Here is a 56,914-nt window from a genome sequence, read left to right as displayed (position 1 = left end):
ATCAAGGCGCTGTGGATCATCTGCACCAACCCCGCCGCAACCATGCCCGAGGCCGATCGCGTCGCCCGCGCCATCGCCGGCTGCAATTTCACCGTGGTCTCGGACATCATGGCGCGGACCGACACCGTGCGGCTGGCGCATGTGGCCCTGCCGGCGACCGGCTGGGGCGAAAAGGACGGCACGGTGACGAACTCCGAACGCCGCATCAGCCGCCAGCGCCGGACGCTGGCCCCGGCCGGGCAGGCGCGCGACGATTGGCGCATCCTGGCCGAGGTCGGGCGCCGCATGGGCTGGGCCGAGGCTTTCGGCTGGACCAGCCCGGCCGAGGTCTTTGCCGAACACGCGGCGCTGTCCGGCGTCGCAGGCGGCCTGGGCAGCGATGTCGACATCTCGGCCCATGCCGCCATCACCCCGGCGGAATATGACGCGCTGCAACCCTTCCTGTGGCCGCAATCGGCGGGCAGGCAGGGCGGGCGGTTCTTTGGCGACGGGCGGTTTCATACGCCCTCGGGCCGGGGGCGGATGGTCGCGGTCACGCCGCGCACGCCGCAGCCGGTCGGCGGGGATCATCCGTTCCGGCTGAACACCGGCCGGGTGCGCGACCATTGGCACAGCATGACCCGCACCGGCCTGTCGCCGCGCCTGTCCCGCCACCTCGCCGAGCCCTTCCTGGAACTGCACCCAAGCGACGCGGCCCGGCTGGGTCTGGCACCCGCGAGCCTGGCCGAGGTCGAAAGCCCGCAGGGCCGGGCCGTGCTGCGGGTGCTGGTGACCGACCGGGTGGCGCCGGGCCATCCCTTTGCCCCGATGCACTGGACGGGAGAGACCGCGCCTTCGGGCCGGGTTGATGCGCTGGTGCCGGGGCTGACCGATCCGGTCTCGGGCCAGCCGGCGCTGAAATCGGCACCGGTGGCGATCCGGCCCTTTGCCGCGCGCTGGTTCGGCTTTGCCGTTTCGGCCGGCCCGATCCGGCCGGATTGCGCCTATTGGGCGCGGGCCACGCTGCCGCGCGGCGAGCAGGCCGAGCTGGCCGGGCTGGAGGTGCCGCAGGACTGGACTGCCCATGCCCGCGCGCTGTTCGGCCTTTCGGGCGAGCCGCTGGTCCTGCACGACCGCGCCCGCGGACAGGTTCGGCTGGCCTTCCTGCGCAAGGGCCGGCTGCAGGCGGCGCTGTTCGTGGCGCCCGGGCCGGTGGGCCTGTCGCGCAGCCATGTCGCGGCGCTGCTGGGCGAGGAGGGCGCGGGGGCGCTGGCCGGGCGTCCCGGCGCCGACCGACCGGACGAGGGCGCGCTGGTCTGCGCCTGTTTCGGCATCGGCATGAACAGCATCGTGCAGGCCATCGCCAGCCAGCGCCTGACCTCGGTCGAGGCGGTGGGGCAGGCGCTGCGGGCGGGCACCAATTGCGGCTCGTGCCGGCCCGAGATCCGGGCGCTGCTGGACGCAGGCACCGCCTGCCGCGCAGCGGCCGAGTAAGGCCCTAGGCGCCGTCGCCGGCAAAGACCATGGCGCTGCCGGGCAGGGCGGCCAGCCGGATCATGCTGCCGGGCGCGGGCAGGACCAGCCCGGGGATGCGGGATTTCATCGCCGCCCCGCCGGGCTCCAGCCGGGTCTCGATCAGGCTTTCGCGGCCCAGATAGCGGGCGCGCTCGACCCGCGCCGGGGTGCCGCCGGTCTCGGCCGGGACCAGGTGCTGCGGGCGGATGACGACCTCGGCCCGGCTGCCTTCGGCAAGGCCGGGGGCGGGAAAGCTGCCCAGCACGGTCTGCACCCGGCCGCCCGCCACCCGACCCGAGACGATGTTCAGGTCCGAGAAAAATGCCGCCACGCCGCGATCCGCCGGGCGGTCGTAAAGCTCGTCCGGGCGGCCTTCCTGGATCAGCCGGCCCCGGCGCATGACCGCGATGCGATGGCCCATCAGCATCGCCTCCTCGGGGTCGTGGGTGACCATCAGCACCGTGGTCTCGGTCTCGCGCAGCAGGTCCAGCGCCGCGTCGCGCACCCCGTCGCGCAGCCGGTGGTCGAGGCTCGAGAAAGGCTCGTCCATCAGCATCAGGCAGGGGCGGGGCGCCAGGGCCCGGATCAGCGCGACGCGCTGCTGCTCGCCGCCCGAAAGCTCGTGCGGGTATTTCGCGGCATGGCCGGATAGGCCGACCCGCTCCAGCAGTTCCCCGATTCGGGTGCGGTTCTGCCGGGCCGGGCCCTGCAGGCCGAAACCGACATTGGCCGCCACGTCCAGATGCGGGAACAGCGCGAAATCCTGGAACACCAGCCCCACCGGGCGCCGCTCGGGCGGCAGGAAGGCGCTGGCATCGGACATGGCCTGGCCGCCGATGCGGACGGCGCCGGAATCGGGCCGCTCGATGCCGGCGATCATCCGCAGCGTGGTGGACTTGCCGCAGCCCGAAGGGCCGAGCAGGCAGGTCACCTCGCCCCGTGCCACGCGGAAGCCGACATCCTCGACCGCCGAGACCGGGCCGAAGCGGCGGCACAGCGCCTCGACCTCCAGCATGGGCCGGAATGGCGCGGCATCAGGCGCGTCGTCCCGCGCGTCCATCTGGCTGGCCCAGGGGGGAGGGCTGGCGAATTGGTTCATCGGCATCCCTTCGTCTGGCGACCGTAACCGGATGATCTTTGTTTACTTTGCTAATTAGTTTAGTAAACATGTCGAGAAATCGCAAGGAGGACAGGCTGATGCGTGTTGGACTATCTGGACTGATCGGTGCCGTGCTGGCTGCGCAGGCGGTTGCCGCAAGCGCCCAGGAGCTGAATCTTTACACCACGCGCGAGCCGAATCTGATCGAGCCGCTGCTGGCCTCGTTCAGCGAATCGACCGGGGTGAAGGTGAACACCATCTTCCTCAAGGACGGGCTGGCCGAGCGGGTCGAGCAGGAGGGCGAGGCTTCGCCCGCCGACGTGCTGATGACCGTGGATATCGGCAACCTGGTCGATCTGGTCGATCGCGGCCTGACCCAGCCGGTCGAATCCGAGGCGCTGGCGGCCGCCATCCCCGAGAACCTGCGCGACAAGGACGGCAACTGGTTCGCGCTGTCGCAGCGCGCGCGGGTGCTTTACGCCGACAAGGATCTGGATCTGGCGAGCTTCACCTATGAGGATCTCGCCAAGCCGGAATGGCAGGGCAAGGTCTGCATCCGCTCGGGCCAGCATCCCTATAACGTGGCGCTGACCGCCTCCTATATCGTGCATCACGGCGAGGAAGCCGCGAAGACCTGGCTGGAGGGCGTCAAGGCGAACCTGGCCCGCACTGCCGGCGGCGGCGACCGCGACGTGGCCCGCGACATCATGGGCGGCATCTGCGAGATCGGCATCGCTAATTCCTATTATGTCGGCCTGATGCGCAGCGGCGCCGGCGGCCCCGAGCAGGAGGAATGGGTCAAGGCGATCAAGGTCGTCCTGCCGACCTTCGAGGGCGGCGGCACCCAGGTGAACGTCTCGGGGGCGGCGGTGGCCAAGCACGCGCCGAACAAGGACCAGGCGGTGCAGCTGCTGGAATACCTGGTTTCGGACGAGGCGCAGAAAATCTATGCCGAGGCGAATTTCGAATATCCGGTCAAGCCCGGCGTCGCGGTCAGCCCGGTGATCGAGGATATTGCCGATCTCAATGCCGACGGCACCGACCTGACCGAGATCGCCCGCCAGCGCAAGGCGGCGAGCGAGCTGGCCGAGGCGGTGGGCTTCGACAACTGATCCCGTCGCTGAACCTGTGGCCGGCGCAGGCCCCATGACCCCGGAACTGGCACCAAGCTCCCGCCTCCGCGCGGGGGGTGGCTGGCAGGCGGCAGCTCTGGCTGTCGCCGTGCTGGTTCTGCTGCCGGTGCTGGCGCTGGGGCTGTTCGCGCTTCGGGGCAGTCCGGGGCTCTGGGCGCATCTGGTCAGCAACGTGCTGCCGGTCGCGGCGCGGCAGACGGTGATCCTGCTTCTGGGCGTCGGCTTCATCGTCGCGACGCTGGGCACGGTGACGGCCTGGCTGGTCGCGGCCTGCGACTTTCCCGGGCGGCGCATCTTCGGCTGGGCGCTGCTGCTGCCGCTGGCGGTGCCGACCTATATCGTCGCCTATGCCTATCTGGACCTTCTGCATCCGGTCGGCCCGGTGCAGGGCGCGATCCGCGGCTGGCTGGGCTATGCCAGCCCGCGCGAGTTCCGCCTGCCCGACATCCGCTCGATGCCGGGCTGCATCCTGCTGCTGGGGCTGGTGCTTTACCCCTATGTCTACCTGCCGGTGCGGGCGCTGTTCGCCATGCAGGCCGGCAACCTGCTGGACGCGGGCCGCACGCTGGGGGCGGGGCCGGTCGCCACCTTCCTGCGCGTGGCGATTCCGCTGGCCCGGCCCGCCGTCGCCATCGGCACGGCGCTGGCGCTGATGGAGGCGATGAACGATATCGGCGCGGCCGAGTTCCTGGGCGTGCGCACGCTGACCGTCTCGGTCTATTCGACCTGGATCAACCGCTCGGACCTGCCGGGGGCGGCGCAGATCGCGCTGGCGATGCTGGCCATCACCATGGCGCTGGTCATGCTGGAGCGGCGCGGTCGCAAGCGCCAGCGTTACGCGGCCGGCGCGCAGCCCCTGCGGCGCATGCGCCTGCGCGGCTGGCGGGCCTGGGGTGCGACGCTGGTCTGCGCGCTGCCGGTCGCCTTCGGCTTCGCGGCGCCGGCCTGGTATCTGGTCGGTGCGGCCTGGGCGCGATACCGCTTCGCCGGGCTGTCGCCGCGCATCCTCGAGGAGGCCGGCAACACCGCCTTCTTCGCCGCGCTGGCGACGCTGGTCGCGCTGCTCTTGGGACTGGTGGTAACCGGCGCGGCGCGGATGCGGCCCGGACGGCTGACCCAGACCATGGCGCGGCTTTCGACGCTGGGCTATGCGGTGCCGGGCACCATCCTGGCCATCGGGCTTCTGCCGGTGATCGCGCTGGCCGACCGCCAGATCGCCGCCGCCTCGCAGGCGCTGCTGGGCGTGGGGCCGGGGCTTTTGCTGCTCGGCTCGGGGGCGGCGCTGATCTATGCCTATGTCGCGCGCTTCCTTGCCATCGCCACCGGCGGCATCGAGGCGGGGCTGAGCCGGGTGCCGCGCTCGCTCGACCATGTGGCGCGGACGCTGGGCCGCAGCCCCGGCCAGGTGTTCCGCGAGGTGCATGTGCCGATCTCGCGACCGGCGCTGGCGGCCTCGGGACTGCTGATCTTTGTCGATTGCGTCAAGGAGCTGCCCGCCACGCTGCTGCTGCGGCCGCTGAACTTCGAGACCCTCTCGACGCATCTTTACGGCGAGGCGGCGCGCGGCACCTACGAGGACGCCGCCATCGCCGCGCTGATCATCGTGGCCATCGGCATCCTGCCGGTCATGGTGCTGGCGCGGACGATCCGGCGATGACTGCGGCAGATTGTCCCTTTCGCGCGGCGCGGATTTCTGACAGGGCTGCGCGCATGCAGGTTCGGGGCGCATATCGTGATGCAGGGCTGACGCGCGGCGCACGGCTGTTCCGCTGGCTGGCGGTGCTGCCCTTCCTGCTGTTCTCGCTGATCCTGCCCGGCACCATGGTCGCCCGCGATGCGCAGGGCAGCATCACCGTGGTGCTCTGCTCGGGCGAGGGGCCGGTCGAGATGGCCGTGGCCGCCGATGGCAGCCTGGTCCCGGCCGGCAAGGCCTCGCATGGCGATCCGCATGGCTGTGACTGGGCACCGCATGGCCAGCCGCTTCTGGAGGGCGCCATGCAGGCGGCGCCGACGCCGCTGTTGCAGGCGCTGCGCATGGCGCGGGCGCTGGACCGGCCCGGCCCGCCGCATCGCGTCGAGATGCTGGTCCCCTCGGCGCGGGGACCGCCGGCACGCGTCTGATCCGAGTTTTCCGATCCGCGCAGCCACGGGCCGGCGGTTCACGCCCTTATTCAGACGAGAACGATCATGAAGAACCCTGTCTTTGGCGCATTCTGCGCCTCGGCGCTGGCCCTTGCCGCCGCGCCCGCCCTTGCCCATGCCACGCTGGAGCAGTCTGAGGCCCGCGCCGGCGCCGCCTATCGCGCGGTGATCCGCATCGGCCATGGCTGCGACGGCCAGGCGACCAACACCCTGCGCGTGCAGCTGCCCGAGGGCTTCTACAATGCCAAGCCCATGCCCAAGGCCGGCTGGACGCTGGAAACGGTCAAGGGCCCCTATGCCCGGCCCTTCGACAATCACGGCACGCCGATGACCGAGGGCACGCGAGAGGTGGTCTGGTCCGGCGGCGATCTGCAGGACGACTGGTATGACGAATTCGTCATCCGCGGCACGGTCGGCGCCGATGTGACGCCGGGCACGGTGCTGTATTTCTCGACCGTGCAGGAATGCGCGGACGGCAAGGAGGAATGGATCGACGTCACCGGCAGCAAGGAAGTCCCGAACCCCGCCCCGGGCGTGACGGTCACGGCGGGCAAGGCCGGGCATGGCCATGGCCACGGCCACGGCGACCATGCGAAGGCCGGGCCGATCACGCTGGGCGACCTGACGCTGAGCGGGCCCTTCACCCGCGCCACGCCCCCCGGTGCCCCGGTGGCGGGCGGCTTCCTGACCGTCGCCAATGCCGGCGCGGACGACCGGCTGGTCTCGGCCAGCGTCGATTTCGCCGGCCGGGCCGAGATCCACGAGATGGCGATGGAGGGCGATGTCATGAAGATGCGCCAGCTTGCCGAGGGCCTGCCGATCCCGGCCGGGGCGACGGTTGAACTGAAGCCCGGCGGCTATCACCTGATGTTCATGGAGCTGAAGCAGCCGCTGGTCGAGGGCGAGACCGTGAATGTCACGCTGCATTTCGAGAAGGCCGGCGAGGTCGAGGTGCCGATGACGGTCGGGCCGATGAATGCCGGCAAGCACGGCGGAAAGGATGGTGGACATGGCGGACATTAAGCGGGGCTCGGGGCTGCGTCCCTTGCGCTATGCGCTCTGGGCGCTGGTGGTGCTGGCGCTGGCCGGACTGGGCTGGTTCCAGTTCGTCGCGCCCCGTGCGGGCACGGGCTCGCTAAGCGATGCCGGCACCGCCTCGCTGGGTCGGGGCGATTACCGCCTCGCCGCCACGGACGGCACGGAATTCACCCAGGCGACGCTGCAGGGCCAGCCCTCGGCGGTGTTCTTCGGCTTCACCCATTGCCCGGACGTCTGCCCGACCACGCTGGGCGACGTCGCGAGCTGGCAGGAGGAGCTGGGCGAGGCCGGCAAGGATCTGCGGGTGTTCTTCGTCACCGTCGATCCCGAGCGCGATACGGTCGAGGCGTTGCGCGAATATGTCTCGTGGGTGCCGGGCGTGATCGGCGTCTCGGGCGCGCCGGAAGAGGTCGCCAAGGCGGTCAAGGCCTTCCGCATCTATGCCCGCAAATCGCCGCAAGAGGGCGGGGATTACAGCATGGACCATTCCTCGACCTTGCTGCTGTTCGACCGCGACGGCGATTATGCCGGGCTGATCGGCTATCAGGAGGACCGCGAGCGGGCCATGGCCAGCCTGCGGCGCCTGCTGGAAAGCTGACGCGCGCGGCGCCGGCCCGCCCGGCACCGCGATCCCCAGGGCGGTGCCGCTTCCATGCGGCCTGCCCTAAATCGCTTCTTCTGATATCCGAAATGTTTTGGAACGCACCGATGCGGCCGGTTTGACGAGGCTGTGGCCGATTCGCGCCACGAAAGCGACCCGGCATCCGAAACGATCAGGGCGATGTTAGCGCATGACATAAGAGTGTGCATTCCCGGCCCGCTGATCTTGCCCCGTCTTAGCGAAATTTCCCCGGGAATCGATAGTTTTTTGCCGCTCTTTCGCGGTTCTCCGCCTGCTTCTGCTCGCGTGCCGGCGGAATTCTTGACCGAAACAGCGCAATGCGCTAAAAGTTACCGAAAGGTTTCGGATCGTATTTGAGAAAGGCGCACAGGCGCCCCGGATTGCAAGCTGGTGCTGGGGAGGCACCTTGAAAAAGGGGAGGAATTCATGGGGAAATTCAGCCGGGGCGCGCTGCGTCCGGTGGTATTGGCCGCGCTGATGGGCGGCATCGCGCTGCCCGCCGTGGCGGACGAGCTGTTCTATGTCGCGGGCGGCGTCGGCAAGCAGGCCCAGCACTTCAAGGAGCTTGTGAAGCCCTGGGAGGAACGCAGCGGCCATACCGTGACGCTGGTGCCGATGCCGCAGTCCAGCTCGGACCAGTTCGCGCAATACCGGCTGTGGCTGGCGGCGGGCACCAGGGACGTTGACCTGTATCAGACGGACGTGATCTGGGCGCCGCAGCTTTCCGAATATTTCGTCGATCTGTCCGAGGCGGCCAAGGACATCGTCGGCGAACATTTCCCCTCGGTCATCGAAAGCCAGACTGCGGACGGCAAGCTGGTGGCGCTGCCGCTTTATACCGATGCCCCGGCGCTTTACTACCGCGCGGACCTGCTGGAGAAATACGGCAAGGAGGTGCCCGGGACCTGGGCCGAGCTGACCGAAACCGCCAGGCTGATCCAGGACGGCGAGCGGGCCGCGGGGCAGGGCGACCTGTGGGGTTTCGTCTGGCAGGGCAACGCCTATGAGGGGCTGACCTGCAACGCGCTGGAATGGGTGAAATCCTTTGGCGGCGGCCAGATCGTCGAGGCGGACGGCACCGTCTCGATCAACAACCCGCAGGCGGTGGCGGCGCTGGAACTGGCGGCCAGCTGGATCGGCACCATCAGCCCGCGCGGCGTTCTGGCGCACAAGGAAGAAGAGGCGCGCGGCGTCTGGCAGACCGGCAACGCCGTTTTCATGCGCAACTGGCCCTATGCCTTCGCGCTGAGCGCGGGCGCGGACAGTGCGGTCAAGGGCAAGTTCGACGTGGCGCCGCTGCCGGCGGGCTCGGAGGAGACCGGCTCGGCCTCGACGCTGGGCGGTTGGAACGTCGCGGTGTCGAAATTCTCGACCAAGCAGGAGGCGGCGGTCGATCTGGCGCTCTATCTCGCCTCGGCCGAGGCGCAGAAGCGCCGCGCGCTGCTGGACGGCAACCTGCCGACCGTGGTCGCGCTCTACGACGACCCCGAGATCGCCGAGGCGGTGCCGCTGATCCCGCGCTGGAAAGAGGTCTTCGCCAATGCCGTGCCGCGCCCCTCCGGGCCGGTCAAGAGCAAGTATAACGAGGTCTCGTCGAAATTCTGGTCGGCCGTGCATGACACGCTGTCGGGCAAGGGCACGGCGGCCGAGAACCTGGAGCTGCTGGAGCTGGATCTGACCGATCTGCAAGGCTCGGGCTGGTAAGGCGCGTTGCGGGGGCTGGCGGGTTCGCGCCGGCCCCGACCGGCCCCTGCGGCCGATGAGGAGTTTCCCCCATGACTGACCCCATCGCGGGCCGCCTCGGCGGTCCCAGCCTGCGGCAGCGTCGGCAAAGGGCTGCCTTCTGGTTCCTGGCCCCCATGCTTTTCGCGCTGCTCTGCGTCGCGGCCTGGCCGCTGGCGCGCACCATCTGGTTCTCGTTCACCAACACCACGCTGTCGAACCTTTACGGCGGCGAGTGGATCGGTTTCGACAATTACCTGTCGATGCGCACGCTGTCCTCGGGGCGGGTGGTCTGGCGCGGCACGCTGGTCGATCCGGCCTGGTGGAACGCGGTCTGGAACACCGTCCGCTTCTCGCTGATCTCGGTCGGGTTCGAGACGGTTCTGGGCCTGATCGTGGCGCTGGTGCTGAATGCCGAGTTCAAGGGCCGCGCCCTGGTGCGCGCCGCCATCCTGATCCCCTGGGCGATCCCGACCATCGTCTCGGCCAAGATGTGGGCCTGGATGCTGAACGACCAGTTCGGGATCCTGAACGACATCCTGCTGCGGCTGGGGCTGATCGGCGAAAAGATCGCCTGGACCGCCAGCACCGAGACCGCGATGACCGCCGTGCTGATCGTCGATATCTGGAAGACCACGCCCTTCATGGCGCTGCTGATCCTGGCCGGCTTGCAGATGGTGCCGCGCGACATCTACGAGGCGGCGCGGATCGACGGCATCCATCCGGTCAAGGTGTTCCTCCGCGTCACCCTGCCGCTGATCAAGCCGGCGCTGATGGTGGCGGTGATCTTCCGCATGCTGGACGCGCTGCGCATCTTCGACCTGATCTATGTGCTGACGCCGAACAGCTCGGCCACCAAGACCATGTCGGTCATCAGCCGCGAGAACATGATCGACTTCGACAAGTTCGCCTATGGCGCGGCGCAATCGACGCTGCTCTTCGCGATCATCGCCGTCTTCGTCAGCGCCTATATCTGGCTCGGCCGCGTGGACCTGGGCGGGGAGGGCTCGAAATGACCCGTCACAAGCTGCTGAAACGGATCGGCTTTTACGCGCTGGTCGTGGTGATCGTCGTCTTTTCGGTCTTTCCCTTCTACTATGCCGTCGTGACCAGCTTCGCCTCGGGGACGGCGCTGTTTCGGGTGAACTACCTGCCCTCGGGGTTCGACCTGCGCAACTATCAGGCGGTGCTGGGGTCGAGGAACTTCCTTTATTCCATCGGCAACTCGCTGATCATCGCGACGCTGACGGTCGGGTTGTCGCTGTTCCTGGGCGTCACCGCTTCATACGCCCTGGCGCGGGTGCGGTTCCGGGGGCGGGGGCTGCTGCTGATGACCATCCTGGCCGTGTCGATGTTCCCGCAGATCGCGGTGCTGGCCGGGCTGTTCGAGCTGGTGCGCTTTCTGGGCATCTTCAACACCCATTGGGCGATGATCCTGTCCTATACGATCTTCACGCTGCCCTTCACCGTCTGGGTGCTGACGACATTCATGCGCGACCTGCCGGTCGAGATCGAGGAGGCGGCGATCGTCGACGGCGCCAGCCCCTGGATCATCATCACCCGCGTCTTTCTGCCGCTCTTGTGGCCGGCGATGGTGACCACCGGGCTTCTGGCCTTCATCGGCGCCTGGAACGAGTTCCTGTTCGCGCTGACCTTCACCAGCACCGAAAGCATGCGCACCGTGCCGGTGGCCATCGGCCTGCTCTCGGGCGCCTCCGAGCAAGAAATTCCCTGGGGCCCGATCATGGCCGCCTCGGTCATCGTGACGGTGCCGCTGATCGTCCTCGTCCTCATTTTCCAGCGCAAGATCGTGGCGGGCCTGACCGCCGGCGGCGTGAAAGGTTGAACCATGGCCAAGATCGAGTTGAAGAACGTCACCAAATCCTATGGCGGCTTGCAGGTCATCAAGGGCATCGACCTGGAGATCCGCAAGGGCGAATTCATGGTCTTCGTCGGCCCGTCCGGCTGCGGCAAGTCGACGCTGCTGCGGCTGGTTTCGGGGCTGGAGGAGATCACCAGCGGCGACATGCTGTTCGACGGGCAGCGGGTGAACGACCTGGTGCCCTCGGATCGCGGCATCGCCATGGTGTTCCAGAGCTATGCGCTTTACCCGCATATGAAGGTCTATGACAACATGGCCTTCGGCATGAAGCTGGCCAAGGCCGGCAAAGCCGAGATCGACCGCCGCGTGCGCGAGGCGGCGCGGCTCTTGCAGATCGAGCATCTGCTGGACCGGCTGCCCAAGCAGCTGTCCGGCGGCCAGCGCCAGCGCGTCGCCATCGGCCGCGCCATCGTCCGCGACCCGCGCGTGTTCCTGTTCGACGAGCCGCTGTCGAACCTCGACGCGGCGCTGCGGGTGCAGACGCGGCTGGAGATCGCCCGGCTGCATCACGGCATGGAGGACGTGACGATGATCTACGTCACCCATGACCAGGTCGAGGCGATGACGCTGGCCGACCGCATCGCCGTGCTGCGCGATGGCAGGCTGGAGCAGGTCGGCACGCCCGCCGAGCTTTACGAGCGGCCGAACTCCACCTTCGTCGCCGGCTTTATCGGCAGTCCCAGGATGAACTTCCTGACCGACGGTTTCGCGCATGCGCATGACTGCGCCACCCTGGGCATCCGCCCCGAGCATATCGACATCGTCGAGGCCGGCCCCTGGTCGGGCGAGGTCGTCCATGCCGAGGATCTGGGCGCCGACCATTATCTTTTCGTCGAGATCGGCGCGGCCGAGCCCCTGGTCGTGCGCCAGCCCGGCAAGCTGGCCCGGCCGCTGGGCACGCGGCTGAGCCTGGCGCCGCGCTTGGGCCACCTGCACCGTTTCGACGCCAACGACGCGCCGATCCGCTGAAATCACCACCCGCTCCCGCAGGGGAGCAACAAGGAGCGATGAATGACCATCCGAGTCACTGTCTGGGGCGAGAACGTCCACGAGCAGAAGAACAAGACCGTCGCGGGGATCTACCCGGACGGCATGCACAACACCATCGCCGGGGCGCTGAACCGCGACGCCGGCATCGCGGCCGGCAGCGTGACCCTGCAAGACCCCGAGCATGGGCTGACGGCCGAGAAGCTGGCCGAAACCGACGTGCTGATCTGGTGGGGCCATTGCGCCCATGGCGAGGTGCAGGACGCGGTGGTCGAGCGCGTGGCCGAGGCGGTCTGGTCCGGCATGGGCATGATCTTTTTGCATTCGGCGCATTTCTCGAAACCCTTCAAGCGGCTGATGGGCACGCCCTGCAACCTGACCTGGCGCGAGGCGGGCGAGCGTGAGCGACTTTGGCTGACCTCGCGCAACCATCCCATTGCCGCCGGCCTGCCCGATCAGTTCGAGCTGGAGCACGAGGAGATGTATGGCGAGCCCTTCGGCGTGCCCGAGCCGCTGGAGACCGTCTTCGTCAGCTGGTTCGCGGGCGGCGAGGTGTTCCGCTCGGGCCTGACCTACAAGCGCGGGGCCGGGAACGTGTTCTATTTCCGCCCCGGCCACGAAACCTATCCGACCTATCACGACGCCAATGTGCAGCGGGTGATCCTGAACGCGGTGAAATGGGCGCATAACCCGGCCGCGCGGCTGGCCGAGCCGACCGTCGCGCCCAATGTCCCGGTCGAGCAGGCGCTGGAGCCGATCGAGGAACGCGGTCCCAAACTGCATGCCGCCGGCGAGGAGGGCTATCGCTGATGGTCCGGCTTCTCGTCATCGGCACCGGCGGCATGGCGGCGAACCATGCCCGCGCCTTCGCCGGCATTCCCGGCGTCGAGCTGGTGGGCGGCGTGGACCCGCGGCCCGAGCCGCTGGCCGCCTTCAACGCCGAGCATGGCATTCCGCGCGGCTTTGCCAGCCTGGACGAGGCGCTGGCCTGGGGCGCGTTCGACGCCGCGACCAACGTGACGCCGGATGCTGCGCATTATCCGACCACCATGCCGCTTCTGGCGGCGGGCAAGCATGTGCTGTGCGAAAAGCCGCTGGCCACCAATGCCGCGGATGCCGAAGCGATGGCCGATGCGGCGGTGCGGGCCGGGGTGGTGAGCATGGTCAATCTCAGCTATCGCGACGTGCCGGCGCTGCAAAAGGCCGCGGCCATGGTCCGCGCGGGCGAGATCGGCGCGGTGCGGCATTTCGAGGCGAGCTACCTGCAAAGCTGGCTGACGCAGCCCAGCTGGGGCGACTGGCGGACCGACCCGAAATGGCTGTGGCGGGTTTCGACCGCGCATGGCTCCAAGGGCGTGCTGGGCGATGTGGGCATCCATATCCTCGATTTCGCCACCTTCATCGCCGGGCAGGACGCGGCGCAGGTTTCCTGCCTGCTCAAGACCTTCGACAAGGCGCCGGAGGGGCGGATCGGGGACTATGTGCTGGACGCCAATGACAGCGCCACCATGCAGATCGTGCTGGAAAACGGTGCGCTGGGGACGGTGGCGGCGACGCGCTTCGCCACCGGGCACCTGAACGACCTGCGGCTGCGGATCTACGGCGACCGGGGCGGGCTGGAGGTCTGCTTCGAGAACCGCGTCAGCCGGCTGCGCGCCTGCCTGTCGCCGGACTTGGAAACCGCCGCCTGGCACGAGGTCGACTGCCCGCCGGTGCCGACGATCTACCAGCGCTTCATCGCCGCGATCCGGGGCGAGGGCGCGGCCGATCCCGATTTCGCCCGCGGCGCGGCGCTGCAACGCCTGTTGGACCGGGCCGAGGAATCCTCGGTCGAGGCCGGGCTCAGCCTCGCTGTCTAGGCGCAACCGATCCGGCGGCGGCCCTCTCCTCCCTGCCGCCGCCGGACACCTTGCAAGGAGCATGGCATGACCCAGACCGTTCCCGCGCAGGTCCGCCGCGCGCCCCGCATCCGCCTTGGGATGGTCGGCGGCGGGCAGGGCGCCTTCATCGGCGCGGTGCACCGCATCGCCGCCCGCATCGACGACCGGTATGAGCTGGTGGCGGGCTGCTTTTCCTCGACGCCGGAAAAAAGCGCGGCCTCGGCGGCGGAACTGGGCGTGGGCCGCGCCTATGGCGATTTCGCGCAGATGGCGATGCGCGAGGCGCGGCGCAAGGACGGGGTCGAGGCGGTGGCCATCGTCACCCCGAACCACCTGCACGCCCCCGTCGCCCGCGCCTTCCTGAAGCGCGGCATCCATGTCATCTGCGACAAGCCCCTGACCGCGACCCTGCCCGAGGCGCGCAAGCTGGCCAAGGCGGCCGAAGGCTCGGATGCGCTGTTCGTGCTGACGCACAACTATACCGGCTATCCGATGGTGCGGCAGGCCCGCGCCATGACCTTGGCGGGCGAGCTGGGCGAGATCCGGCTGGTGCAGGTCGAATACGCGCAGGACTGGCTGGCCGAGCCCATCGAGCAGGCGGGCAACAAGCAGGCCGGCTGGCGCACCGATCCGGCGCGATCCGGCGCGGGCGGGGCCATCGGCGACATCGGCACCCATGCCTTCAACCTGGCCGGCTTTGTGACCGGGCTGGAACTGGAGGCGCTGGCCGCCGATCTGCACAGCTTCGTGCCGGGCCGGGCGGTCGACGACAACGGCCATGTGCTCTTGCGCTATCGCGGTGGGGCGCGCGGGATGCTGTGGTGTTCGCAGGTCGCCTCGGGCTGCGAGAACGCGCTGCGGCTGCGGGTCTATGGCAGCCGCGCCGGTATCGAATGGGCGCAGGAGGAGCCGAATGCCCTGTGGGTCACGCCGCTGGGCCGGCCGCGCTATCGGCTGTCGCGCGGCGGCGCCGGAACGGGGCTTGAGGCTGCGCGCCTGACCCGCATTCCCGCCGGCCATCCCGAGGGCTATCTGGAAGGTTTCGCGAATATCTATGCCGAGGCGGCGCGTGCCATCCTCGCCCGTCGCGAGGGCAGGGCGCCCGACCCGGCGGTGACGTTTCCCGGCATCCGCGAGGGGTTGGAGGGCGTGGCCTTCGTCGATGCCTGCCTGCGCTCCGGCAAGCGCAACGGCGCCTGGGTGGCGCTGGCGCTCTAGCCCGGAACCTCCGCCTTCCGCCGCATTGTCGCGCCGCTCCCATCGCGGCCATTGTTCCCGCCGTCCCGCCTATGCTACCTCGCGCCCCGAGAATGGAGGCGCGCGTGATCCTTTGCGAATTCGGTCCTGACGGCGGGCCGGTCCTGTTCCGGGACCCGCGGGAATTGCTGGTGGTGACCCGCCCCGAGGATGTGGCCTCCGCGCTCGGCCATCTCGAGGCCCGGCGCCGGCAGGGGGCCTGGATCGCGGGCTACCTGTCCTATGAGCTGGGCTATGCGCTGGAGCCGGTGCTGGCGCGCGAGATGCCGGCGGACCGGCGCACGCCGCTCATGGCTTTCGCCGTCCATGACGCGCCCGAACCTGCGCCGCCGCTGCCGGCGGGGGACGCGGCCCGGCTGGCGCCGTTGAAGCCCATGATCTCGCAACAGGATTACGCGGCCGCCTTTGCCCGCACCCGCGACTATATCGCGGCCGGCGACTGCTACCAGATCAACCTGACCTTTCCCATCGGCTCGCGCCTGATCTCCGGCTCGGCGCTGCAGCTTTACGCCGCGCTGGCCGCGCGCCAGCCGGTCGGATTCGGCGCCTATGCCGATCTGGGACAGGGGCCGGTGGTGGTCTCGCGCTCGCCCGAGCTGTTCTTCCGCCTCGATGCGCAGGGCCGGATCGAGGCGCGGCCGATGAAGGGCACCGCGCCGCGCGACCCCGATCCGGCGCGCGACGCGGCCTTGGCGGCGGCGCTGGCGGCATCGGAAAAGAACCGGGCCGAGAACCTGATGATCGTGGACCTGCTGCGCAACGACATCGCCCGCATCTCGCGCCTGGGCTCGGTGCGGGTGCCCGAGCTTTTCGCCGTGGACAGCTTCGCCACCGTGCACCAGATGAGCTCGCGCGTGGTGGGCCGGCTGGAGCGCCCGGCCGAGCTGGGCGCGATGCTGCGGGCGCTGTTTCCCTGCGGCTCGATCACCGGCGCGCCCAAGATCCGCGCCATGCAGATCATCCGCGAGGTCGAGCCGTTTCCGCGCGGGGTCTATTGCGGCGCGATCGGCTGGATGGCCCCGGACGGGGCGGCCTGCTTCTCGGTGGCGATCCGCACGCTGTCGGTCTGGCCGGATGGCGAGGTCACGCTGAATGTCGGCGGCGGCGTGGTGCAGGATTCGACCGCGGAAGGCGAATGGGAGGAGGCGCTATGGAAAGCCCGCTACGCGCAGGATCTGACGACCCCGAACTGCGGCTGATCGAGACGGTGCTGTGGGACGGCGCCGGCTGCCCGCGGATCGAGGGGCATCTGGCGCGGCTGGCGGCTGGCGCGCGGGCGCTTGGCTGGCCCTGCGACGCGCAGGCCGCCCACGCCGCGCTGGTCGCGCCCGAGGGCCATCCGGCGCGGCTGCGGCTGACGCTGGACCGCCTGGGGCGGATCGAGGTGGCGCGCGCGCCCCTGCCGCAGTCGCGGCCGGAATGGCGGCTGGCGCTGGCCGGCACCCGGCTTCGCTCGGGCGATCCCTGGCTGCGGCTCAAGACCACGCGCCGGGCGCATTACGACGCCGCCCGCGCCGCGCTGCCCGAGGGGATCGAGGAGGCGATCTTCCTGAACGAGCGCGGCGAGGTCTGCGACGGCACCATCACCACCGTCTTCTTCGACCGCGGGCAGGGGCTTTGCACCCCGCCGCTGTCCTGCGGCCTTTTGCCGGGCGTGCTGCGCGCCGGGATGCTGGCCGAGGGCGCCTGCCGCGAGGAAGTGCTGCCGGCCGGGGATCTGCCGCGCGTCCGGCTGTGGGTCGGCAATGCGCTGCGCGGGCTGATCCCGGCCGTCTGGGCGGGCTGAGCCGCTCAGGCCAGCGCGGCCAGCTCGCTTGCCGCGCGCTTCAGCGCCGGCAGATGGGTCAGGGCGACCGCCATCGGCATGCGCTCGACCGGCGCGTGGAAGGTCAGCGCCGCCAGCACCCGCCCCCGCGCATCGAGCGCCGGCACCGAGACGCCGATCATGCCGGGAATGAACTCCTGCTCGTCGGTGGCATGGCCCTGCGCGCGGATGCGGGCCAGTTCCTCGCGCAGGCTTTCGGCGGTGGCGAAGGTGTTCGGGGTATGCGCCTGCAGCCGGGCATGGCGCAGGAAATGCTCGAGACTTTGCGGATTCATATGGGCCAGGCAGACCTTGCCGGCGGCGGTGGCATGCAGCGGCACGCGGGTGCCCAGGCGGATCACCAGTCGCAGCGGCCAGCTGGTCTCGACCCGGTCCACATAGACCAGCGAATCCCCTTCCGGGATCGAGATCGAGCAGGTTTCGCCCACCGAGGCGAACAGCCGCACCAGCACGTCATGCCGCGGCAGGTCGAACTGGGCGGCATGCATCACCCCCAGCATCATCTGCCGCAGCTTGTCGCCGGGCAGATAGCTGCGCCCGTCGAGCTGGCGCGACAGATAGCCCTCGTGTTCGAGCGTGGCGACGAGGCGGTGGATGGTCGGCTTGGGCAGGCCCAGGCTGGCATTGATCTCGGTCGCGGTCAGCGGCCGGGCTTCGCGGGCCAGCACTTCCAGGATCTGGAGGTTGCGCAGGCTGGGGGGAACCTGGGAACTGTCTTGAAACTCTTGCATGGCCTGGGAACCCGATCACTTCGCCGTTCTTTTTACCGCAGGACGGCGGGAGGTCCAGACGGCCCGGGCCGGACCGCGCCGTTTGGCGCCGATCGCCCGGCGCGAAGGGCCGGGGACCGCCCACGCCTTCGCTGCGCTGTAGCATTTGCGTTGCCCCAACGTCATCCTTCCGTTAGGAAACCCGACTCACGGGCTCTGACGGCTCTGGTATCCGGGGCCGGTCGCATTATATCCCGGGGGTGACAGCGACGCGGGCAGAGTGGGGGGACCAATGCTCGATCTGACGACCATCCGCAGCGAGCTCGGCTCGCATTACGATCTCGAGCCCTCGCTCGAGCTTGCCGAGCGCATGGCCGATGTCCATGCGCGGATGGGCCGCGTCATGCCCTGGCCGGACTGGGCAATCCATGCGCCCTATGTCGCGGCGATCAACAAGCTGAAAAAGGAACGCAATGCCGTGGTGCTGGCGCATAATTACATGACGCCGCAGATCTATCACGGCATCTCGGACGTGGTGGGCGACAGCCTGGCGCTGGCCATCGCGGCGACCAAGGTCGAGGCGCAGGTGATCGTGCAATGCGGCGTGCATTTCATGGCCGAGACCTCGAAGATCCTGAACCCGCAAAAGACCGTGCTGATGCCCGACATGGAGGCCGGTTGCTCGCTGGCCGAAAGCATCACCGCCGAGGGCATCGCCCAGATGCGCGCGCGTTACCCGGGCGCGCCGGTGGTCAGCTATGTCAACACCACCGCCGAGGTGAAGGCGGCGTCCGACATCTGCTGCACCTCGGCCAATGCGGCGCAGATCGTCGCGGCGCTGGATGCCGAGACGATCATCATGACGCCCGACAAGTGGCTGGCGCAGAACGTCGCCAACAAGGTGCCGCAGAAGCGCATCGTCTGGTGGGACGGGGCCTGCATCGTGCATGAGCAGTTCACGGCGCAGGACCTGCGCGACTTCCGCGACTGGAATCCGGGGCTGAAGATCATCGCCCATCCCGAATGCCCGCCCGAGGTGGTGGCCGAAGCCGATTATGCCGGCTCGACCGCCAATATCCAGGACTGGGTCGAGGCCGAGCGGCCGAAGCAGGTGATGCTGGTCACGGAATGCTCGATGGCCTCGAACATCTCGGACGCCAATCCCGAGGTCGAATTCCTCGGGCCCTGCAACATGTGCCCCTACATGCAGAAGATCACCCTGGAAAAGGTGCTCTGGTCGCTGCACACCATGACCGGCGTGGTCGAGGTCGATCCCCAGGTCGCGGATCGCGCCCGGCTGGCCGTGCAGCGGATGATCGACCTGTCGCAGCGTCTGGCAGCCTGAGGTGCGCGAGGTTTCGACCGGCCGCGTCGTCATCGTGGGCGCCGGCCTGGGCGCGCTTTACGCGGCGCTGAAACTGGCGCCGCGCCCGGTGCTGATGATCTCGCCCGAGGTGCTGGGCCAAGGCGCTAGCTCGGCCTGGGCGCAGGGCGGGGTGGCGGCGGCCATGGACCCCACCGACAGCGCTGAGGCCCATGCCCGCGACACGCTCCGCGCCGGCGCCGGCACCGTCGATCCCGCCGTCGCGGCGCTGGTCACGGAGGAGGCGCGGGCGCATATCCTCGACCTGACCCGGCTCGGCACCCCCTTCGACCGCAGGCCGGATGGCGGCTATGTGCTGTCGCGCGAGGCGGCGCACAGCTTCGCCCGCGTCGTGCGGGTGCGCGGCGACCAGGCCGGGGCCGAGATCATGCGGGCGCTGGTCGCCTGCCTGCGCGAAGCCCCCTCGGTGCAGGTGCTGGAGGGCGTCATGGCCACCGAGCTGCGGGTCGAGGACGGCAGGGTCGCGGGGGTCGAGGTGGCGCTTTCCGGCCCGCAGGGCTCGGCGCCGGTCTTGATCCGGGCGCCGGCGGTGCTGCTGGCGGGCGGCGGCTCGGGCGGGCTTTATGCGCTGACCACAAACCCGCCGCGCATCCGCGGCCAGGTGATCGGCATGGCGGCGCGGGCCGGGGCCGAGATCGCCGATGCGGAATTCGTGCAGTTCCATCCCACCGCCATCGATTGTGGCGAGGATCCGGCGCCGCTGGCCACCGAGGCGTTGCGGGGCGAGGGCGCGCATCTGGTCAACCGGCTGGGCGAACGCTTCATGCCGGCGGTGCATCCCGATGCCGAACTGGCGCCGCGCGACGTGGTGGCGCGTGCGATCTATGCGCAAAGCCAGGCCGGGCTGCGGCCGATGCTGGACACCCGCGCCTGCCTGGGCGACCGCATCCTGACCGAGTTTCCGGCCGTGGCGGGGGCCTGCGCGCGGGCGGGGATCGACCCGACGCGCGAGCCGATCCCGGTGGCGGCGGCCGCGCATTACCACATGGGCGGCGTGGCGGTGGACAGCGATGGCCGCGCCAGCCTCGACCGGCTCTGGGTCTGTGGCGAGGCGAGTTCGACCGGGCTGCACGGCGCCAACCGGCTGGCCTCGAACGGGCTTCTGGAGGCGCTGGTCTATGCCCGCCGCTGCGCGCTGTCCATCGAGGCGCGGCTGGGCCCGGCGCAGGGCGGGGACCCGGTGTCGCTGCCCGACCTGCCGCCCGGCCCGGTGCCCGACCCGGCGCTGGTCGCCCGCCTGCGCCGCGCCATGACCGAGGGCGCGGGGGTCTTGCGCGATGCCGGGGGCCTGACCTGCTGCCTGCGCGAGATCGCCGCCATCGAGGCGGCGCAGCCCGATTGCCCGGCGCTGCTGAACATGACCGCCGCCGCCACGCTGATCGCCGCCGCGGCGCTGATGCGGCAGGAAAGCCGCGGCGCGCATTGCCGCACCGATTTCCCGCAGACCTTGCCCGAAGGCCGCCGCTCGCGCCTGACGCTGGCGCAGGCGCTGGCCCTGCGCGCCTCGCTTGAACCGGAGACGACATGACCGAGATGCCCCCGCTGCCCGACCTGGTGCTGGAGCCGCTGCTGCGCGCCGCGCTGACCGAGGATCTGGGCACCTATGGCGACATCACCACCCGCACGGTGATCCCTGCCGGCACCCGCTACCGGGCGCGGATCGTGGCGCGCGAGGCGGGCGTGGCCTCGGGGATGCAACTGGCCGGCATCGCCTTTCGCCTGATCGACCCGGGCCTGGACTGGCGGCCGCATCGTCCCGACGGCAGCCGTTTCCAGCCCGGCGACACGCTGGCCGAGATCGAGGGCGAGGCGGCCTCGATCCTTTCGGCCGAACGGGTGGCGCTGAACTTCGCCGGCCGGCTGTCCGGCATCGCCACCCAGACGGCGGCATTCGTGGCTGAGACGGCGGGGACGAAGGCGCGCATCACCTGCACCCGCAAGACCACCCCCGGCCTGCGGCTGGTCGAGAAGCAGGCGGTGCTGCATGGCGGCGGCTTCAACCACCGCTTCAGCCTGTCGGACGCGATCCTGATCAAGGACAATCACATCGCCGCGGCGGGCGGCATCCGGCCGGTTCTGCAAGCCGTGAAGGCCCGCGCCTCGCATATGATGCGGGTCGAGATCGAGGTGGACCGGCTCGACCAGCTCGCCGAGGTGCTGGAGGAGGGCGGCGCCGATGTCGTCCTGCTGGACAACATGGAGACGGCAGACCTGCGCGAGGCGGTGGCGATGGCTGCGGGCCGCGTGGTGCTGGAAGCCTCGGGCAACATGCGACTCGGCCGCGTGGCCGAGGTGGCGGCGACGGGGGTGGACTATATCTCGGTCGGGGCGCTGACCCACTCCGCCCGCACGCTGGATCTGGGGCTGGATTTCTGACCAAAATTCCGGCAGGCCGCAAATTCCGAACCTGTTCAGCGGCGTGAAGCCGATATCTCGAAAATGACCGGTCGCGGCCGGGACTTTCAGCGCCCCGCCCGGCCGGGGCGTTTCTGCCATGTTCCGCCGAAAATCGGTTAACGCTAACATTTTCCCTTGCACGGCTTGCAGTCTGTCGTGCTTTAAGCAGAGTCGAGGGAAAGCCCCGGATTTCCTTGCGGGCGCGATGACTGGACAGGGGAAAGCATGGCCAAGGACGAGATGCCCAAGAGCGATTTCCGCGACGCGATCCTGTGGCACCTGACCTATACGCTGGGCAAGGACCCGGATCACGCGCAGCTTTTCGACTGGCGGCTGGCGCTGAGCCATGCGGTGCGCGACCGTATCGTGGACCGCTGGATGGCATCGACCCGCGCCACCTATCGCGCCGATGCCAAGCGGGTCTATTACCTGTCGATGGAATTCCTGATCGGCCGGCTGCTTCAGGACAATATCGTCAACCTGCAACTGGCCGACGAGGCGCAGGCGGCGATCGAAAGCTTCGGCCTCGCCTATTCCGACCTGCTGCTGGACGAGCCTGACGCGGCGCTCGGCAATGGCGGGCTGGGGCGGCTGGCAGCCTGCTTCATGGAGTCGCTCGCCACGCTGGGCTGCCCGGCCTATGGCTACGGCATCCGCTACGAACACGGGCTGTTCCGCCAGAGCTTCGCCGAGGGGCGGCAGGTGGAAGCGCCCGAGGACTGGCTGGACCAACCCTTCGTCTGGCAGTTCGAGCGTCCCGAGGCGCGCTTCACCCTGGGCTTCGGCGGCCGGGTCGCGACCCGCGACGGCCGCGCGGTCTGGGAACCCGAAAATTTCGTGCAGGCCGAGGCCTATGACACGCCGGTCATCGGCTGGCGCGGGGCCTGGGCCAATACGCTGCGGCTCTGGGCCGGGCGGGCGGTCGATCCCTTCGACCTGGACCGCTTCAATGCCGGCGACTTCAGCGCGGCCGCCGAGGCCGAGGCGCTGGCGCGCACCATCTCGCGCGTGCTCTATCCCGAGGATTCGACCGAAGCAGGCAAGCGGCTGCGGCTGACGCAGGAATATTTCTTCTCGGCCGCCTCGATCCGTGACATCCTGCGCCGCTTCGAGGCCGATCACGCCGACCTGCGCCTGCTGCCGCAGAAGGTGGCGATCCAGATGAACGACACCCACCCGGCCGTCGCCGCGCCGGAACTGCTCCGCATCCTGCATGACGAACGCGGCCTGCCCTTCGACGAGGCGCTGGCGATCACCCGCGGCTGCGTGAACTACACCAACCACACGCTGCTGCCCGAGGCGCTGGAAAGCTGGGGCGAGGGGCTGTTTTCGGACCTGCTGCCGCGCCACCTGCAGATCATCGACCGCATCGACGCCGAGGATGCACGCGAACATCCCGACCGCCGCAACACGGCGCGCGGCGATGGCAAGGTGCGGATGGGCGAGCTGTCCTTCATCCTGTCGAACCGCGTCAACGGCGTCTCGGCCCTGCATACCGGGCTGATGAAGACCACGGTCTTTGCCGACCAGCACCGCATCTGGCCCGACCGCATCGTGAACCAGACCAACGGCGTCACCCCAAGGCGCTGGCTGCTGGGCTGCAATCCGCGCCTGTCGCGGCTGATCACCCAGACCATCGGCGACGGCTGGGTGGGCGATCTGGAGCAGTTGCAGGCGCTGGAACCCCATGCCGCCGATCCCGGCTGGCTGGAGGAATTCGCCGCCGTGAAGGCCGCCAACAAGGCCGACCTGTGCGACTGGATCACCCGCGAACATGGCGTGACGCTGAATCCGCAGGCGCTGTTCGACGTGCAGATCAAGCGCATCCACGAATACAAGCGCCAGCATCTGAACATCCTGGAAGCCATCGCGCTGTGGCAGGAGATGCGCGAGAACCCCTCGGCCGACTGGACGGCGCGGGTCAAGATCTTCGGCGGCAAGGCGGCGCCCGGCTATTTCTTCGCCAAGGACATCATCCGGCTGATCAACGACGTGGCCGCCGTCATCAATGCCGATCCGGCCACGAACGGGAAGCTGCAGGTGATCTACCTGCCGAATTACAACGTCTCCCTGGCCGAGCGGCTGATCCCGGCCGCCGACCTCTCCGAACAGATTTCCACCGCCGGCAAGGAGGCGTCGGGCACCGGCAACATGAAATTCGCCCTGAACGGCGCGCCGACCATCGGCACGCTGGACGGCGCCAATGTCGAGATCCGCGAGCGCGTGGGGGCCGAGAACTTCTTCCTGTTCGGCCTGACCGCCGAAGAGGCCGAGGCCCGCCGCGCCGTCCCCGATCATGCCGCGAAGGCGGTCGCCGGCGACCCGCGCCTGACCCGCGCCGTCGAGGCGATCCGCTGCGGCGCCTTCAGCGCGGGCGAGCCCGACCGCTATGCGAATATCGTCGAGAACCTGACGCGGGCGGATTATTTCCTCGTCGCCTCGGATTTCGCCGATTACTGGCGGGCGCAGCGCGAGGTGGATTTCGCCTATGCCAACCGCACGGAATGGACGCGCATGGCGGCGCTGAACGTGGCGCGCTCTGGCTGGTTCTCGTCGGATCGCACCATCCGCGGCTACATGCAGGACATCTGGAACGCGCAAAGCCTGCTCGGGCAGGAGTGACGCTGCAAGGGGGGAACCATGGCGCAGATCGACCCGAATGACGTCGCCGACCCCGCGGTGCTGGACCGCATCGTCGCGGGGCGCTTCGACGATCCCTTCGCGGTCCTTGGCCCGCATCTGCGGGACCGCGTCCGCCATGTCACCGCCTTCGATCCCGGCGCGCAGGAGATGGCGGCCGTCGTAGGCGGCAAGGCGCATCCGCTGGCGCCGGTCGAGGGCTATCCCGGCCTGTTCCACGGCAAGGTGCCGGGCGCGAAGCCCTATCTGTTGCGGGGCCGCCGCGACGGTGAGGAATGGCTGGTCGAGGACGCCTATCGCTTCGGCCCGGTCCTGGGCGAGCTTGACGAATACCTGCTGGGCGAGGGGCGGCACCAGCGGCTCTGGCAGGCGCTCGGCGGGCATGTGATCGAACAGCAGGGCACGCGCGGCACGCATTTCGCGGTCTGGGCGCCGAATGCCCGCCGCGTTTCGCTGATCGGGGATTTCAACGCCTGGACGGCCGCCGCCATGTCATGCGCCGGCGCGGCGCGACCGGGGTGTGGGAGATCTTCATGCCCGGCCTGGGCGAGGGCACGGCCTATAAATACGAGATCCTCGGCGCCTATGGCGGGCTGGCGCAAAAGGCCGATCCGGTCGGCTTCGGCGCGCAGCATCCGCCGGCCACCGCCTCGGTGGTGCGCGACATCGCGGGCTATGGCTGGTCGGATGGCGGCTGGATGGGCACGCGGGCTGAGGCGCAGCGCCGCGACCGCCCGATCTCGATCTACGAGGTGCATCTGGGCAGCTGGCGCAGGAAGGACGGCGGCCGGCCGATCTCCTACCGCGAGGCGGCGGTGGAGCTGGTCGATTACGCCCGCGACATGGGCTTTACCCATATCGAGCTGTTGCCGATCAGCGAATATCCGTTCGACGGCTCATGGGGCTATCAGCCGGTCGGGCTGTTCGCGCCGACGATCCGCTTCGGCCCGCCGCACGAATTCCGCGACCTGGTGAACGCGGCGCACAAGGCGGGGCTGGGGGTGATCCTGGACTGGGTGCCGGGGCATTTCCCGACCGATCCGCACGGGCTGGTGCAGTTCGACGGCACCGCGCTTTACGAACATGCCGACCCGCGCGAGGGTTTTCACCAGGACTGGAACACCCTGATCTACAATTACGGCCGGGCCGAGGTGATGAACTACCTGACCTCGAACGCGCTTTATTGGCTTCGGGAATATCACCTCGACGGGCTGCGGGTGGATGCGGTGGCCTCGATGCTCTATCGCGACTATTCCCGCGCCGAGGGGCAATGGATCCCCAACAAGGACGGCGGGCGCGAGAATTACGAAGCCATCGCCATGCTGCAGGAGATGAACCGCCTGACCTATGGCGAGGAACCGGGCATCATGACCGTGGCCGAGGAATCGACCAGCTACCCCAAGGTCTCGCGGCCGGTGCATGAAGGGGGCCTGGGCTTCGGCTTCAAGTGGAACATGGGCTGGATGAACGACACGCTGGATTACATCAAGCGCGAGCCGATCCATCGCAAGCACCATCACCACCAGATGACCTTCGGCCTGCATTACGCCTTTTCCGAGAATTTCATCCTGCCAATCAGCCATGACGAGGTGGTGCACGGCAAGGGCTCGATGCTGACCAAGATGCCCGGCAGCGAATGGGAGAAATTCGCCAACCTGCGCGCCTATTACGGCTTCATGTGGGGCCATCCGGGCAAGAAGCTGCTGTTCATGGGCCAGGAGTTCGCCCAAGGCTCGGAATGGAACCACGATGCCGAGATCGACTGGGCCTGCATCGGCAACCCGCTGCATTACGGCATGCAATTGCTGGTGCGCGACCTGAACGCCATCTATCGCGCAACGCCCGCGCTTTACGCGAAGGATTGCGACGGCGCCGGCTTCCAGTGGATCGAGGCCAATGACGCCGCCCATTCCATCTATGCCTGGCTGCGGCGCGGCGGCCCGGGCGATCCCGAGGTGGTGGTGGTCTGCAACTTCACCCCGGTCGAGCGCAGCGGCTGGCGCATGGGCTTTCCGCAGGCGGGCCGGTGGCGAGAGGTGCTGAACACCGATGCCGAGGTCTATGGCGGGGCCGGGCGCGGCAATCTGGGCCGCGTCGCCGCCCTGCCGGGCGAGAGCCATGGCCAGCCCGCCCATGCCGACCTGGTGCTGCCGCCGCTTTCGACGCTGATCTTCGTGAAGGACGATACGGTGTAACCATCCCGCGCGCAGGCGCCGGGTAAAGAGGGAGGGGATAGAGATGGCCCAGCGTGAGGAAAGGCTTTCCAGACGATCCATGGCCTTCATTCTGGCCGGCGGCCGCGGTTCGCGCCTGCGCGAGCTGACCGACAAGCGGGTCAAGCCCGCGGTCTATTTCGGCGGCAAGTCGCGGATCATTGACTTCGCGCTGTCGAACGCGCTGAACTCGGGCATCCGCAAGATGGCGCTGGCCACGCAATACAAGGCCCACAGCCTGATCCGCCATGTCCAGCGCGGCTGGAACTTCTTTCGCGCCGAGCGCAACGAATTCCTCGACATCCTGCCCGCGTCCCAGCGTTACGACGAATCGATGTGGTATCGCGGCACGGCGGATGCGGTGGCGCAGAACATCGACATCATCGACAGCTATGGCGTGGACTATGTGCTGATCCTGGCCGGCGACCATATCTACAAGATGGATTACGAGCTGATGATCCGCCACCATGTCGAGGCGGGCGCGGACGTGACCATCGGCTGCCTGACCGTGCCGCGGGCCGAGGCCTCGGCCTTCGGCGTCATGGCGGTGGACGGCAAGGACGTCATCACCAGCTTCCTGGAAAAGCCCAAGGACCCGCCCGGCACGCCCGACGACCCGGATGTGACGCTGGCCTCGATGGGCATCTACGTGTTCCGCTGGGACTTCCTGCGCGACCTCTTGATCCGCGACATGCAGGACGACAATTCCAGCCACGATTTCGGCAACGACCTGATCCCGCAGATCGTCAGGAACGGCAAGGCGCAGGCGCATCGCTTTGCCGACAGCTGCGTGCGTTCGGACGGCGATCCGGTCTATTGGCGCGACGTGGGCACGGTCGACGCCTTCTGGCGGGCGAATATCGACCTGACAGACTTCAACCCCGACCTGAACCTCTGGGATCGCGACTGGCCGATCTGGACCTATTCCGAGCTGGTGCCGCCCGCCAAGTTCATCCATGACGAGCCGGATCGCCGCGGCAGCGCCGTCAGCTCGCTGATCTCGGGCGGTTGCATCATCTCGGGCAGCGAGATCCGCGAGTCGCTGCTGTTCACCCAGGTCCATACCAATTCCTATTCCAGCCTGGAACGCGCGGTGGTGCTGCCTTACGCCAATGTTGCCCGACACGCGCGTTTGACCAATGTGGTCATTGACCGCGCCGTCAGAATCCCCGAAGGGCTCGTGGTCGGCGAGGACCCCGACGAGGACGCGAAATGGTTCCGCGTCTCGGAAGGCGGCGTCACGCTGATCACGCAGGACATGCTGGATCGAAGGGAAGCGTCTTTATGAGGGTTCTGTCCGTCGCCTCGGAATGCGTGCCGCTGGTCAAGACCGGGGGCCTTGCCGACGTGGCGGGGGCGCTGCCGGCGGCGCTGGCCGGGCACGGGGTCGGGATGCGGGTGCTGCTGCCCGGCTATCCGGCGGTGCTGGCCGCGCAGGCCAAGGCGCCGGCCGTGCGCGAGATCCCCGAGCTGTTCGGCGCTCCGGCCTGCATCCGGCGCGGCGCGCTGGGGGATGCGGTGCTTTACATCCTCGATGCGCCGCATCTTTTCGACCGGCAGGGCGGCATCTATCTGGGGCCGGACGGCCGCGACTGGCCCGACAATCCGCAGCGTTTCGCCGCGCTGTCCAAGGCCGCCGCGCTGATCGCCGCCGAGGGGATCGAGGACTGGCGCCCGCAGGTGCTGCACCTGCACGACTGGCAGGCGGGGCTGGCCCCGGTCTATCTGCGCCAAGCCGGGGTGCGGGACGTGCGGACGCTGCTGACCATCCACAACATCGCCTTTCAGGGCCTCGCGCCGGCGCATATGCTCTCGGCGCTGCAACTGCCGGCGCATCTCTTCAACCCGCGCGGCTTCGAATATTGGGGCCGGATCTCGGCGCTGAAGGCGGGGATCGTCTTTGCCGACAAGGTCTCGACCGTCAGCCCGACCTATGCCGAAGAGCTGATGACCCCGGAATTCGGCATGGGGATGGAGGGGGTGCTGGCCGACCGCGCCGGCGATTTCACCGGCATCCTGAACGGCATCGATCTGGAGGCCTGGAAGCCGCCCTATGCCACGCCCGAAGGCAAGGCGCCGCATCGCGCGGCGCTGCGCAAGGAATTCGGCCTGCCCGAGGCGGAGGGGCCGCTTTGCGTGGTCGTCTCGCGCCTGACCGGGCAGAAGGGGCTGGACCTGCTGATCGAGGCGCTGCCGGCGCTGCTGGAAAACGGCGGCCAGCTTGCGGTGCTGGGCTCGGGCGACCCCGGGCTGGAAGCGGCGTTTTCGCAGGCCGCCGCCCGCCATCCCGGCGTCGCGCTGCGGCTGGGCTATGACGAGCCGCTGTCGCGCCGCATGATCGCCGGCGGCGACGCCATCCTGGTGCCCTCGCGCTTCGAGCCTTGCGGGCTGACGCAGCTTTACGGGCTGCGCTTCGGCACCCTGCCGCTGGTGGCGCTGACGGGCGGGCTGGCGGATACTCTCATCAACGCCTCGGCGGCGGGGCTGGCTGCGGGCGTGGCGACCGGGGTGCAGTTCCACCCGGTCGATGCCCGGGCGCTGTCCCGGGCGCTGTCGCGGCTCTGCGCGCTCTGGCGCCAGCCTGCCGTGTGGCAGCGCATGATGGGCAACGCGATGGCGCATCCGGTCGGCTGGGACGCCTCGGCCCGCGCCTATGCCGATCTGTTCGGGGCGATGGCCGCCTGATGACCCAACTGCGCATCCTCGAGGGCCGGGCGGAACCGCTGGGCGCCACCTTCGACGGCGAGGGCGTGAACTTCGCCGTGTTCTCGGAACATGCGCGGCGGGTGACGCTGTGCCTGTTTTCGCCCGACGGCCGGACCGAGACGCACCGGCTGGACCTGCCGGAACGCGACGGCGACGTCTGGCACGGCTATGTCCCCGGCCTGCGCCCCGGCCAGCTTTACGGGCTGCGCGCCGACGGTCCCTATGCGCCGGCCGAGGGGCACCGCTTCAACTATCACAAGCTGCTTCTCGACCCCTATGCCAAGCGGCTGACCCGGCATCCGGTCTGGCACGACGCGCTGATGGGCTACACGGTCGGCGCGCCCGAGGGCGACCTGAGCTTCGACAAGCGCGACAGCGCCCGCTTCATGCCGCGCTGCGTGGTCGAGGACCCGTCCTTCGCCTGGGGCCCCGACCAGCCGCCGCGCCGCGACATTGCCGAGACGGTGATCTACGAAGCCCATGTCAAGGGCCTGACCCAGCTGCACCCGGACGTGCCGCATCGCGGCACGTTCCTGGGCCTCGCCTCGGACCCGGTGCTCGATCACCTGCAATCCCTGGGCATCACCGCGCTGGAGCTGCTGCCGGCGCAGGCTTTCCTGAACGACCGTTTCCTGCTGGAAAAGGGGCTGGTGAACTATTGGGGCTACCAGACGCTCGGCTTCTTCGCCCCCGATCCGCGCTATCTGGCCAAGGACCAGATCGCCGAGTTCCAGCACATGGTCGCCCGCATGCATGCCGCCGGCATCGAGGTGATCATGGACGTGGTCTACAACCACACCGGCGAGGGCAACGAGCTTGGCCCGACGCTGAGCTTCCGCGGCCTCGACAATCGCAGCTATTACCGGCTGCAAGAGGATCCGCGCTATTACATCAACGACACCGGCACCGGCAACACGCTGAACGTCAACCACCCGATGGTCTTGCGCATGGTCATGGACAGCCTGCGCTACTGGGTCGAGGTGATGCATGTGGACGGCTTCCGCTTCGATCTTTGCGCCACGCTGGGCCGGCGGGTGCGGGGCGGTTTCGACCGCAGCGCCTCGTTCTTCGATGCGATCCGGCAGGACCCGGTATTGACGCGGGTGAAGCTGATCGCCGAGCCCTGGGACATCGGCCCCGGCGGCTATCAGCTGGGCGGCTTCCCGCCGCCCTTCCTGGAATGGAACGACAAGTATCGCGACGGCATCCGCCGCTTCTGGCGCGGCGACGCCCGGCAGGTGCCGGAACTGGCCGACCGCATGGCGGGGTCCGCCCGGCAGTTCGACCATTCCGGCCGGCCCGCCACGGCTTCGGTGAACTTCCTGACCGCGCATGACGGCTTCACGCTGATGGACGTGGTCAGCTATTCCGAAAAGCACAATGCCGCCAATGGCGAGGAAAACCGCGACGGCCATTCCGAGAATTTCTCGGACAACATGGGCGCCGAGGGGCCCAGCGACGACCCCGCGATCCTGGACGCCCGCGCGCGGCGGCGCCGCAACCTGCTGGCGACGCTGCTTTTGTCGCAGGGCACGCCGATGCTGCTGGCCGGGGACGAGCTGGGCAATTCGCAGGCCGGCAACAACAACGCCTATTGCCAGGACAACGAGATCGGCTGGGTGCAATGGCAGGGCGCCGACCCGGCCTTCCTGGACTTCACCCGCCGGCTGATCGCCTTTCGCCGCGCCCATCCGATTCTGCGGCAGAAACGCTTCCTGCATTCGCGGCCGCGCCTGACCGACGGGCTGCCCGACCTGTTCTGGCTGCGCCCGGACGGCGCGCAGATGACCCCGGCCGATTGGGGCAACCCCGAGCTGCGCGTGCTTTGCGCCGAGCTGCGCATGGCCGCCGGCACCCCCGACTATGCGCAGCGCGAGGAGGCGCTGTTTCTGGTCTTCAACAACGGTGCCCCGCTGGATGTGGTGCTGCCCGAGCGCCCCGAGGGCTGGCGCTGGCGGCTGCACCTGGACACCAGCCGCCCCGACCTGGCCCCGCATGTGGTCGAGGCCGAGCGGCTGGCGGTGGACGGCCAGTCGACCCTCGCCTTCGATCTGGAGCGCGCGGATGACTGATCCGCGCCTGACCCTGGCCGGGCGCATGGGCGTGCTGCCGGGCTTTCACGACCTTGCCGGGCGATGGCGCGAGACCTCGGTCGAGACGGCGGTGGCGCTGCTGGCTGCCATGGGCCTTGCCGTGCCCACCGCGGCCGAGGCGCAGGCGGCGCTGGACGACCATGCCGACCGCCTGCCGCAGGACGTGATCTGCGCCGCCGGTGCGCGCCCGGACCTGGCCGTCGGCGACTGGCGGCTGACCTTCGAGGATGGCACCGAGGCCGAGGGAAACGGCCCGCTGCCCGAGCTGCCGCTGGGCATCCACCGCCTGCGGGCCGGGGGCCGGGACTATACGCTGCTCGCCGCGCCGCCGCGCCTGCCGGGGCCGGCGCGCTGCTGGGGGCTGGTCGCGCCGCTCTACGGCATCTCGGAAAGCGGGATCGGCAGCTATGCCGACCTTGCGGTGCTGGCCAAGGGGATGGGCCGGCAAGGGGCGGCATTCCTCGGCATCAACCCGGTCCATGCCGGCTTTCCGACCGAGCCGCAGCTGTTCAGCCCCTATACCCCCTCGCATCGCCGGCGGCTGAACGTGATCCACCTGCCCGGCGGCCCCGGCACCCCCGGCCCGCGCATCGACTATGCCCGCGACATCCCGGCCCGCATGGCGGCGCTGCGGGCGGAATACGACGCCTTTCCCGGCGATCCCGGTTTCGACGCCTGGCAGGCGGCGGAGGGCGAGGGCCTGCAACGCTTCGCCCTGCATCAGGCGCTCTCGGCCCGGCTGGGGGCCTTCTGGGGCGACTGGCCGGCGACCCTCGCCTCGCCCGACACGCCCGCCGCCATCGCTGCGCGGGCGGAACTGGCCGGCGAGATGCGCTTTCACGCCTGGCTGCAATGGCGGGCCGAGCGGGCCTTGGCGGCGGCCGGGCAGGCGGCGCGCGACGGCGGCATGGCGCATGGGCTCTATCTCGACCTCGCTGTCGGCACCCATCCCTTCGGCGCCGAAACATGGGAGGACCGCGCGAGCTTCGCCTTCGGCGCCTCGCTCGGCGCGCCGCCCGATGCCTTCGCCCCGCAGGGGCAGAACTGGAGCCTCGCGCCCTTCAACCCCACGGGCCTGCGTGCCCAAGCCTATGCGCCGCTGGCCGAAACCCTGCGCCGCCAGCTGCAATTCGCCGGCGTGCTGCGCATCGACCACATCCTGGGCTTCGAGCGCGCCTATTGGGTGCCTGATGCCGCGCCCGGCGCCTATGTCGCCATGCCGCGCGACGCCATGCTGGCCGTGGCCCGGATCGAGGCGGCGCGCGCCGGCAATGCGGTGATCGTCGGCGAGGATCTGGGCAACATCCCCGACGGCCTGCGCGAGGCGCTGGCGGTTTCCGGCATCCTCGGCTGCCGCGTGGCGATGTTCGAGCGCGAGGGCTGGCATCCGCCCGCCTTCCGCCCGGCCGAATCCTATGACCGGGACGCCATCGCCAGCTTCTCGACCCACGACCTGCCGACCTGGCGCGGCTGGCGGCAGGGCGCCGACGTCGAGGCCCGCGCCCGCATCGCCGGGCAGGAAACCGCCGCCGGGCAGCAAGAACGCGCCGAGGAGGTCGCCGCCTTCGACCGGCTGCTGCCCGATCCCGGTATCGATGCGCTGCACGGCTTCCTGGCCCGCACGCCGTCGCGTCTGGTGGCGGTGCAGGCGGAACTGCTGCTCGACATGGCCGACCAGCCGAACCTGCCCGGCACGGTCGGCGAATATCCGAACTGGCAACTGCGCCTGCCGGTGGCGGCCGGGGATTTCCCGGCATTGCCCTCGGTCGCGCGGACTGCCAGCATCATGCGCGACCACGAACGCTAAGGAGAGGTCAATGACCGTTCACACCGTCCCGACCAAGCCCATCGCGGGGCAAAAGCCCGGCACCTCGGGCCTGCGCAAGAAGACCCCGGTCTTCATGCAGCCGCATTACCTGGAAAACTTCGTGCAGGCGATCTGGAACGGCACCGGCGGCGCCGCGGGCAAGACCTATGTGCTGGGCGGCGACGGGCGCTATTTCGGCGACCGCGCCGCGCAGGTCATCCTGCGCATGGCGGCGGCCAGCGGCGCGAAGAAGGTGATCGTCGGGCAGGGCGCGCTGCTTTCCACCCCCGCCGCCTCGCACCTGATCCGGCTGCGCGGGGCGGATGGCGGCATCATCATGTCCGCCAGCCACAATCCCGGCGGCCCGACCGAGGATTTCGGCGTCAAATACAATATCGGCAATGGCGGCCCGGCCCCCGAGCCGGTGACCGAGGCGATCTTCGGGGCCACCAAGACCCTGACCGAATACCGTATCCTCGACGCGCAGGACGTCGACCTGTCCCGGCCGGGCATCACGACCCTGGGCGGCATGGAGATCGAGGTCGTCGATCCCGTCGCCGACTATGCCGAGCTGATGCGCTCGATCTTCGACTTCGGCAAGATCCGCGCGCTGTTCGCGGACGGCTTCCGCATCCGCTTCGACGCCATGCACGCGGTGACCGGCCCCTATGCCAGGGCGATCCTGGAAGGCGAGCTGGGCGCGCCCGCGGGCTCGGTGGTGAATGCCGTCCCGAGCCCGGATTTCGGCGGCGGCCATCCCGATCCGAACCCGATCTGGGCCAAGGAGCTGATGGATGCGATGTTCGGCCCCGACGCGCCGGATTTCGGCGCCGCCTCGGATGGCGACGGCGACCGCAACATGATCGTCGGCCGCAACTGCTATGTCACGCCCTCGGACAGCCTTGCGGTGCTGGCGGCGAATGCGACGCTGGTCCCGGCCTATGCCGGCGGGCTGAAGGGGGTGGCGCGGTCCATGCCGACCTCGCGGGCGCTGGACCGGGTGGCGGAAAGCCTGGGCGTGGCCTGCTACGAGACGCCGACCGGCTGGAAGTTCTTCGGCAACCTGCTCGATGCCGGCCGCGCCACGCTTTGCGGCGAGGAAAGCGCCGGCACCGGCTCGGACCATGTGCGGGAAAAGGACGGGCTTTGGGCGGTGCTGTTCTGGCTGAACCTGCTGGCCGAGCGCCGGCAGTCGGTGGCCGAGATCATGCAGGACCACTGGACGCAATACGGCCGCAACTACTATTCCCGCCACGATTACGAGACTGTGGATGCCGGCGCCGCCGGCGAGCTGATGGCGGCGCTGCGCGCGCGCCTGGCCGATCTGCCGGGCCAGACCGCCGCCGGGCTGCGCATCGAGGCGGCGGACGAGTTCGCCTATGACGACCCGGTGGACGGCTCGCGCACCGAAGGCCAGGGCCTGCGCATCCTGACCGAGGGCGGCGGGCGCATCGTGCTGCGGCTCTCGGGCACCGGGACGGAGGGCGCGACGCTGCGCGTCTACCTGGAGCGGGTCGAGACCGACCCGGCCCGGATGCAGGACGAGCCGCAGGGCGCGCTGGCCGGGATCATCGCCGCCGCCGACGAGATCGCCGGCATCCGCGAGCGCACCGGCCGCACCCAGCCCGACGTCATCACCTGACCGGGCGGTGCCTTCGGCCCCGGTCGAAACGCCGAAACGGCCTTGTCGGAAATGCGGCGGCGGGATCAGCCCGCCGCCAGCTCGTCCCAGCAGGCCAGCGCGTGGCCGGCATACATCATGCCCGGCCCGCCGCTCATCTGGATCGCCATGGCCAGCACCTCGGCCAGTTCCTCGCGGCTGGCGCCGGCCTTCATCAACGCCTCGACATGGAACAGGATGCAGGGCTCGCAACGCTGCACGACGGCCATGCCGAGCGCGACCATCTCCTTGGTCCTGAGGTCCAGCGCGCCGCCGTCATGCACCGCCTTCGACAGCACGCCGAATCCCTGCATCGCCTCGGGGATGGCCTTGTTCATCACCCGCAACTCGCCCCGCATTCCGTCGATCTTGGTCTTGTAGCTCATGGATCGCCCTCCTTTTCCGGCAGGCCCATGCTAGCCCGGCCGGAAGCGGCGCGGCTTGATCCAGATCAAGATATATGCGAATTTACGCAAGTAAGATGGAGTCAGACGCGGCGACCGCGCACCCAGGTCTCGCGCATCACCGGGGTGTCGTCCATCATCGCGAAGCGGATCAGGTCGGCGCGCAGCCCCGGCGCGATCCGGCCGCGATCCACCAGCCCCGCCGCCTGGGCCGGATTGGCGGTGACCGTCGCCATGGCGCGCGGCAGGTCGTCCCAGATCCGCGCCAGGATCAGCGCCCCGGCCAGCAGGGCCGAGGGCACGTAATCCGAGCTGAGGATATCCAGATGCCCGGCCCGCGCCAGATCGGCGGCCGAGACATTGCCGGAATGGCTGCCGCCGCGGATCAGGTTCGGCGCCCCCATCATCACCATGATGCCATGGGCGTGACAGGCTGTCGCCGCCTCGGGCGTGGTCGGGAACTCGGCCAGACGCACGCCGTGGCCGGCCGAGACCGCTACATGTTCGGCGGTGGTGTCGTCATGGCTGGCCAGCACCGCGCCCAGCCGATGCGCGATCTCGACCGCCGCCGCCTCATGCGCATCGCCGAACCGGGTGCGCAGGGCCTTCAGCCGGGCGACGTGATCGGCGAATTCCGCGTCGGAAAGCTTGTATTTCCCCTGCACGTATTGCGCGAGCTTGGCGATGTCGCGGAACTGGCGCTGGCCCGGGGTGTGGTCCATCAGGCTGATGATCCCGACCCGGTCTTCGGGGCCGAACTCGTCCAGCTCGGCCAGCAGGGTCTGCGAGCAGACCTCGGCGCGCAGATGCAGGAAATGGCTGATGCGCAGCACGCCGCGGGCACGGATGGCGGCCAGTTCATGCGCCAGCTCGCGGGCATATTTGTCGTAATCCTCGTCCGGCCCCTCGTTCGGGATCGAGCCCACGCGCATGGCGTCGAAGACGGTGGTGATGCCGCAGCCCGCCAGTTCCGCGTCATGCGCCAGGATGGCGCCGGCATGGGGCCAGTTCACGCCCGGGCGCGGGCGCATGTGGCGCTCCAGGTTGTCGGTATGCAGCTCGACCATGCCGGGGGCGAGGAAGTCGCCGCCCATGTCCAGGGCGCCGGCGGGGACGGCCGCGCCCGGCAGGATCTCGGCGACGGCGCCGTCCTCGATCACCACGGCCCCGGTCGTCACGGTTTCGGGCAGGATCAGGCGGGCATTGGCGAGGATGGTTCGGGTCATCTGCGGACTTTCGGGTTTCGGCAGGCAAGGGGTGGCCGATCGCGGCGCCGTGGTCAAGCGCGGCAGGGGCGGCGGGGGCTCTGCCCCCACGCCGGGCCGACCCCTCGACGGGGCCGGCCCGGCATTCCCCCGGGGTATTTGGAAAACAGAGAAGATGCGGAAAGGCTCAGCCGCAGAGCGCGTCCACCCAGGCCGGCACCATCTCGGTCGCGGGGCCGGTGCGGTGCTCGGCGAAATCGCCTGCGACGGCCGAGGCGGCCAGGTTCAGTTCCACCGTGCGGGCGCCGGCGCGGCGGGCGTGCTGCGCGAGCCCGGCAGCCGGATAGACCTGGCCGGAGGTGCCGATGGCGGCGAAGATCTCGGCCTGTTCGACCGCCGCCCAGATCCGCTCCATGTGATAGGGAATCTCGCCGAACCAGACGATGTCGGGTCGGGTCAGCGCCTTGCCGCAGCCGGGGCAGGGGTCCAGCGCCCGCATCACCAGCGCCGCCGGCCAGCGATGCCCGCAGCCGGCGCAGAGCGCGCCCAGCAGGCTGCCATGCATGTGGATCACTTCGGGCGAGCCGCCGCGTTCGTGCAAATCGTCGACGTTCTGGGTAACCAGCGTGACCTGGTGATGCTGCGCCAGCCGGGCCAGCGCGCGATGCGCGGCATTGGGCTGGGCGCGGGCGGCATCGGCGCGGCGCATGTTGTAAAAGCGATGCACCAGCACGGGGTCGCGCCGGAAGCCCTCGGGCGTGGCCACATCCTCGATGCGATGCGCTTCCCACAGGCCGTCCGTGGCGCGGAAGGTGCGGATCCCGCTTTCGGCCGAGATGCCGGCCCCGGTCAGGACGGTGATCCGCATCGGCGCCTCAGTTCGAGCAATAGGCCTCGGCCGTGGCGGCGAAATTCTTGTAGCGCGCCCAGAAGGCGTTGTCGGCGTCGCTTTTCGACATCCGCACCTCTTGCGCCGCATCGGCGTCGCGGAAGAAGCGGGCGGCGCGGCGCTGGTCGGCGCGCGACAGCGTCTGGTCGGCGACCTGCTGGATGCAGCGGCAAGCCTGGCCGTTGCGGGCGCCGCGTTCGGAACGCACGCAGGCGGAATCGATCGGACCGGCGACGGCGAGCGGCGCGGTCAGCACCACCGCCGCGGCGGCGATCATCACTCGGTTGAACATCTCTGTCTCCTCGGCTCATGCCGCGGCGGCGGGGCTGGGCACCCTCTTTCAGCCGCGGATCTTATCCGGGAAAGCTTAGCAGAAGCCGCATTGCCTCTCAATTGCGGCAGGTGCGCCGGGCCGTGCCAAGGATGGCGGCTGCGGCCGCCGGGACCGCAAGATATGCCGTCAGGCGGGCTGTGGAGTATAGCCCGCCTCGCGAATCACCTGCTCGGCGCGGGCGGCATCCAGCCCCTCGACCGCGACGCTGCGCGAAGGCAGGTCGCAGGCGGCCCGGCCCCCCGCCTCGGCCACCGCCTTTTCGATGGCGGCGGTGCAATGGCCGCAGCTCATATCCTCGACGCGGAATTTCATCGGTTCATCCCTTTGTCCGCCCGGACTTTCACTTGTCCGGGAACCGGCCTATGATCGCGTCGCGGCGCCGCGGGCGCAACTCCCCCTCATGAGGCTGCGACCGATGGTCACCGAAAACTTCCGTGGCGCGATCCTGATGGTCGTCTCGATGGTGCTCTTCGCCTTCGAGGACATGTTCATCAAGCTGCTTGCGGCCGAACTGCCCTATGCGCAGGTGCTGGGCCTGATCGGGCTTCTGGGCTTCCTGGCCTTCGGCGCCATGCTGAAGCTCAGGGGCGGGCGGCTGTTCACCCGCGACCTGATCCGCCCCATCGTGCTGTTCCGCGGGTTGATGGAGGCGGTGGGCTCGATCGGCATCGTCGTGGCGCTGGCGCTGACGGAACTTTCCTCGACCTCGGCGATCATGCAGGCGCTGCCCCTGGCCATCGTGCTGGGCGCGGCGCTGTTTCTGGGCGAGCCGGTCGGCTGGCGGCGCTGGAGCGCGATCATCGCCGGCTTCCTCGGCGTGCTGCTGGTGATCCGGCCGGGGCTGGCGGGGTTCCAGCCGGTGTCGCTGATGGCGCTGCTGGCGGTGCTGGGGTTGGCGGCGCGCGACATCGCCACCCGCCGCGTGCCGGCGCATATCCATTCCGACCAGCTGGCCGCCTCGGCCTTCTTCGCCATCCTGATCGCCTCGGTGCTGATGGCGCTGGCGCTGGGGCAGGACTTCGTCATGCCCAGCCCGCGGCAATGGCTGCTGTTCCTGGCCTGCATCACCGTCGGCGTCGGGGGTTATGCGCTGCTGGTGACCGCCACCCGGCTGGGCGAGGCCTCGGCGCTCGCCCCCTATCGCTATGCGCGGTTGGTCTTCGCCCTGATCCTCGCCTTCCTGGTCTTTGGCGAGCGTCCGGATGCGCCGACGCTGACCGGCGCCGCGATCATCGTCGCCTCGGGCTGCTACACCATGTGGCGCGAGGCCGCGCTGCGCCGCCGCCGGCTGCGCGAGGCCGGTTTCGTCACCGCCGCATGAACCCTCTTTCCGCAACGCCAAAGCCCTAGTATAGCCCGGCCATGACCGACCTTGACCTCATCCGCAATTTCTCGATCGTGGCCCATATCGACCACGGCAAATCCACCCTGGCCGACCGGCTGATCCAACTGACGGGCACGGTCGCCGAACGCGACATGAAGGCCCAGCTGCTCGACAGCATGGATATCGAGCGAGAGCGGGGCATCACCATCAAGGCCAACACCGTGCGCATCGAATATCCGGCGAAGGACGGGCGCACCTATGTGCTGAACCTGATCGACACCCCCGGCCATGTGGACTTCGCCTATGAGGTCAGCCGAAGCATGCGCGCGGTCGAGGGCAGCCTGCTGGTCGTGGACGCGACGCAGGGGGTCGAGGCGCAGACGCTGGCCAATGTCTATCAGGCCATCGATGCCGGGCACGAGATCGTGCCGGTGCTGAACAAGATCGACCTGCCCGCCGCCGAGCCCGACCGCGTCAAGGAGCAGATCGAGGACGTGATCGGCATCGATGCCCATGACGCCATCGAGATCTCGGCCAAGACGGGGCTGGGCATTCCCGACGTGCTGGAAGCCATCGTCACCCGCCTGCCGGCCCCCAAGGGCGACCGCGATGCGCCGCTGAAGGCGATGCTGGTCGATTCGTGGTATGACCCCTATCTGGGCGTCGTGGTGATGATCCGCGTCATGGACGGGGTGATCCGCAAGGGCGACCGCATCCGCATGATGCAGACCAATGCCGTCTACGGCATCGACAAGCTCGCCGTGCTGCGTCCGCAGATGCAGGACATCGCCGAGCTTGGCCCGGGCGAGATCGGTGTGCTGACCGCCTCGATCAAGCAGGTGCGCGACACCCGCGTCGGCGACACCATCACGCATGAGCGCAAGGGCACCGATAAGCCGCTGCCGGGCTTCAAGCCCGCCCAGCCGGTGGTGTTCTGCGGCCTCTTCCCGGTCGATGCCAACGACTTCGAGGCGTTGCGCGACGCCATCGAGAAGCTCGCGCTGAACGATGCGAGCTTCTCCTACGAGATGGAGACCTCGGCCGCGCTCGGCTTCGGCTTCCGCTGCGGCTTCCTGGGCTTGCTGCACCTGGAAGTGATCCGCGACCGGCTGGAGCGCGAATACGACCTGGACCTGATCACCACCGCGCCCTCGGTGGTGTTCCGGCTGCACATGCGCGACGGCGAGGTGCGCGAGCTGCACAACCCCGCCGACATGCCCGACCTGACCTATGTCGACCATATCGAGGAGCCGCGCATCAAGGCCACGATCATGGTGCCCGACGAATACCTGGGCGACGTGCTCAAGCTCTGCCAGGACCGTCGCGGCATCCAGATGGACCTGACCTATGCCGGCAACCGTGCCATGGTGGTCTATGACCTGCCGCTGGCCGAGGTGGTGTTCGACTTCTACGACCGGCTGAAATCCGTGACCAAGGGCTATGCCAGCTTCGACTACCAGATCAGCGAATACCGCGAGGATTATCTGGTGAAGATGTCGATCCTGGTGAACGATGAGCCGGTGGACGCGCTGTCGATCATGGTGCATCGCGACCGCGCCGAATCGCGCGGCCGGGCGATGGTGGAAAAGCTCAAGGAGCTGATCCCGCGGCACATGTTCAAGATCCCGATCCAGGCGGCCATCGGCAGCCGCGTCATCGCGCGCGAGACGCTGTCGGCGATGCGCAAGGACGTGACCGCGAAATGCTACGGCGGCGACGCGACGCGCAAGAAGAAGCTGCTGGAGAAGCAGAAGGCCGGCAAGAAGAAGATGCGCCAGTTCGGCAAGGTCGAGATCCCGCAGACCGCCTTCATCCAGGCGCTGAAGATGGACGGCTGAGACGGCCGCGGTCCCCGAACCGCGTCCGCCCCCTCTCTCGCGGGCAGGCTGCAAGGCCATACCCCCCGCTATGCCTCTTGCCTTCATGCTCCGGGCCTTCGGGACCTGACATCATCGTCTCGGTCGCCGGTCTTGGCCTCTCCTGCCGCTCGCGGCAGCTCGGGACCGCCGGGTGCACCGTTCATCCGCTGCGGCGTGGCGGTCTGCGCAGCCTTGGCCTTGGCGCGCCCGGTTTTCGGGGCGCCGTCTTCCCATCCGCCGCAAGGGCGGCCAGTTCGGCGTCCCAGCCTGCTGCGCCTCGATATCCCCGCCATGGCTCGTGACCTCGCGCGGCGGCGCTGAAAGGGGATCTCGATCCCGGCCGGCCGGAAGCGCGGATGGACACCCCTTGCCCGGAAGGGACCCGCCATCGCCGGCCGATGCCGCAAACCGGTCGGCATTGGCCGCATGGCCGCCGCCGCGCCTGCCCGGCTTCGCAGCACCGCCCGCCAGCCTTTTCGCGGCGGCGATATCCTGGGTCAGTAGGGCGCGGGTGCCGCTGTCACCGGCGGCGCCGCATAGGGGTCCTGTCCCATCTGCACCTGGCTGTTGGCAGCCTGCTCGCTCAGCAGTTGCCCGGCGGTCTGCATGTCGCGCCCCGCGCCCTGCATGGTCTCGCAGCCTGCGACCGCCATCCCTGCCATCAGCAAACCGATCGTCAGAATCCGACGCATTTTTTGTTCCTTTCTTGCTGCTCGTTTCTGCGCGAAGCCTAAACCAGCCAAGAACCCCCTCAAGCCAGAGCGCGGCGTCCCCCGCCGCAATCGGCAAGGAATGACCCGCCCGCAGCGGGGTTTCCGGCGGATCCCGGCCGATGCCCGGCTCGGTGCCGCCTGCCGGACCGGCCCGGTCGCAGAAAAAAGGTCGCGGATTGATGCAAATCAAAGGCGGCATTGCCGGATCATGCTCTGAATCGGCAGCCGACAGGAGAAACTGCATGGATCTGAATGCCCGCAAGGCCACTCTTGCTGCGCGCCGCGAGGCTATCGTCGCCGATCTTGCCCGCATCCGGGACGAGCTCGACGCCCCGCTGCCGCAGGATTGGGGAGAGGCCGCCGTCGAGCAGGAGGATGACGAGGTCCTTCAAGCCCTTGGCAATGCCGAACAGGCCGAGTTGCGCCGGATCGACGCCGCCCTTCGCCGCATGGAAGAGGGCGAATACGGGTTCTGCACGCGCTGCGGCGACACCGTCCAGCCGGCAAGGCTGGACCTGCTGCCCGATACGCCGTTTTGCGCCGGCTGCGCGCCGCGGGGCTAAGGCCGCGATCACATGCCGGATTGGGCCTCGTGGCTTTCCCGCGTGATCACCTGACCCGCGCTCTGAATGTCGCGTCCCGCCCCCTGCACCGTCTGGCAGGCGGCCAGAGCAAGCAGGGCAAGCACAGGCACCGCATGAAGGATTCGTTGCATATTCAATCTCCTGCCAGGGTTTGCTTTCCGGTTATAACGCCCGCGACCGAAGCCGGTTCCGGCGGGCGTTAACGGCCTCTTAACCGAAGGCTGCTAGAGAGGCGGCATGCGTGTGATTCCGATGCTTGTCCTGTTCCTTTCGGCCTGCGCCTCGCCGGCGCCGCAATTCCTGGGCGCCACCCGGCACGACATCACGCTGGACGGGATCCGCTTCGCCGTGTTTCACGACGGCCCCCAGGCAGAGGTGATCCGGCTGGGTTATCTGACGCGCCGCGAGCGCGCGCCGGTGCCGGCACTTATGGTGATCGCGGCCGAGCGCACGACCGGCTGCACGGCGATCCCGAACAGCCTGCGCAGCCGCATTCCCGGCGATACCGGCGAGGCGCGGCTGTCGCTGCGCTGTCCCGGCGGCTGAACCTGCACCGGGGACGCTGCGGCCCGGTCAGTCCAGAAATTCCGCGACCGCCTCGGCAATCTCGGCCGGGCGGTCGGCATGGAGCCAATGCCCGGCGCCGGGAATGACGCGGATCTCGGCCTGCGGGAAATGCTCGCGGATCGCCTGGACCTGCGGCGCCCGGCAATAGTCCGACTCCGCGCCGGCAAGGAACAGGGCCGGACCGGCAAAGCTGCCCTTGGGAACGTCGGGCCAGCCGGTCAGCCGGGGCATCTGGTCGCGCAGCGCGGACAGGTTGAACTTCCAGCGCGGCGGATCGGCCTTCAGATCCAGCGATTGCAGCAGAAAGGCCCGCACGCCCGGATCGGCGATCCGTTCGGCCAGCCGCGCATCGGCTTCGGAGCGCAGGCGCAGGCCGGTCAGGTCCACCGCTTCCATCGCATCGATATGGTCGCTCTGGCTGTGGCCATAGGCAAAGGGCGCGATGTCCAGGACCACCAGGCGGCGCAGCAGCTCCGGGCGGGTCAGCGCCAGCATCATCGCGGCCTTGCCCCCCATCGAATGGCCCAGGACGTCCGCCTGGCCGCCCTGCGCGGCGATCACCTCGGCCAGGTCGCCCGCCAGGGCGGGATAGCCGTGATCGGGGTCGTGGAAGCTGTCGCCATGGTTGCGCATGTCGACCGAGATCACCCGCCGGGTCTCGGCCAGCCGGCGGGCAAGGCCGCCCAGATTGCGCCCCGAACCGAACAGCCCATGTGCCAGCAGCACCGGCGGCCGATCCGAATCTGTTCCTGTGACGGTCGTGTTCAGCATCATGGCCCGCAACCTAACGGCACTGGCGAAGCGGCGCCAGAGGCGTTAGCCTTGCCGAAAAACGGGATTGGTGGGGGCGATGGGCATCGAGAGGATCCGGCCGATGGCCGACGAGGTGGCCAGCCTGATGGCGGCGCGGTTCGGCGGCCTGCGGCGCGGCCAGCAGGCCGATCTGGAAAGCATGCTGCGCAAGCGCGGCGGGGCGCTGCCGCGGCGCCTGCGGCGCGAGGCGCGCTTCATGGCCGAGGCCGACCGCATGGCAGGCCAGCCGAAGCTGGCGCGGCAGGTCGATTTCGAGCGGCTGGCGCGGGCGCACAGGGCGCTGACGGGCTATCTGCGGCCGCTGGGGCAGGGATCGCGGCTGCAGGGCGGCGCGCTCTCCCTGGCCTCCAGCGTTCTTTTCGGGCTGCTGCTTTTGGCCTGCGTTGCGCTGTGGATCATGGTGCGGCGCGGGCTGGTCTGAGCCTGCGCCGCGGCGGGCTCACATGCCGCTGTAAAGCGGGAAGCGCGCGCAAAGCGCCTCGACCTCGGCCTTGACGCGGGCCTCGACCTCGGCATTGCCCGCCTCGCCATGCGCGGCCAGCCCGTCCACCACCTCGACGATCCAGCGGGCGATCTGGCGGAACTCCGCCTCGCGGAAGCCCCGCGTGGTGCCGGCCGGCGCGCCCAGACGGATGCCCGAGGTCACGAAGGGCTTCTCGGGATCGAAGGGCACGCCGTTCTTGTTGCAGGTGATGTGGGCGCGGCCCAAGGCCGCCTCGGTCGCCTTGCCGGTCACGCCCTTGGGGCGCAGGTCCGCCAGGCACAGGTGGTTGTCGGTGCCGCCCGAGACGATGTCGATGCCGCCGCGCATCAGCTCGTCCGCCATGGCGCGGGCATTGGCGACGACCTGCGCGGCATAGTCCCTGAATTCGGGGCGCAGCGCCTCGCCGAAGGCCACCGCCTTGGCGGCGATCACATGCATCAGCGGGCCGCCCTGCAGGCCGGGGAACACCGCCGAGTTGATCTTCTTGGCGATCTCGGCATCGTTGGTCAGCACCATGCCGCCGCGCGGGCCGCGCAGCGATTTATGCGTGGTCGTGGTCACCACATGGGCATGCGGCAGCGGCGAGGGATGCTGGCCGCCCGCCACCAGCCCGGCGATATGGGCCATGTCGACCATCAGCCAGGCGCCCACCTCGTCGGCGATCTTGCGGAATTCGGCCCAGTCCCAGATCCGCGAATAGGCGGTGCCGCCGGCCAGGATCAGCCTGGGCTTCGTCTCATGGGCCTTTTTGCGGATCTCCTCCATGTCCAGCAGCTGGTCCTGCTGGCGCACGCCGTAGCTGACGACGTTGAACCACTTGCCCGACATGTTGACCGGCGAGCCATGCGTCAGGTGGCCGCCCGAATTCAGGTCGAGCCCCATGAAGGTGTCGCCCGGCTGCAGCAGCGCCAGGAACACCGCCTGGTTCATCTGGCTGCCGCTGTTCGGCTGGACATTGGCGAAGCCGCAATCGAAGAGCTGCTTGGCGCGTTCGATGGCCAGCTCCTCGACCACGTCGACATATTGGCAGCCGCCGTAATAGCGCTTGCCCGGATAGCCCTCGGCGTATTTGTTGGTCAGGACCGAGCCCTGCGCCTCAAGCACCGCCTTCGAGACGATGTTCTCGGACGCGATCAGCTCGATCTCGTCGCGCTGGCGGCCAAGCTCCTGGCGGATCGCCCCGAAAATGGCAGGGTCGCGGGTGGCAAGCTCATCGGCGAAGAATCCGGTGTCGGTCATCTGGTCCTCATGCAAAAAGCGGCTTGCCGGGGTTCTAGCGCCTTTCCGCGCGTCCCGCTAGGACGGATGCGACGCGCGGGCGGTAGATTATCCCATGTGCCAAAGGGCCTTGCGCCCGGCCCGCCGCGCGCCATGATGGCCGCATGAAGCTGCATTTCATCGCCTCGAGCACCGAAACCGCCGTGACCGCCGCCGAGGCGCTGTCCGAGCGTTACGGCCATGTGCCGATCCGCGAGGCCGAGGTGATCGTGGCGCTGGGGGGCGACGGGCTGATGCTGTCGGTCATGCACCAGAATCGCGGCCTGCCGGTCTATGGCATGAACCGCGGCACCGTGGGCTTCCTGATGAACGCCTATTCCGAGGAGGACTTGCCCGCCCGCATCCTGGCCGCCGAGGAAACCGTGGTCAATCCGCTGGCCATGACCGCCGGCACCACCGACGGGCACGAGCATTGCGCGCTGGCCATCAACGAAGTCAGCATGCTGCGCGCCGGCCCGCAGGCGGCGCGGCTGCGCATCAGCGTGAACGGCCGGGTGCGCATGGAGGAGCTGATCTGCGACGGCGCGCTGCTCTCCACCCCCGCCGGCTCGACCGCCTACAATTATTCGGCGAACGGGCCGATCCTGCCGCTCGGTTCGGACGTGCTGGCGCTGACCGCCATCGCTCCGTTCCGGCCGCGGCGCTGGCGCGGCGCCATCCTGCCCAAGTCGGCGACGGTGCGCATCGACGTGCTGGATCCCGACAAGCGCCCGGTGATGGCCGATGCCGATTCGCGCGGCGTCGACTCGGTGCTCTGGGTCGAGATCCGTTCGGAAAACACCATCCGGCACCGGCTGCTTTTCGACCCCGGCCACGGGCTCGAGGAACGGCTGATCCGTGAACAGTTCGTCTGACCCCGATTCCATCCGGGCCGCGATTCCATTTGAGACTGCGCGCGGCGCACGCTAAAGCGCGGGGCATGATGAACCGTCCCGATCTTCCGCCCGAAATCGCCCGCCGCCGGACCTTTGCGATCATCTCGCACCCGGACGCGGGCAAGACCACGCTGACCGAGAAGTTCCTGCTGTTCGGCGGCGCGATCCAGATGGCCGGCCAGGTCCGCGCCAAGGGCGAGGCGCGGCGCACCCGCTCGGACTTCATGAAGATGGAGCAGGACCGCGGCATCTCGGTCTCCGCCTCCGCCATGAGCTTCGATTTCGGGCCCTATCGCTTCAACCTGGTGGACACGCCCGGCCACAGCGATTTCTCCGAGGACACCTATCGCACGCTGACGGCGGTGGACGCCGCGATCATGGTCATCGACGGCGCCAAGGGGGTCGAGAGCCAGACCCGCAAGCTGTTCGAGGTCTGCCGGCTGCGCGACCTGCCGATCCTGACCTTCTGCAACAAGATGGACCGCGAAAGCCGCGATACTTTCGAGATCATCGACGAGATCCAGGAGAACCTGGCCATCGACGTGTCGCCGGTCAGCTGGCCGATCGGCATGGGCCGCGACTTCATCGGCGCCTATGACCTGCTCAACGACCGGCTGGAGATCATGGACCGCGCCGATCGCAACAAGGTGGCCGAGTCGATCCAGATTTCCGGCCTGGACGATCCCAAGCTGGCCGATCACGTTCCCGCCGAGCTGCTGGAGAAGCTGCGCGAGGAGCTGGAGATGGCGCGCGAACTGCTGCCCGCCTTCGACCGCAAGTCCTTCCTGGAAGGGCACATGACGCCGATCTGGTTCGGCTCGGCCATCAACAGCTTCGGCGTCAAGGAGCTGATGACCGGCATCGGCGAATTCGGCCCCCAGCCGCAGCCGCAGAACGCCGCCGAGCGCCAGATCGCCCCCGAGGAAAAGTCGGTGACCGGCTTCGTCTTCAAGGTGCAGGCCAACATGGATCCCAAGCATCGCGACCGGGTGGCCTTCGTGCGCCTCGCCTCGGGGCATTTCGAGCGCGGGATGAAGCTTCTGCACGTGCGATCCAAGAAACCGATGGCGGTATCGAACCCGGTGCTGTTCCTGGCCGCCGACCGCGAACTGGCGGAAGAGGCCTGGGCGGGCGACATCATCGGCATCCCCAACCACGGCCAGCTGCGCATCGGCGACGCCCTGACCGAGGGCGAGGCGCTGCGCTTCACCGGCATCCCCAGCTTTGCGCCGGAACTGTTGCAGACCGTGCGCGCCGGCGATCCGATGAAGGCCAAGCACCTGGAAAAGGCGCTGATGCAATTTGCGGAAGAGGGCGCGGCCAAGGTGTTCAAGCCGATGATCGGCTCGGGCTTCATCGTCGGCGTGGTGGGGGCGCTGCAATTCGAGGTGCTGGCGAGCCGCATCGAGCTGGAATACGGCCTGCCGGTGCGCTTCGAATCCTCGCAATTCACCAGCGCGCGCTGGGTCTCGGGGGCCAAGGACAAGGTCGATGCCTTCGCCAATGCCAACAAGGGCCACATGGCGCAGGACCATGACGGCGATCTGGTCTATCTCACGCGCCTGCAATGGGACATCGACCGGGTGAGCCGCGACCACCCGGACCTGAAGCTGACCGCGACCAAGGAAATGATGGTGTGAAAGCTTCCTGGCCCGGCACGGCTGGCGCGAGGATCTGCAAACCGATAGCCCGGTCGCGGCCGCTCCCGGCACGCGGGATAGCGCGATCCCGGCCTGTCCGGGAAAGGCCGTGGCTCTGCCCCGCATCGGGAATGCGGGGTGACGTCGCGCCCGGACATTGGGTCCAGTTGCCGGGACAGTCACTGGCCCGGGGCGGCGGCGATCCCGATCCCCGCGGCGGTCCGGGCAGATGCCTGCTGCGGCCTGTGACGGGATGCCCGGCCCTTCGTCGCGTGGCCGCTCCGGGCCGGGGCATTTTCGCCGCGAAGCCGCCGATTTCCGGGCGATTCCCGGTTGACTCCGTCCGTTCTGCCGCTAAAAGGCGGGCTTCAAGAGAATTCCACGGGGTCCGCGCCACGCGTTTTGCCCCGCAGCAGGAGCGAAACTGATGGCGAAGCCGACGACGATCAAGATCCGTCTGAACTCGACGGCCGGGACCGGGCATTTCTATGTCACCAAGAAAAACGCCCGCACGATGACCGAAAAGATGACGGTCAACAAATACGACCCGGTGGTGCGCAAGCATGTCGAATACAAGGAAGGCAAGATCAAGTAAGATCTGCCCCTGACGGAAGAGCTTTGGAACCGCGTCCCGCAAGGGGCGCGGTTTCCGCATTTGCCCTGGACTTGCTTCCGCTGCGGCCATTTGCGCGGGGGGCTGTGGCCTCCGGCGGGGATATTTGAACAAGAAAGAACTCTCCGCTTTGGGGCGGGAGGTTGTGGCAGGGGCCGGGCGTCGGGATGGCGTTTGCGATGCGCCCAGCTGCGGGCGAGCTTGGCGCCTGGACTCCGGTTCATGCCGGCAGTTGCGGGCGGCCCGGCGTCCTTGCGTTGCTGCTCTTGCAGCGGGGAAGGGCCGCGGGGGCCGTGCAGCAGCGATCCCCGTCTCCACGGACTGGCCGCTAATGGAAATCCCGGGATTTTGGCAGGATGCGCACCTGGCGCGGATGGCTGGGGCGGGGTTGGGGCAGTGCGGCCGGCGCCTCTCCGGCCAGGCGCAGCAATGCGTCGGAACGGTCGCCCAGCCAATGCGCGACGATATGGGTCACGCCATCGGCGCGCTGGAGCTGGCCATGCACCTCCAGCAGGCGGGCGGTCATCACCACCTTGCGGAACTGCGCGAAGGTCTTTTCCCAGATCACCAGATTGGCCACGCCGGTCTCGTCCTCCAGCGTGACGAAGCAGGTGCCGTTGGCGCTGCCGGGGCGCTGGCGCACCAGCACGATGCCGGCCATGCGCAGGCGGCCGCGGTTCGGCAGGGCGGCGAGGTCCCCCGCCGAGACGTAGCCCTGTTCCGTCAGGCTGCGGCGCAGGAAGGCCATGGGATGGGCCTTCAGCGACAGCCGCAGGGTCTGGTAATCGGCGGTGACATGCTCGCAAAGCGGCATGGCGGGCAGGGCGACGGCGGGCTCGGCCCCTTCGTCCCGGCGCCCGAACAGCGGCAGGTCCGGCGCGTCGCGCAGGGCGCGCGCCTGCCACAGCCCCGCCCGCCGGTCGAGCCCCATCGAACGCAGCGCATCGGCGGCCGCGATCAGCCGGATGGCCCGGGCATCGAGCCCGGCGCGGGCCTTGAGATCGGCCAGATCGGTATAGGGCTTATCCCGCGCCGTCTTGATGCGTTCGGCCAGCGCCTTGGACAGCCCGTCGATCTGGCGCAGGCCGAGGCGCAGCGCGAAGGCGCCGTCGCAGGGTTCAAGCGTGTTGTCCCATTCGCTGATGTTCACATCGGCCGGCAGCACGGTGACGCCGTGGTCGCGCGCGTCGCGCACGATCTGGGCGGGCGCGTAGAAGCCCATCGGCTGGCTGTTCAGCAGCGCCGCGGCGAAGGCGGCCGGGTGATGGCATTTCAGCCAGGCCGAGACATAGGCCAGATGCGCGAAGGCCGCCGCATGGCTTTCGGGGAAACCGTAATCGCCGAAACCCTTGATCTGGTTGAAGCACCGCTCGGCGAAGTCGCGGTCGTAGCCGCGTTCGACCATGCGGCCGACCATCCGGTCCTGCAACTGCCCGATCGTCCCGCGTGAGCGGAAGGTGGCCATGGCCTTGCGCAGATCGTCCACCTCGCCCGGGGTGAATTGCGCGGCGACCATGGCGATCTTCATCGCCTGTTCCTGAAAGATCGGCACGCCCAGGGTGCGTTTCAGGATATTCCTCAACTCGTCCGGGTCTCCATTTTTCGGGCCGGGATAATCGGGTTTTTCTAACCCCGCCCGGCGACGCAGATAGGGATGGACCATGTTGCCCTGGATCGGGCCGGGGCGGACGATGGCCACCTGGATCACCAGGTCGTAGAACTCCTGGGGCTTCAGGCGCGGCAGCATGGCCATCTGCGCTCGGCTTTCGACCTGGAAGGTGCCGATGCTGTCGCCTTTTTTCAGCATCTCATAGGTTTCCGGGTCGTCCCGGTCGAAATCCGAAAGCGTCAGCGCCTTGCCGTAATGCACCCGGACCAGTTCGAAGCATTTGCGGATGCAGGTGAGCATCCCCAGCGCCAGCACATCGACCTTGAGGATGCGCAATTCGTCGATGTCGTCCTTGTCCCATTCGATGAAGCTGCGTTCCGGCAGGGCGGCATTGCCGATGGGCACGGTTTCCGACAGCGGCCCCTCGGTCAGCACGAAGCCGCCGACATGCTGCGACAGGTGGCGCGGCATGCCGATCATCTCCTCGGCCAGCCTGACCGTGCGCCGCAGCAGCGGGTCGCCCAGGTCGAGCCCGGCCTGGTCGGTCGAGGCCGCCGACATGTCCTTGCCCCAGCTGCCCCAGACCGTGTCGGCCAGGGCGGAGGTCACGTCCTCGGACAGGCCCATGACCTTGCCGACCTCGCGGATGGCGCTGCGCGGGCGGTAGTGGATCACCGTGGCGCAGAGCCCGGCGCGGTCGCGGCCATATGCGTCATAGATGTGCTGGATGACCTCCTCGCGCCGCTCATGCTCGAAATCCACGTCGATATCGGGCGGTTCCTTGCGGTTTTCGCTGATGAATCGCTCGAACAGCAGTTCATGCTTGGCGGGATCGACCGGGGTGATGCCGAGGACGTAGCAGACCGCCGAATTCGCCGCCGAGCCGCGGCCCTGGTTCAGGATGCCCTGGTCTTCGGCATAGCGGACGATGTCGTGGATGGTCAGGAAATATTGCGCGATCTCCTTCCGGCGGATCAGCGCCAGTTCCTTGACCAGGGTGGCGCGGACCTTCTCGGGCACGCCCGAGGGATAGCGCCAGTCCGCGCCCTGCCAGGTCAGGTTTTCCAGATGCTGCTGCGGGGTCAGCCCGGGCGGCACGCTTTCGCGGGGATATTCGTATTGCAGTTCGTCCAGCGAGAAGCGGCAGCTGTCGGCGATCTCGCGCGTGGCGCGGATGGCATGGGGCCAGTCGGCGAACAGGCGCGCCATCTCGGCCGGCGGCTTCAGGTGACGTTCGGCATTCTGCGCCAGCAGCAGCCCGGCCCGGGCGATGGTGGTGCCCTCGCGGATGCAGGTCATCGCGTCCTGCAGCGGCCGGCGATCGGGGACATGGTAATGCACGTCGTTCACCGCGACGATCGACAGCCCCGCCGCCCGCGCCGCCCGGTCGAGGCGATTGATCCGCGCCCGGTCGTCGCCGCGATAAAGCCAGCTTGCCGCGACATGCGACAGCTGCGGCAGGCGGCGGGCCAGACGGGGCAGGGGTGCAAGGTCGTCGCCCGGCAGCCAGACCAGCCGCATGCCTTCGGCATGGGCGGCCAGATCGTCCAGGCTCAGGTCGCAGCGCCCCTTCTTCTGCCAGTTCCCGTCCAGATCGTGCCGCCGGCCCTTGGTGATGAGCGAGGCGAGCCGGCCATAGGCGGCGCGGTCGGTCGGATAGGCCAGGAAGGCGGTGCCGTCCGCCAGCACGATCCGCACCCCGATCACCGGGCGCAGCTGCAGTTTCCTGGCCGCGGCATGCAGCCGCACCACCCCAGCGAGGCTGTTCAGGTCGGCGATCCCCAGCGCGTCATAGCCCATCAGATGCGCCGCCAGCGCCAGTTCGCGCGGATGCGAGGCGCCGTGCAGGAAGCTGAAGGCGCTGGTCACCGCCAGCTCGACGTAATCCGCGGGCGGGTTCGGGTGCTCGACCGGGGGCAGGGGGATCTCGGGGCGGGCATGATGGTCGGGCATCAGGCGAAGATCCCGTGCAGGAACCAGCGCGGCGCGCCGCCGCGGCCGTCATGGACCAGCCCCTCGCGATAGATCCACAGGCGCAGGCCGCTGTCGTCCTCGATGCGGAAATAGTCGCGCAGCCGGGTGCCGGGGCGGTCGTGCCACCATTCCGGCGCGATGCGCTCGGGCCCGGCATGGCGGGCGACGCGCAGGGTCTGCCGGCGCCAGACGAATTGCGCCGGCGGGCCTTCGGGGATGGCGTAGAGCACGCGGATCTCCTCGGGCGGGTTGAGCAGGCGGATCGGCCGGTCGGGGCGCGCGACCGGGGCGGGGGTGGTGGCCAGAGGCGGGCCGGGTGTCTCGGCGCGTTCGGGGATATGGCTTTCCTGCGGCAGCGGCCGGCTGATTGCCGCCGCGCCGAAGCGCGCTGCCAGCCGGTCCACCAGCCGCGCCAGTGCCAGCCCTGCGGGCGCGGCGCCGTCCAGGCCGGGCTGGGCCTGGGCCAGCGGCTCGACCGCCTCGGCCGCGAGGCGGATCAGGTCGAAGCCATAGCCGGGGTCCAGCCGGCCGAGCCGGCCATCGAACAGGCGTAGCAGGTGGCCGGGGTCGCGCGTGGGTGCGGCCATGGCGACGCGGATGTCGCGCCGCTCGCCATCGACGCGAAACACCGACAGGCACAGCCGCCGGCAGCCGCGATCCGCCGCCGCCATCTGCGCGCAAAGATCGGCCAGCAATCCGGGCAGCCAGTCCGAGGGGTCCATCACCGGCTCGGCCAGCCGGACCTCGGCGGCGTATTCGGGTGCGGGCTCGGGCGCATCCAGCGGCTCGGCCGCGCGCCCCAGCGCCTGGTCGAGGCGGATCAGCGGATTGTCCTGCGGTTCGGCCCGGGCAAAGCGGCGCATCAGCGACAGGCGCGGCAGCCCTGCGAGGTCGCCGATGGTCTTGAGCCCCAGCCGGCGCAAGAGCAGCAGGGTTTCCCCCGACAGCCGCAACCCGGCCACCGGCAGCGGCGCCAAGGCGGGCAGCGGATCGGCGCAGATCGCGCGCTCGGGTCCGAAGCGGGCCAGCGCCCAGGCCGCGCCGCGCGTCGGCGCCAGTGCCAGCCGCGCGGTCAGCCCGGCCCGGGCGAATCCGGCCTGGATCTCGGCCAGCAGCGCCGCCTCGCCGCCGAACAGATGCGCGGTGCCGGTGGTGTCGAGGATGATGCCGTCCTCGCCGTCGGGCGTGCTGAAGGGACCCCAGCGCCGCGCCCAGAAGGCCAGCCGCGCCAGCCGGGCGGCGTCGCGGTCGGGCTCGGCCGGTTCGATGCGCAGGGCGGGACAGATGGCGCGGCTGTCCACGGCGCGGGCGCCGATGCGGGCCCCGGCCCGTTCGGCGGCACGGTTCGCGGCATGGATGACGGGCCCGTGCGGACCGGGCGCGGCCAGCGCCAGCGGGATCTCCTCAGGCCAGCCGTCGCCCCGGTGCGCGGCGCGGCTCAGCCAGCTCTCGATCGCCAGGCGGGGCAGAGAAATCGAGACGATCCGCCGCCCGGTCATGGCGCGCCACCCAGGTCGAGGGCGGCCGGCCGCGCGCCCGGAACAGCTCGGCCAGCCAGCGCGGATCGCCCGGCGCTTGCGGATCGTCGGGATGGGGAAGCGAGGGCAGCGGCGTCAGCCGCCAGCGCATCCGCGCCGCGCTGGGTTCGGGCGGCGCGGCATGGCGGATCAGCCAGCAGGGCAGGCCCGCCGCTTCGGCCCGCAGCGCCAGGCGGCGGCTGGCGGTGAAGCTCAGCGCCGCAGCGGTGCCATGGATCTCGCCCACCACGGCGGCCAGGGCGCGGCCTTGCAGCCCGTCCTCCAGCGCCGCCAGCACATCGGCGGGGCGCGTCAGGTCCAGCCGCAGCAGATCCCGCCCCATGCCGGGCAGGAAGGGGGCGCCGAACTCGGCCCGGCTCAGCCGGTCCTGCGCCCAGAGCACCAGCCCCGGCGGCAGGGCGGCCAGCACGAATCCGGCCGCGGCACCCGTCAGGGGCCGGGTGTCGAAAGCTTCGGACAGGGTCGGCGCGGTCGGTTGCGGCGCCGCGGGGACTGGCGCCCGTCCGAAAGGCGCCACCCCGAAAGGGAAAGGGCGAGCGGACATGGTTCAGTCGTTTGTTCTTTATTTGTTCTTATTCCGCCGCCAGGGATTCGTCAATCGTGGCGGCTTCGCGGCACGAATGGCCCGGGACGACTGCGCCGCAGGCGCGCGCCGAGGAGGAGCGGACGGGCCGGGATGAACCGCATGGGGCGCCGTCCTGGGCCGCGGAATTCCGGATGGCGGCAAAGCGACGAGCGCAGAACCTTCACAGGCTTCATCATGGCCGCAGCGATGATGTGGGTGGCTGCCGATCAGACCTGCTGGCGACGGTCCGAAAGCCCATGCGCTGCGCCGCTTCCTACGAGGCGGGCGATGCGGGGGCGATCCTGATCGAGGGGGAACAGAGGGGCAGAAGGGAAGTGGCAGCCCGTAGGGGAGTCGAACCCCTCTTTTCAGGTTGAAAACCTGACGTCCTAACCGATAGACGAACGGGCCACTTTCTGCATCCGCAAGGCGCGGTGCCCTGCGGCGTGGGGCGGTATTTAGGTTCTCTGCTGCAGGGCTGCAAGCGGAAAAATCATCCCGGCACAAAGTTTTTTCCGGCAGCGCCCGCCGCTTCAGCCGACCGGCGCGGCATCGTCCAGACGCAGCCGCACGCGCTCTCGTCCGCCCCATTGCGTGAGCTCCAGCTTGCCCGCCAGATGGAAGCGCCGCCCCTTGGCGCCCAGCAGCGCCGGGCCCAGCGGGCCATTCATCGCGCCCCAGGCCACCGCCTCCAGCACCGGGCTGCCGGGGCTGCGGAAGCGCAGGCGCAGATGGCTGTCGCCCATCGTCCCGGCGCTGTCGATCAGCTGCTCGGCAAAGGCGAATCGCGGTGCCGGCGCGGCCTGGCCGAAGGGGCCGGCGCGTTCCAGCATCTGCATCAGCTCGACCGTGGCGCCGGCGGGGTCCAAGAGGCCGGATATGCGCAGCTCGCCCATGCCCGGGCGCTCGGCCATCTCGCGCGAGAGCAATTGCGACAGCCGCGCCATGGCCTCGGGGATCTTCGCCTCTGCGACGGAGAGGCCGGCCGCCATGGCGTGCCCGCCGCCCTTCAGCAGCAGCCCCTCGGCGGCCAGGCGCTGGATGGCGCGGCCCAGATCGACGCCGGGCACCGAGCGGGCCGAGCCCTTGCCGATGCCGCCCTCGACCCCGATCACCACCGAGGGCAGGCCGGTCGCCTCCTTCATCCGCGCGGCGACGATGCCCACGACGCCGGGATGCCAGCCCTCGCCGGCCGCCCAGGCCACGCAGCCGGCATCGCCCGCAGCCTGGGCGCGCGCCTCGACCTGGGCCAGCGCCTCGTCGCGCACGGCGGCCTCGATGGCGCGGCGGTCGCGGTTCAGCGCGTCCAGCTCGGCTGCCAGCCGCTCGGCTTGGCGGCCGTCGGTGCAGGACAGGCACAACGCCCCCAGATCCGCCTTACCCACGCGGCCGCCGGCATTGATGCGCGGCCCCAAAAGGAAGCCCAGGTGAAAGGCATTCGGCGCCGAATCGAGCCGCGCCACGTCCGACAGCGCCACCAGCCCGGGGCGCTCGCGCCGCGCCATGATCAGCAGCCCCTGGCGCACGAAGGCGCGGTTCACTCCCACCAGCGGCGCCACATCCGCGATCGTCGCCAGCGCCACCAGGTCGAGCAGCGGGATCAGGTCGGGCTGCGCATGGCCGCCCTGGCGCAGCAGGCTGTTGCAGCGCACCAGCGTCAGGAAAACCACGCCGGCGGCGCAGAGATGGCCGAGGCTGCCATCCTCGTCGGCGCGATTCGGGTTCACCACCGCCAGCACCGGCGGCAGGGTCTCGGCCCCCTGGTGGTGGTCCAGCACGATCACGTCGCAGCTGGCCGCCGCCAGCGCCTCATGGCTGAGCGTGCCGCAATCGACGCAGACGATCAGGTCGTGATCCTGCGACAGCGCCGCGATGGCCGGAGCGTTCGGGCCGTAGCCTTCGTCGATGCGGTCGGGGATATAAAGCGTCGCGTCGCGGCCCTGCCGGCGCAGCCAGTCCAGCAGCAGCGCGGCCGAGGCGCCGCCATCCACGTCGTAATCGGCAAAGATGGCGATGCGCTGGCCGGCCAGCACCGCGGCGACCAGCCGCTCGGCGGCCTTGTCCATGTCGCGCAGGCGCGAGGGATCGGGCAGCAGGTCGCGCAGCTTGGGATCGAGATAAAGCGGCGTTTCATGCGCGGGCACGCCGCGGGCGGCCAGCACCCGGCTGACGGGCAGCGGCAGGCGGCTGTCCTGGGCCAGCGCCTCGGCGGCGCGTTCCAGGGCGGCGTCGGGACCACGCCACAGGCGGCCGGTCAGCGAGGCGGTGACGGAAAGAAAGGCGGTCATGCGGGCTTCATCCCCCATGACCGCCCGCTGTTCAAGCCTGTCGGCCCGCTTACTTGACCGGGTTGCGATAGATCATGCGCCGCACCGAGCCGGTCTTGGAACGCATCAGGATGGTCTCGGTCTGCAGATAATGCGGCTCGCGCTTGACGCCGGCCACGATCGAGCCGTTGGTCACCCCGGTCGCGGCAAAGATCACGTCGGCGGTGACCAGCTCGTCGCGCGAATAGACCCGGTCCAGGTCGGTGATGCCGGCCTTGGCGGCGCGGCCCTTCTCGTCGTCGTTGCGGAACAGCAGCTTGCCCCACATCTGCCCGCCCATGCATTTCAGCGCCGAGGCGGCCAGAACCCCCTCGGGCGCGCCGCCCGAGCCCATATACATGTCGATGCCGGTCAGCTCGGCCTCGGCGCAATGGATGACCCCGGCCACGTCGCCGTCGGTGATCAGCCGGATGGCCGCGCCGGTCGAGCGGACCTCGGCGATCAGATCCTCATGGCGCGGGCGCTCGAGGATGCAGACGGTGATGTCGCTGTCCTTGACGCCGCCGGCCTTGGCCAGCGCCCGCACCCGTTCCGAGGGCGTCATGTCCAGGCTGACCACGTCCTTGGGATAGCCCGGCCCGATGGCGAGCTTTTCCATGTAGACGTCGGGCGCGTGCAGCAGCGTGCC

The 56,914-nt window shown here is 69.3% G+C and carries 48 protein-coding genes, 1 tRNA gene and 1 pseudogene (2 of these 50 running past the window's edge); 33 read left to right on the top strand and 17 right to left on the bottom strand.

Translation table 11 applies throughout. The features are described from left to right. On the top strand, window positions 1-1,473 hold the 3' portion of the coding sequence (locus LOS78_RS06505) for a nitrate reductase (RefSeq protein WP_230376292.1). The gene continues 1,131 nt to the left of window position 1, outside the view; the window shows 1,473 of its 2,604 coding nt (coding positions 1,132-2,604); its start codon lies off the left edge, out of view; the stop codon is at window positions 1,471-1,473. Window positions 1,474-1,477: 4 nt separating this feature from the next. Here LOS78_RS06505 and LOS78_RS06500 read toward each other — a convergent pair whose 3' ends face one another. Further along, window positions 1,478-2,593 carry an ABC transporter ATP-binding protein gene (locus tag LOS78_RS06500; protein WP_230376291.1) on the bottom strand — a complete coding sequence of 372 codons (1,116 nt, stop codon included), beginning with the start codon at window positions 2,591-2,593 and terminating at the stop codon, window positions 1,478-1,480. A 98-nt stretch (window positions 2,594-2,691) separates the two neighbouring features. On the opposite strand from LOS78_RS06500, the gene LOS78_RS06495 reads away from it, so the two are divergent. From LOS78_RS06495 to LOS78_RS06430, 14 genes are all read left to right on the top strand, one after another. Beyond that, entirely contained in the window at window positions 2,692-3,705 is a 1,014-nt protein-coding gene (locus LOS78_RS06495; protein ID WP_230376290.1) for an extracellular solute-binding protein, read from the top strand. 109 nt (window positions 3,706-3,814) lie between these two features. Then, window positions 3,815-5,383 (top strand): iron ABC transporter permease, encoded by a 1,569-nt coding sequence (locus LOS78_RS06490; RefSeq protein ID WP_230376289.1) that lies wholly within the window; start codon window positions 3,815-3,817, stop codon window positions 5,381-5,383. Window positions 5,384-5,436: 53 nt separating this feature from the next. Beyond that, window positions 5,437-5,847, top strand: coding sequence for a DUF2946 family protein (locus LOS78_RS06485; RefSeq protein WP_230376288.1), 411 nt, complete (start codon window positions 5,437-5,439; stop codon window positions 5,845-5,847). A 66-nt stretch (window positions 5,848-5,913) separates the two neighbouring features. Continuing rightward, window positions 5,914-6,891 carry a DUF1775 domain-containing protein gene (locus LOS78_RS06480; RefSeq protein WP_230376287.1) on the top strand — a complete coding sequence of 326 codons (978 nt, stop codon included), beginning with the start codon at window positions 5,914-5,916 and terminating at the stop codon, window positions 6,889-6,891. Next, on the top strand, window positions 6,878-7,504 hold the full coding sequence (locus tag LOS78_RS06475) for an SCO family protein (protein ID WP_230376286.1): 627 nt from the start codon (window positions 6,878-6,880) through the stop codon (window positions 7,502-7,504). Before LOS78_RS06480 ends, LOS78_RS06475 begins: the two co-directional genes overlap by 14 nt. A gap of 450 nt (window positions 7,505-7,954) precedes the next feature. Continuing rightward, window positions 7,955-9,232 (top strand): ABC transporter substrate-binding protein, encoded by a 1,278-nt coding sequence (locus tag LOS78_RS06470; RefSeq protein WP_230376285.1) that lies wholly within the window; start codon window positions 7,955-7,957, stop codon window positions 9,230-9,232. Window positions 9,233-9,303: 71 nt separating this feature from the next. Further along, window positions 9,304-10,266 carry a carbohydrate ABC transporter permease gene (locus tag LOS78_RS06465; protein ID WP_230376284.1) on the top strand — a complete coding sequence of 321 codons (963 nt, stop codon included), beginning with the start codon at window positions 9,304-9,306 and terminating at the stop codon, window positions 10,264-10,266. Next, entirely contained in the window at window positions 10,263-11,096 is an 834-nt protein-coding gene (locus LOS78_RS06460) for a carbohydrate ABC transporter permease (protein ID WP_230376283.1), read from the top strand. The genes LOS78_RS06465 and LOS78_RS06460 overlap by 4 nt, the downstream gene beginning before the upstream one ends. Window positions 11,097-11,099: 3 nt before the next feature. After that, a complete protein-coding gene (locus LOS78_RS06455; RefSeq protein ID WP_028713853.1) occupies window positions 11,100-12,101 on the top strand; it encodes an ABC transporter ATP-binding protein in 1,002 nt (333 codons plus the stop codon). Between the two features lie 42 nt (window positions 12,102-12,143). Further along, window positions 12,144-12,929: a ThuA domain-containing protein gene (locus LOS78_RS06450; protein WP_230376282.1), complete on the top strand. Its 786-nt coding sequence runs from the start codon at window positions 12,144-12,146 to the stop codon at window positions 12,927-12,929. Next, complete coding sequence (locus LOS78_RS06445; protein WP_230376281.1) at window positions 12,929-13,978, top strand: Gfo/Idh/MocA family protein; 1,050 nt, start codon at window positions 12,929-12,931, stop codon at window positions 13,976-13,978. Before LOS78_RS06450 ends, LOS78_RS06445 begins: the two co-directional genes overlap by 1 nt. Before the next feature lie 66 nt (window positions 13,979-14,044). Then, window positions 14,045-15,217 (top strand): Gfo/Idh/MocA family protein, encoded by a 1,173-nt coding sequence (locus LOS78_RS06440; RefSeq protein ID WP_230376280.1) that lies wholly within the window; start codon window positions 14,045-14,047, stop codon window positions 15,215-15,217. 104 nt (window positions 15,218-15,321) lie between these two features. Next, the gene (locus tag LOS78_RS06435) at window positions 15,322-16,455 is read left to right on the top strand and encodes an aminodeoxychorismate synthase component I (protein ID WP_230376275.1); all 1,134 of its coding nucleotides are present in this window, start codon (window positions 15,322-15,324) and stop codon (window positions 16,453-16,455) included. Beyond that, on the top strand, window positions 16,407-17,042 hold the full coding sequence (locus LOS78_RS06430) for an aminotransferase class IV family protein (RefSeq protein ID WP_230376274.1): 636 nt from the start codon (window positions 16,407-16,409) through the stop codon (window positions 17,040-17,042). The genes LOS78_RS06435 and LOS78_RS06430 overlap by 49 nt, the downstream gene beginning before the upstream one ends. Before the next feature lie 5 nt (window positions 17,043-17,047). Here LOS78_RS06430 and LOS78_RS06425 read toward each other — a convergent pair whose 3' ends face one another. Beyond that, entirely contained in the window at window positions 17,048-17,812 is a 765-nt protein-coding gene (locus tag LOS78_RS06425) for an IclR family transcriptional regulator (protein ID WP_028713847.1), read from the bottom strand. Between the two features lie 271 nt (window positions 17,813-18,083). Here LOS78_RS06425 and nadA point away from each other — a divergent pair, with 271 nt between their 5' ends. The 10 genes and pseudogenes from nadA (at window position 18,084) to LOS78_RS06375 (ending at window position 34,673) form a co-directional block, all read left to right on the top strand. Next, complete coding sequence (nadA, locus tag LOS78_RS06420) at window positions 18,084-19,136, top strand: quinolinate synthase NadA (RefSeq protein WP_230376265.1); 1,053 nt, start codon at window positions 18,084-18,086, stop codon at window positions 19,134-19,136. Between the two features lies 1 nt (window position 19,137). Then, window positions 19,138-20,703: an L-aspartate oxidase gene (locus LOS78_RS06415; protein WP_230376263.1), complete on the top strand. Its 1,566-nt coding sequence runs from the start codon at window positions 19,138-19,140 to the stop codon at window positions 20,701-20,703. Then, the gene (gene nadC, locus LOS78_RS06410) at window positions 20,700-21,551 is read left to right on the top strand and encodes a carboxylating nicotinate-nucleotide diphosphorylase (RefSeq protein ID WP_230376262.1); all 852 of its coding nucleotides are present in this window, start codon (window positions 20,700-20,702) and stop codon (window positions 21,549-21,551) included. Before LOS78_RS06415 ends, nadC begins: the two co-directional genes overlap by 4 nt. A 246-nt stretch (window positions 21,552-21,797) precedes the next feature. Then, window positions 21,798-24,194: a glycogen/starch/alpha-glucan phosphorylase gene (locus tag LOS78_RS06405; protein ID WP_230376260.1), complete on the top strand. Its 2,397-nt coding sequence runs from the start codon at window positions 21,798-21,800 to the stop codon at window positions 24,192-24,194. 18 nt (window positions 24,195-24,212) lie between these two features. Then, window positions 24,213-26,407 (top strand): annotated as a pseudogene (glgB, locus tag LOS78_RS06400) (1,4-alpha-glucan branching protein GlgB). Between the two features lie 79 nt (window positions 26,408-26,486). Then, window positions 26,487-27,713 carry a glucose-1-phosphate adenylyltransferase gene (glgC, locus tag LOS78_RS06395; protein WP_230376973.1) on the top strand — a complete coding sequence of 409 codons (1,227 nt, stop codon included), beginning with the start codon at window positions 26,487-26,489 and terminating at the stop codon, window positions 27,711-27,713. Next, complete coding sequence (gene glgA / locus LOS78_RS06390) at window positions 27,710-29,110, top strand: glycogen synthase GlgA (protein ID WP_230376258.1); 1,401 nt, start codon at window positions 27,710-27,712, stop codon at window positions 29,108-29,110. The genes glgC and glgA overlap by 4 nt, the downstream gene beginning before the upstream one ends. Beyond that, entirely contained in the window at window positions 29,110-31,203 is a 2,094-nt protein-coding gene (gene glgX, locus LOS78_RS06385; RefSeq protein ID WP_230376256.1) for a glycogen debranching protein GlgX, read from the top strand. The genes glgA and glgX overlap by 1 nt, the downstream gene beginning before the upstream one ends. After that, a complete protein-coding gene (locus LOS78_RS06380) occupies window positions 31,196-33,031 on the top strand; it encodes a 4-alpha-glucanotransferase (RefSeq protein ID WP_230376248.1) in 1,836 nt (611 codons plus the stop codon). Before glgX ends, LOS78_RS06380 begins: the two co-directional genes overlap by 8 nt. Window positions 33,032-33,041: 10 nt before the next feature. Continuing rightward, window positions 33,042-34,673, top strand: a complete 1,632-nt coding sequence (locus LOS78_RS06375; protein ID WP_230376246.1) for an alpha-D-glucose phosphate-specific phosphoglucomutase — start codon at window positions 33,042-33,044, stop codon at window positions 34,671-34,673. 65 nt (window positions 34,674-34,738) lie between these two features. Here the strand turns inward: LOS78_RS06375 and LOS78_RS06370 are convergent, their stop codons facing one another. The 5 genes from LOS78_RS06370 to LOS78_RS06350 all read right to left on the bottom strand — a co-directional run bounded on the left by LOS78_RS06370 (window position 34,739) and on the right by LOS78_RS06350 (window position 37,835). Beyond that, window positions 34,739-35,077 (bottom strand): carboxymuconolactone decarboxylase family protein, encoded by a 339-nt coding sequence (locus LOS78_RS06370; protein WP_230376244.1) that lies wholly within the window; start codon window positions 35,075-35,077, stop codon window positions 34,739-34,741. A gap of 101 nt (window positions 35,078-35,178) precedes the next feature. After that, window positions 35,179-36,321, bottom strand: coding sequence for an alpha-D-ribose 1-methylphosphonate 5-triphosphate diphosphatase (locus LOS78_RS06365; protein ID WP_230376242.1), 1,143 nt, complete (start codon window positions 36,319-36,321; stop codon window positions 35,179-35,181). Between the two features lie 166 nt (window positions 36,322-36,487). Continuing rightward, a complete protein-coding gene (locus tag LOS78_RS06360; protein ID WP_028713834.1) occupies window positions 36,488-37,168 on the bottom strand; it encodes an NAD-dependent deacylase in 681 nt (226 codons plus the stop codon). 7 nt (window positions 37,169-37,175) lie between these two features. Then, window positions 37,176-37,481 (bottom strand): hypothetical protein, encoded by a 306-nt coding sequence (locus LOS78_RS06355; protein WP_028713833.1) that lies wholly within the window; start codon window positions 37,479-37,481, stop codon window positions 37,176-37,178. A gap of 168 nt (window positions 37,482-37,649) precedes the next feature. Further along, complete coding sequence (locus tag LOS78_RS06350; RefSeq protein WP_230376241.1) at window positions 37,650-37,835, bottom strand: heavy-metal-associated domain-containing protein; 186 nt, start codon at window positions 37,833-37,835, stop codon at window positions 37,650-37,652. A 103-nt stretch (window positions 37,836-37,938) separates the two neighbouring features. Here LOS78_RS06350 and LOS78_RS06345 point away from each other — a divergent pair, with 103 nt between their 5' ends. Together LOS78_RS06345 and lepA are read left to right on the top strand one after the other, a co-directional pair. Continuing rightward, complete coding sequence (locus LOS78_RS06345; RefSeq protein WP_230376239.1) at window positions 37,939-38,844, top strand: DMT family transporter; 906 nt, start codon at window positions 37,939-37,941, stop codon at window positions 38,842-38,844. Between the two features lie 41 nt (window positions 38,845-38,885). Then, complete coding sequence (gene lepA / locus LOS78_RS06340) at window positions 38,886-40,685, top strand: translation elongation factor 4 (protein ID WP_028713830.1); 1,800 nt, start codon at window positions 38,886-38,888, stop codon at window positions 40,683-40,685. Between the two features lie 518 nt (window positions 40,686-41,203). On the opposite strand, the gene LOS78_RS06335 is transcribed toward lepA, so the two are convergent. After that, on the bottom strand, window positions 41,204-41,398 hold the full coding sequence (locus LOS78_RS06335) for an entericidin A/B family lipoprotein (protein ID WP_230376237.1): 195 nt from the start codon (window positions 41,396-41,398) through the stop codon (window positions 41,204-41,206). 263 nt (window positions 41,399-41,661) lie between these two features. Here LOS78_RS06335 and LOS78_RS06330 point away from each other — a divergent pair, with 263 nt between their 5' ends. Then, the gene (locus tag LOS78_RS06330; RefSeq protein WP_230376235.1) at window positions 41,662-41,982 is read left to right on the top strand and encodes a TraR/DksA C4-type zinc finger protein; all 321 of its coding nucleotides are present in this window, start codon (window positions 41,662-41,664) and stop codon (window positions 41,980-41,982) included. Window positions 41,983-41,990: 8 nt separating this feature from the next. Here LOS78_RS06330 and LOS78_RS06325 read toward each other — a convergent pair whose 3' ends face one another. Then, window positions 41,991-42,134 (bottom strand): entericidin A/B family lipoprotein, encoded by a 144-nt coding sequence (locus LOS78_RS06325; RefSeq protein WP_230376233.1) that lies wholly within the window; start codon window positions 42,132-42,134, stop codon window positions 41,991-41,993. Between the two features lie 106 nt (window positions 42,135-42,240). Here LOS78_RS06325 and LOS78_RS06320 point away from each other — a divergent pair, with 106 nt between their 5' ends. Further along, window positions 42,241-42,549 (top strand): hypothetical protein, encoded by a 309-nt coding sequence (locus LOS78_RS06320; RefSeq protein ID WP_230376231.1) that lies wholly within the window; start codon window positions 42,241-42,243, stop codon window positions 42,547-42,549. Window positions 42,550-42,576: 27 nt separating this feature from the next. On the opposite strand, the gene LOS78_RS06315 is transcribed toward LOS78_RS06320, so the two are convergent. Then, complete coding sequence (locus tag LOS78_RS06315; protein ID WP_371824698.1) at window positions 42,577-43,344, bottom strand: alpha/beta fold hydrolase; 768 nt, start codon at window positions 43,342-43,344, stop codon at window positions 42,577-42,579. A 100-nt stretch (window positions 43,345-43,444) separates the two neighbouring features. Between LOS78_RS06315 and LOS78_RS06310 the strand changes: the two genes are divergently transcribed. Then, the gene (locus LOS78_RS06310; RefSeq protein WP_230376230.1) at window positions 43,445-43,804 is read left to right on the top strand and encodes a hypothetical protein; all 360 of its coding nucleotides are present in this window, start codon (window positions 43,445-43,447) and stop codon (window positions 43,802-43,804) included. An 18-nt stretch (window positions 43,805-43,822) separates the two neighbouring features. Here the strand turns inward: LOS78_RS06310 and glyA are convergent, their stop codons facing one another. Continuing rightward, the gene (gene glyA, locus LOS78_RS06305) at window positions 43,823-45,106 is read right to left on the bottom strand and encodes a serine hydroxymethyltransferase (RefSeq protein WP_230376228.1); all 1,284 of its coding nucleotides are present in this window, start codon (window positions 45,104-45,106) and stop codon (window positions 43,823-43,825) included. A gap of 143 nt (window positions 45,107-45,249) precedes the next feature. Here glyA and LOS78_RS06300 point away from each other — a divergent pair, with 143 nt between their 5' ends. The 3 genes from LOS78_RS06300 (at window position 45,250) to rpmG (ending at window position 48,255) form a co-directional block, all read left to right on the top strand. Further along, complete coding sequence (locus LOS78_RS06300; RefSeq protein WP_028711474.1) at window positions 45,250-45,999, top strand: NAD kinase; 750 nt, start codon at window positions 45,250-45,252, stop codon at window positions 45,997-45,999. 65 nt (window positions 46,000-46,064) lie between these two features. Next, window positions 46,065-47,660, top strand: coding sequence for a peptide chain release factor 3 (locus LOS78_RS06295; RefSeq protein ID WP_230376226.1), 1,596 nt, complete (start codon window positions 46,065-46,067; stop codon window positions 47,658-47,660). A gap of 427 nt (window positions 47,661-48,087) precedes the next feature. Then, window positions 48,088-48,255, top strand: a complete 168-nt coding sequence (gene rpmG / locus LOS78_RS06290; protein ID WP_011750518.1) for a 50S ribosomal protein L33 — start codon at window positions 48,088-48,090, stop codon at window positions 48,253-48,255. Window positions 48,256-48,601: 346 nt separating this feature from the next. On the opposite strand, the gene LOS78_RS06285 is transcribed toward rpmG, so the two are convergent. From LOS78_RS06285 to glpX, 6 genes are all read right to left on the bottom strand, one after another. Continuing rightward, window positions 48,602-51,835, bottom strand: a complete 3,234-nt coding sequence (locus tag LOS78_RS06285) for an error-prone DNA polymerase (RefSeq protein ID WP_230376224.1) — start codon at window positions 51,833-51,835, stop codon at window positions 48,602-48,604. Beyond that, window positions 51,835-53,355 carry a DNA polymerase Y family protein gene (locus tag LOS78_RS06280; protein ID WP_230376222.1) on the bottom strand — a complete coding sequence of 507 codons (1,521 nt, stop codon included), beginning with the start codon at window positions 53,353-53,355 and terminating at the stop codon, window positions 51,835-51,837. Before LOS78_RS06280 ends, LOS78_RS06285 begins: the two co-directional genes overlap by 1 nt. Next, the gene (locus LOS78_RS06275) at window positions 53,261-53,938 is read right to left on the bottom strand and encodes a hypothetical protein (protein WP_230376221.1); all 678 of its coding nucleotides are present in this window, start codon (window positions 53,936-53,938) and stop codon (window positions 53,261-53,263) included. Before LOS78_RS06275 ends, LOS78_RS06280 begins: the two co-directional genes overlap by 95 nt. Before the next feature lie 357 nt (window positions 53,939-54,295). Beyond that, window positions 54,296-54,370, bottom strand: a tRNA-Glu gene (locus tag LOS78_RS06270). Between the two features lie 122 nt (window positions 54,371-54,492). After that, entirely contained in the window at window positions 54,493-56,247 is a 1,755-nt protein-coding gene (gene recJ / locus LOS78_RS06265; protein ID WP_230376219.1) for a single-stranded-DNA-specific exonuclease RecJ, read from the bottom strand. 49 nt (window positions 56,248-56,296) lie between these two features. Continuing rightward, window positions 56,297-56,914: the 3' portion of a class II fructose-bisphosphatase gene (gene glpX / locus LOS78_RS06260; RefSeq protein WP_028716434.1), read on the bottom strand. It continues 348 nt past the right edge of the window; only the last 618 of its 966 coding nucleotides appear in the window; the start codon falls outside the window, past its right edge; it ends in the stop codon at window positions 56,297-56,299.

Source organism: Paracoccus sp. MA (assembly GCF_020990385.1).
Taxonomy (GTDB): Bacteria; Pseudomonadota; Alphaproteobacteria; order Rhodobacterales; family Rhodobacteraceae; genus Paracoccus.
The sequence above is the reverse complement of the archived record's forward strand: the minus strand, read 5'-3'. Positions and strand labels throughout refer to the sequence as shown.

Coding starts and splice junctions, on each gene's coding strand:
- LOS78_RS06280 (WP_230376222.1), bottom strand. CDS start 53,355: ATGACCGGGCGGCGGATCGTCTCGATTTCTCTGCCCCGCCTGGCGATC.
- LOS78_RS06285 (WP_230376224.1), bottom strand. CDS start 51,835: ATGCCCGACCATCATGCCCGCCCCGAGATCCCCCTGCCCCCGGTCGAG.
- LOS78_RS06460 (WP_230376283.1), top strand. CDS start 10,263: ATGACCCGTCACAAGCTGCTGAAACGGATCGGCTTTTACGCGCTGGTC.
- LOS78_RS06345 (WP_230376239.1), top strand. CDS start 37,939: ATGGTCACCGAAAACTTCCGTGGCGCGATCCTGATGGTCGTCTCGATG.
- LOS78_RS06355 (WP_028713833.1), bottom strand. CDS start 37,481: ATGTTCAACCGAGTGATGATCGCCGCCGCGGCGGTGGTGCTGACCGCG.
- LOS78_RS06360 (WP_028713834.1), bottom strand. CDS start 37,168: ATGCGGATCACCGTCCTGACCGGGGCCGGCATCTCGGCCGAAAGCGGG.
- nadC (WP_230376262.1), top strand. CDS start 20,700: ATGACCGAGATGCCCCCGCTGCCCGACCTGGTGCTGGAGCCGCTGCTG.
- LOS78_RS06470 (WP_230376285.1), top strand. CDS start 7,955: ATGGGGAAATTCAGCCGGGGCGCGCTGCGTCCGGTGGTATTGGCCGCG.
- nadA (WP_230376265.1), top strand. CDS start 18,084: ATGCTCGATCTGACGACCATCCGCAGCGAGCTCGGCTCGCATTACGAT.
- LOS78_RS06430 (WP_230376274.1), top strand. CDS start 16,407: ATGGAAAGCCCGCTACGCGCAGGATCTGACGACCCCGAACTGCGGCTG.
- LOS78_RS06380 (WP_230376248.1), top strand. CDS start 31,196: ATGACTGATCCGCGCCTGACCCTGGCCGGGCGCATGGGCGTGCTGCCG.
- LOS78_RS06365 (WP_230376242.1), bottom strand. CDS start 36,321: ATGACCCGAACCATCCTCGCCAATGCCCGCCTGATCCTGCCCGAAACC.
- LOS78_RS06300 (WP_028711474.1), top strand. CDS start 45,250: ATGAAGCTGCATTTCATCGCCTCGAGCACCGAAACCGCCGTGACCGCC.
- LOS78_RS06495 (WP_230376290.1), top strand. CDS start 2,692: ATGCGTGTTGGACTATCTGGACTGATCGGTGCCGTGCTGGCTGCGCAG.
- recJ (WP_230376219.1), bottom strand. CDS start 56,247: ATGACCGCCTTTCTTTCCGTCACCGCCTCGCTGACCGGCCGCCTGTGG.
- LOS78_RS06465 (WP_230376284.1), top strand. CDS start 9,304: ATGACTGACCCCATCGCGGGCCGCCTCGGCGGTCCCAGCCTGCGGCAG.
- LOS78_RS06375 (WP_230376246.1), top strand. CDS start 33,042: ATGACCGTTCACACCGTCCCGACCAAGCCCATCGCGGGGCAAAAGCCC.
- LOS78_RS06425 (WP_028713847.1), bottom strand. CDS start 17,812: ATGCAAGAGTTTCAAGACAGTTCCCAGGTTCCCCCCAGCCTGCGCAAC.
- LOS78_RS06405 (WP_230376260.1), top strand. CDS start 21,798: ATGGCCAAGGACGAGATGCCCAAGAGCGATTTCCGCGACGCGATCCTG.
- rpmG (WP_011750518.1), top strand. CDS start 48,088: ATGGCGAAGCCGACGACGATCAAGATCCGTCTGAACTCGACGGCCGGG.
- LOS78_RS06310 (WP_230376230.1), top strand. CDS start 43,445: ATGGCCGACGAGGTGGCCAGCCTGATGGCGGCGCGGTTCGGCGGCCTG.
- LOS78_RS06445 (WP_230376281.1), top strand. CDS start 12,929: ATGGTCCGGCTTCTCGTCATCGGCACCGGCGGCATGGCGGCGAACCAT.
- glgC (WP_230376973.1), top strand. CDS start 26,487: ATGGCCTTCATTCTGGCCGGCGGCCGCGGTTCGCGCCTGCGCGAGCTG.
- LOS78_RS06330 (WP_230376235.1), top strand. CDS start 41,662: ATGGATCTGAATGCCCGCAAGGCCACTCTTGCTGCGCGCCGCGAGGCT.
- LOS78_RS06475 (WP_230376286.1), top strand. CDS start 6,878: ATGGCGGACATTAAGCGGGGCTCGGGGCTGCGTCCCTTGCGCTATGCG.
- LOS78_RS06350 (WP_230376241.1), bottom strand. CDS start 37,835: ATGAAATTCCGCGTCGAGGATATGAGCTGCGGCCATTGCACCGCCGCC.
- LOS78_RS06325 (WP_230376233.1), bottom strand. CDS start 42,134: ATGCAACGAATCCTTCATGCGGTGCCTGTGCTTGCCCTGCTTGCTCTG.
- glgA (WP_230376258.1), top strand. CDS start 27,710: ATGAGGGTTCTGTCCGTCGCCTCGGAATGCGTGCCGCTGGTCAAGACC.
- LOS78_RS06455 (WP_028713853.1), top strand. CDS start 11,100: ATGGCCAAGATCGAGTTGAAGAACGTCACCAAATCCTATGGCGGCTTG.
- glyA (WP_230376228.1), bottom strand. CDS start 45,106: ATGACCGACACCGGATTCTTCGCCGATGAGCTTGCCACCCGCGACCCT.
- LOS78_RS06320 (WP_230376231.1), top strand. CDS start 42,241: ATGCGTGTGATTCCGATGCTTGTCCTGTTCCTTTCGGCCTGCGCCTCG.
- LOS78_RS06370 (WP_230376244.1), bottom strand. CDS start 35,077: ATGAGCTACAAGACCAAGATCGACGGAATGCGGGGCGAGTTGCGGGTG.
- LOS78_RS06275 (WP_230376221.1), bottom strand. CDS start 53,938: ATGTCCGCTCGCCCTTTCCCTTTCGGGGTGGCGCCTTTCGGACGGGCG.
- LOS78_RS06440 (WP_230376280.1), top strand. CDS start 14,045: ATGACCCAGACCGTTCCCGCGCAGGTCCGCCGCGCGCCCCGCATCCGC.
- LOS78_RS06315 (WP_371824698.1), bottom strand. CDS start 43,344: ATGATGCTGAACACGACCGTCACAGGAACAGATTCGGATCGGCCGCCG.
- LOS78_RS06500 (WP_230376291.1), bottom strand. CDS start 2,593: ATGAACCAATTCGCCAGCCCTCCCCCCTGGGCCAGCCAGATGGACGCG.
- glgX (WP_230376256.1), top strand. CDS start 29,110: ATGACCCAACTGCGCATCCTCGAGGGCCGGGCGGAACCGCTGGGCGCC.
- LOS78_RS06480 (WP_230376287.1), top strand. CDS start 5,914: ATGAAGAACCCTGTCTTTGGCGCATTCTGCGCCTCGGCGCTGGCCCTT.
- LOS78_RS06450 (WP_230376282.1), top strand. CDS start 12,144: ATGACCATCCGAGTCACTGTCTGGGGCGAGAACGTCCACGAGCAGAAG.
- lepA (WP_028713830.1), top strand. CDS start 38,886: ATGACCGACCTTGACCTCATCCGCAATTTCTCGATCGTGGCCCATATC.
- LOS78_RS06335 (WP_230376237.1), bottom strand. CDS start 41,398: ATGCGTCGGATTCTGACGATCGGTTTGCTGATGGCAGGGATGGCGGTC.
- LOS78_RS06485 (WP_230376288.1), top strand. CDS start 5,437: ATGCAGGTTCGGGGCGCATATCGTGATGCAGGGCTGACGCGCGGCGCA.
- LOS78_RS06295 (WP_230376226.1), top strand. CDS start 46,065: ATGATGAACCGTCCCGATCTTCCGCCCGAAATCGCCCGCCGCCGGACC.